Origin of the sequence: Burkholderia sp. MSMB1459WGS, from assembly GCF_001534535.1 — a bacterium.
Taxonomy (GTDB): Bacteria; Pseudomonadota; Gammaproteobacteria; order Burkholderiales; family Burkholderiaceae; genus Burkholderia.
The window spans coordinates 1-57066 of sequence record NZ_LPMU01000057.1; the positions used below are offsets into that span (position 1 = coordinate 1).

51 protein-coding genes, 1 tRNA gene and 1 pseudogene (1 of these 53 only partly in view) are annotated in these 57066 nt (G+C 66.0%); 31 read left to right on the top strand and 22 right to left on the bottom strand.

What is annotated here, in order from left to right; all coding sequences use genetic code 11:
- Positions 1–114, top strand: a pseudogene (locus WT97_RS34225) (3-hydroxybutyrate dehydrogenase); the annotation flags it as partial.
- 118 nt (positions 115–232) lie between these two features.
- Here WT97_RS34225 and WT97_RS21120 read toward each other — a convergent pair.
- Positions 233–1432: an amino acid aminotransferase gene (locus WT97_RS21120; protein WP_060354337.1), complete on the bottom strand. Its 1200-nt coding sequence runs from the start codon at positions 1430–1432 to the stop codon at positions 233–235.
- A gap of 258 nt (positions 1433–1690) precedes the next feature.
- Here WT97_RS21120 and uvrB point away from each other — a divergent pair, with 258 nt between their 5' ends.
- From uvrB to WT97_RS34230, 6 genes are all read left to right on the top strand, one after another.
- Positions 1691–3781 carry an excinuclease ABC subunit UvrB gene (gene uvrB, locus WT97_RS21125; protein WP_059504041.1) on the top strand — a complete coding sequence of 697 codons (2091 nt, stop codon included), beginning with the start codon at positions 1691–1693 and terminating at the stop codon, positions 3779–3781.
- 225 nt (positions 3782–4006) lie between these two features.
- Entirely contained in the window at positions 4007–4558 is a 552-nt protein-coding gene (locus WT97_RS21130) for an iron transporter (protein WP_050018184.1), read from the top strand.
- Positions 4559–4613: 55 nt separating this feature from the next.
- Positions 4614–4946, top strand: a complete 333-nt coding sequence (locus tag WT97_RS21135) for a cupredoxin domain-containing protein (protein ID WP_060354338.1) — start codon at positions 4614–4616, stop codon at positions 4944–4946.
- A gap of 57 nt (positions 4947–5003) precedes the next feature.
- The gene (locus tag WT97_RS21140; protein WP_059504039.1) at positions 5004–5846 is read left to right on the top strand and encodes an FTR1 family protein; all 843 of its coding nucleotides are present in this window, start codon (positions 5004–5006) and stop codon (positions 5844–5846) included.
- A complete protein-coding gene (locus WT97_RS21145; RefSeq protein ID WP_059504037.1) occupies positions 5843–7240 on the top strand; it encodes a 4Fe-4S binding protein in 1398 nt (465 codons plus the stop codon). Before WT97_RS21140 ends, WT97_RS21145 begins: the two co-directional genes overlap by 4 nt.
- Before the next feature lie 10 nt (positions 7241–7250).
- Positions 7251–7421 (top strand): hypothetical protein, encoded by a 171-nt coding sequence (locus WT97_RS34230; protein ID WP_156440304.1) that lies wholly within the window; start codon positions 7251–7253, stop codon positions 7419–7421.
- A gap of 98 nt (positions 7422–7519) precedes the next feature.
- On the opposite strand, the gene hemP is transcribed toward WT97_RS34230, so the two are convergent.
- From hemP to WT97_RS21160, 3 genes are all read right to left on the bottom strand, one after another.
- Positions 7520–7765, bottom strand: a complete 246-nt coding sequence (gene hemP, locus WT97_RS21150; protein WP_060354339.1) for a hemin uptake protein HemP — start codon at positions 7763–7765, stop codon at positions 7520–7522.
- Positions 7766–7906: 141 nt separating this feature from the next.
- On the bottom strand, positions 7907–8389 hold the full coding sequence (locus WT97_RS21155; RefSeq protein WP_059504035.1) for an SRPBCC family protein: 483 nt from the start codon (positions 8387–8389) through the stop codon (positions 7907–7909).
- A 102-nt stretch (positions 8390–8491) separates the two neighbouring features.
- Entirely contained in the window at positions 8492–9364 is an 873-nt protein-coding gene (locus WT97_RS21160; RefSeq protein WP_059504033.1) for a pirin family protein, read from the bottom strand.
- Positions 9365–9485: 121 nt separating this feature from the next.
- On the opposite strand from WT97_RS21160, the gene WT97_RS21165 reads away from it, so the two are divergent.
- Complete coding sequence (locus WT97_RS21165; protein ID WP_059791404.1) at positions 9486–10460, top strand: LysR family transcriptional regulator; 975 nt, start codon at positions 9486–9488, stop codon at positions 10458–10460.
- A gap of 489 nt (positions 10461–10949) precedes the next feature.
- Here the strand turns inward: WT97_RS21165 and WT97_RS21170 are convergent, their stop codons facing one another.
- The 9 genes from WT97_RS21170 to WT97_RS21210 form a co-directional block, all read right to left on the bottom strand.
- Positions 10950–11378, bottom strand: a complete 429-nt coding sequence (locus tag WT97_RS21170) for a biopolymer transporter ExbD (protein WP_006478310.1) — start codon at positions 11376–11378, stop codon at positions 10950–10952.
- A gap of 13 nt (positions 11379–11391) precedes the next feature.
- Positions 11392–12126, bottom strand: coding sequence for a MotA/TolQ/ExbB proton channel family protein (locus tag WT97_RS21175; protein WP_027784946.1), 735 nt, complete (start codon positions 12124–12126; stop codon positions 11392–11394).
- Between the two features lie 34 nt (positions 12127–12160).
- Positions 12161–12898 (bottom strand): energy transducer TonB, encoded by a 738-nt coding sequence (locus WT97_RS21180; RefSeq protein WP_060354340.1) that lies wholly within the window; start codon positions 12896–12898, stop codon positions 12161–12163.
- 217 nt (positions 12899–13115) lie between these two features.
- Positions 13116–13352, bottom strand: a complete 237-nt coding sequence (locus WT97_RS21185) for a bacterioferritin-associated ferredoxin (protein WP_011885486.1) — start codon at positions 13350–13352, stop codon at positions 13116–13118.
- Positions 13353–13498: 146 nt separating this feature from the next.
- Entirely contained in the window at positions 13499–14356 is an 858-nt protein-coding gene (murI, locus tag WT97_RS21190) for a glutamate racemase (RefSeq protein WP_060354341.1), read from the bottom strand.
- A gap of 34 nt (positions 14357–14390) precedes the next feature.
- Positions 14391–14867 carry a bacterioferritin gene (gene bfr / locus WT97_RS21195; RefSeq protein WP_006478315.1) on the bottom strand — a complete coding sequence of 159 codons (477 nt, stop codon included), beginning with the start codon at positions 14865–14867 and terminating at the stop codon, positions 14391–14393.
- Between the two features lie 193 nt (positions 14868–15060).
- Positions 15061–16584 carry a fumarate hydratase gene (locus WT97_RS21200; RefSeq protein ID WP_006478316.1) on the bottom strand — a complete coding sequence of 508 codons (1524 nt, stop codon included), beginning with the start codon at positions 16582–16584 and terminating at the stop codon, positions 15061–15063.
- Between the two features lie 44 nt (positions 16585–16628).
- Positions 16629–17213: a TIGR00645 family protein gene (locus WT97_RS21205; protein ID WP_034207817.1), complete on the bottom strand. Its 585-nt coding sequence runs from the start codon at positions 17211–17213 to the stop codon at positions 16629–16631.
- Between the two features lie 111 nt (positions 17214–17324).
- Positions 17325–18233: a DMT family transporter gene (locus tag WT97_RS21210; RefSeq protein WP_059504023.1), complete on the bottom strand. Its 909-nt coding sequence runs from the start codon at positions 18231–18233 to the stop codon at positions 17325–17327.
- A gap of 313 nt (positions 18234–18546) precedes the next feature.
- On the opposite strand from WT97_RS21210, the gene acs reads away from it, so the two are divergent.
- From acs to WT97_RS21225, 3 genes are all read left to right on the top strand, one after another.
- Positions 18547–20529, top strand: a complete 1983-nt coding sequence (acs, locus tag WT97_RS21215) for an acetate--CoA ligase (RefSeq protein WP_060354342.1) — start codon at positions 18547–18549, stop codon at positions 20527–20529.
- Positions 20530–20611: 82 nt separating this feature from the next.
- Positions 20612–20956, top strand: a complete 345-nt coding sequence (locus WT97_RS21220) for a DUF4212 domain-containing protein (protein WP_059504019.1) — start codon at positions 20612–20614, stop codon at positions 20954–20956.
- Positions 20957–20959: 3 nt separating this feature from the next.
- Positions 20960–22975: a sodium:solute symporter family protein gene (locus WT97_RS21225; protein ID WP_059504017.1), complete on the top strand. Its 2016-nt coding sequence runs from the start codon at positions 20960–20962 to the stop codon at positions 22973–22975.
- 229 nt (positions 22976–23204) lie between these two features.
- Here WT97_RS21225 and WT97_RS21230 read toward each other — a convergent pair.
- A tRNA-Ser gene (locus tag WT97_RS21230) sits at positions 23205–23295 on the bottom strand.
- Between the two features lie 57 nt (positions 23296–23352).
- A complete protein-coding gene (locus WT97_RS21235; protein WP_060354343.1) occupies positions 23353–25533 on the bottom strand; it encodes a TonB-dependent siderophore receptor in 2181 nt (726 codons plus the stop codon).
- Positions 25534–25875: 342 nt separating this feature from the next.
- Here WT97_RS21235 and WT97_RS21240 point away from each other — a divergent pair, with 342 nt between their 5' ends.
- The 12 genes from WT97_RS21240 to WT97_RS21295 all read left to right on the top strand — a co-directional run bounded on the left by WT97_RS21240 (position 25876) and on the right by WT97_RS21295 (position 40814).
- The gene (locus tag WT97_RS21240; RefSeq protein ID WP_060035869.1) at positions 25876–26505 is read left to right on the top strand and encodes a LysE family translocator; all 630 of its coding nucleotides are present in this window, start codon (positions 25876–25878) and stop codon (positions 26503–26505) included.
- Positions 26506–26922: 417 nt separating this feature from the next.
- Positions 26923–29700 (top strand): type VI secretion system Vgr family protein, encoded by a 2778-nt coding sequence (locus WT97_RS21245; protein WP_060354344.1) that lies wholly within the window; start codon positions 26923–26925, stop codon positions 29698–29700.
- Positions 29701–29723: 23 nt separating this feature from the next.
- The gene (locus tag WT97_RS21250; RefSeq protein WP_060354345.1) at positions 29724–31985 is read left to right on the top strand and encodes a hypothetical protein; all 2262 of its coding nucleotides are present in this window, start codon (positions 29724–29726) and stop codon (positions 31983–31985) included.
- A complete protein-coding gene (locus WT97_RS21255) occupies positions 31982–33463 on the top strand; it encodes a virulence factor (RefSeq protein ID WP_179949802.1) in 1482 nt (493 codons plus the stop codon). Before WT97_RS21250 ends, WT97_RS21255 begins: the two co-directional genes overlap by 4 nt.
- A 9-nt stretch (positions 33464–33472) precedes the next feature.
- Positions 33473–33736 (top strand): PAAR domain-containing protein, encoded by a 264-nt coding sequence (locus WT97_RS21260; protein WP_027784933.1) that lies wholly within the window; start codon positions 33473–33475, stop codon positions 33734–33736.
- A 45-nt stretch (positions 33737–33781) separates the two neighbouring features.
- The gene (locus WT97_RS21265) at positions 33782–35119 is read left to right on the top strand and encodes a hypothetical protein (protein WP_060354361.1); all 1338 of its coding nucleotides are present in this window, start codon (positions 33782–33784) and stop codon (positions 35117–35119) included.
- 343 nt (positions 35120–35462) lie between these two features.
- Complete coding sequence (locus tag WT97_RS21270; protein ID WP_060354346.1) at positions 35463–36566, top strand: toxic anion resistance protein; 1104 nt, start codon at positions 35463–35465, stop codon at positions 36564–36566.
- 20 nt (positions 36567–36586) lie between these two features.
- Complete coding sequence (locus WT97_RS21275; RefSeq protein ID WP_059504010.1) at positions 36587–37327, top strand: VWA domain-containing protein; 741 nt, start codon at positions 36587–36589, stop codon at positions 37325–37327.
- Positions 37328–37370: 43 nt separating this feature from the next.
- Entirely contained in the window at positions 37371–38387 is a 1017-nt protein-coding gene (locus WT97_RS21280) for a DUF475 domain-containing protein (RefSeq protein ID WP_059791372.1), read from the top strand.
- 99 nt (positions 38388–38486) lie between these two features.
- A complete protein-coding gene (locus WT97_RS21285) occupies positions 38487–39143 on the top strand; it encodes a TerD family protein (protein ID WP_006482759.1) in 657 nt (218 codons plus the stop codon).
- Positions 39144–39194: 51 nt separating this feature from the next.
- Positions 39195–40067: a hypothetical protein gene (locus WT97_RS21290; RefSeq protein WP_060354347.1), complete on the top strand. Its 873-nt coding sequence runs from the start codon at positions 39195–39197 to the stop codon at positions 40065–40067.
- 123 nt (positions 40068–40190) lie between these two features.
- A complete protein-coding gene (locus WT97_RS21295; protein ID WP_060354348.1) occupies positions 40191–40814 on the top strand; it encodes an HAD family hydrolase in 624 nt (207 codons plus the stop codon).
- Positions 40815–40845: 31 nt separating this feature from the next.
- Here the strand turns inward: WT97_RS21295 and WT97_RS21300 are convergent, their stop codons facing one another.
- On the bottom strand, positions 40846–41955 hold the full coding sequence (locus WT97_RS21300) for a fatty acid desaturase (RefSeq protein WP_060354349.1): 1110 nt from the start codon (positions 41953–41955) through the stop codon (positions 40846–40848).
- A 224-nt stretch (positions 41956–42179) separates the two neighbouring features.
- On the opposite strand from WT97_RS21300, the gene WT97_RS21305 reads away from it, so the two are divergent.
- Entirely contained in the window at positions 42180–43217 is a 1038-nt protein-coding gene (locus tag WT97_RS21305; RefSeq protein WP_059503999.1) for an AraC family transcriptional regulator, read from the top strand.
- 67 nt (positions 43218–43284) lie between these two features.
- On the opposite strand, the gene WT97_RS21310 is transcribed toward WT97_RS21305, so the two are convergent.
- Both WT97_RS21310 and WT97_RS21315 read right to left on the bottom strand, forming a co-directional pair.
- Positions 43285–44331 carry a beta-propeller fold lactonase family protein gene (locus WT97_RS21310; RefSeq protein ID WP_060354350.1) on the bottom strand — a complete coding sequence of 349 codons (1047 nt, stop codon included), beginning with the start codon at positions 44329–44331 and terminating at the stop codon, positions 43285–43287.
- Positions 44318–45685: an MFS transporter gene (locus tag WT97_RS21315; protein WP_060354351.1), complete on the bottom strand. Its 1368-nt coding sequence runs from the start codon at positions 45683–45685 to the stop codon at positions 44318–44320. Before WT97_RS21315 ends, WT97_RS21310 begins: the two co-directional genes overlap by 14 nt.
- Positions 45686–46140: 455 nt before the next feature.
- On the opposite strand from WT97_RS21315, the gene WT97_RS21320 reads away from it, so the two are divergent.
- Together WT97_RS21320 and WT97_RS21325 are read left to right on the top strand one after the other, a co-directional pair.
- Entirely contained in the window at positions 46141–47121 is a 981-nt protein-coding gene (locus WT97_RS21320; RefSeq protein WP_060354362.1) for a hypothetical protein, read from the top strand.
- A 327-nt stretch (positions 47122–47448) separates the two neighbouring features.
- Positions 47449–48927 carry a deoxyribodipyrimidine photo-lyase gene (locus WT97_RS21325; protein WP_060354352.1) on the top strand — a complete coding sequence of 493 codons (1479 nt, stop codon included), beginning with the start codon at positions 47449–47451 and terminating at the stop codon, positions 48925–48927.
- Between the two features lie 22 nt (positions 48928–48949).
- Here the strand turns inward: WT97_RS21325 and WT97_RS34985 are convergent, their stop codons facing one another.
- From WT97_RS34985 to WT97_RS21340, 3 genes are all read right to left on the bottom strand, one after another.
- A complete protein-coding gene (locus tag WT97_RS34985; RefSeq protein WP_031401989.1) occupies positions 48950–49072 on the bottom strand; it encodes a hypothetical protein in 123 nt (40 codons plus the stop codon).
- Positions 49063–50295: an MFS transporter gene (locus WT97_RS21335; RefSeq protein ID WP_060354353.1), complete on the bottom strand. Its 1233-nt coding sequence runs from the start codon at positions 50293–50295 to the stop codon at positions 49063–49065. Before WT97_RS21335 ends, WT97_RS34985 begins: the two co-directional genes overlap by 10 nt.
- A gap of 164 nt (positions 50296–50459) precedes the next feature.
- A complete protein-coding gene (locus WT97_RS21340; protein ID WP_059503991.1) occupies positions 50460–51401 on the bottom strand; it encodes a LysR substrate-binding domain-containing protein in 942 nt (313 codons plus the stop codon).
- 183 nt (positions 51402–51584) lie between these two features.
- Here WT97_RS21340 and WT97_RS21345 point away from each other — a divergent pair, with 183 nt between their 5' ends.
- The gene (locus WT97_RS21345; protein WP_060354354.1) at positions 51585–52622 is read left to right on the top strand and encodes an alpha/beta fold hydrolase; all 1038 of its coding nucleotides are present in this window, start codon (positions 51585–51587) and stop codon (positions 52620–52622) included.
- Positions 52623–52750: 128 nt separating this feature from the next.
- Complete coding sequence (locus tag WT97_RS21350; protein WP_060354355.1) at positions 52751–53506, top strand: 4'-phosphopantetheinyl transferase superfamily protein; 756 nt, start codon at positions 52751–52753, stop codon at positions 53504–53506.
- 21 nt (positions 53507–53527) lie between these two features.
- On the opposite strand, the gene WT97_RS21355 is transcribed toward WT97_RS21350, so the two are convergent.
- Positions 53528–54448, bottom strand: coding sequence for a glutamate/aspartate ABC transporter substrate-binding protein (locus WT97_RS21355; protein WP_060354356.1), 921 nt, complete (start codon positions 54446–54448; stop codon positions 53528–53530).
- Positions 54449–54660: 212 nt separating this feature from the next.
- Between WT97_RS21355 and hutH the strand changes: the two genes are divergently transcribed.
- The 3 genes in view from hutH to hutU are tightly spaced (at most 39 nt apart) and all read left to right on the top strand, a layout consistent with a single transcriptional unit that may run on beyond the window.
- Complete coding sequence (gene hutH, locus WT97_RS21360; protein ID WP_060035885.1) at positions 54661–56184, top strand: histidine ammonia-lyase; 1524 nt, start codon at positions 54661–54663, stop codon at positions 56182–56184.
- Positions 56185–56188: 4 nt separating this feature from the next.
- Positions 56189–56884 (top strand): histidine utilization repressor, encoded by a 696-nt coding sequence (gene hutC / locus WT97_RS21365; protein WP_059578316.1) that lies wholly within the window; start codon positions 56189–56191, stop codon positions 56882–56884.
- Between the two features lie 39 nt (positions 56885–56923).
- On the top strand, positions 56924–57066 hold the 5' end (the start) of the coding sequence (gene hutU / locus WT97_RS21370; protein WP_059578320.1) for a urocanate hydratase. 1546 nt of this gene lie beyond the right edge of the window; the window shows 143 of its 1689 coding nt (coding positions 1–143); its start codon is at positions 56924–56926; the stop codon falls past the right edge of the window.

Below are 57066 nucleotides of genomic sequence, written 5' to 3' on the forward strand. Positions count from 1 at the left end.
GTGTTCACGACGGTGCAGGATGTCGCGCAGACGGTGCTGTTCCTGTCGGCATTCCCGAGCGCTGCGCTCACGGGCCAATCGGTGGTCGTCAGCCACGGTTGGTTCATGCAGTAACGCGAGGGCGGGCGGTGTAGCGCCCACCGTGCTGAACAGCACAAAAAAACGCGCTCCACGGAGCGCGTTTTTCATGTCGGCAAGGCGGGGCCGGTGACGGCTGCCGCCCGGCGCCGCCTTACTTCAGGACCGCTGCGATCGCATTGGCGACCGCGTCGAGGTTGCGCGTGTTCAGCGCGGCGACGCAGATCCGGCCCGTGCTGACCGCATAGATGCCGAACTCGTCGCGCAGGCGATCGACTTGTGCCGAGGTCAGGCCCGAATACGAAAACATCCCGCGCTGCGCGTTGATGAAGCTGAAATCGCGATCGACGCCGCTCGCCTTCAAGCGCTCGACGAGACCGTTGCGCATCGCGCGGATGCGGTCGCGCATTTCGCCGAGTTCCTGCACCCACGCCGCGTGCAGTTCCGGCGATGCGAGCACCGCTGCGACCACCGCGCCGCCGTGGGTCGGCGGGTTCGAGTAGTTCGTGCGGATCACGCGCTTCAGTTGCGACAGCACGCGCGTGGCTTCTTCCTTGCTCGACGTGATGATCGACAGCGCGCCGACGCGCTCGCCGTACAGCGAGAACGACTTCGAGAACGACGACGACACGAACGCGTTGAGGTCGGCCGCGGCAAACAGGCGCACGGCAGCGGCATCGGCTTCGATGTTCTCGCCGAAACCCTGGTAGGCCATGTCGAGGAACGGCACGAGGTTGCGCGCCTTCACGACGTCGACGACCTGTTGCCACTGCGCGTCGGTCAGGTCCACGCCGGTCGGGTTGTGGCAGCACGCATGCAGCACGACGACCGTGCCGGCCGCGTAGCTGTTCAGCGCCGACAGCATGCCTTCGAAGTTCACGCCGTTGGTGGCCGCGTCGTAATACGGGTACGCGACGACTTCGAAGCCGGCCGCTTCGAACAGCGCGCGGTGGTTTTCCCAGCTCGGATCGCTGATCGCGACCTTCACGTTCGGATTCACGGTGCGCAGGAAATCGGCGCCGATCTTCAGCGCACCCGTGCCGCCCAGTGCCTGCGCCGTGACCACGCGGCCCGCCGCGATCAGCGGCGAGTCGTTGCCGAGCAGCAGCTTCTGCACGGCCGCATCGTAGGCGGCGATCCCGTCGATCGGCAGGTAGCCGCGCGGCAGGCCGGCCTCGACACGCGCCTTCTCCGCGTCGCGAACCGCGCGCAGCAGCGGAATCTTGCCGTCTTCGTTCGTGTACACGCCGACGCCGAGGTTGACCTTGGTCGGACGCGTATCGGCGTTGAAGGCTTCGTTCAGGCCCAGGATCGGGTCGCGGGGAGCAAGCTGGACAGCGGAGAAGAGCGACATGATGATTCGGCAGTAGTGAAAAGAGGGTCAGGCTTTCAGCCGGCGGGCGGGCGCAGTGCAGCGCGCCAACGGCGCGACGCCGGAAAGCGCAGCAGCCTGACATTGTAGCGAATTCGCGCTGGCGGGGGCGGCGATTCCATCGCGATCGGGGCGGCGAATCGTGAATTCGGGCGGCCGTCGCGCGTCAGGAGCCGACAGCAGTTCGCGCGGCCGCGAAGCGCTAGAATGCTTTCTTTGCCCTTGCTCCGGCCGCATTCCATGTCCGAACATCATGCCGAAGTCGGCGACGCGCTCGACGAATCCAAATTCGTCACTTTCGAAGGGTCGCCGTTCCAGCTTTACCAGCCATACCCGCCCGCGGGCGACCAGCCGACCGCGATCGACACGCTCGTCGAAGGCGTCGGCGACGGCCTTGCCTTCCAGACGCTGCTCGGCGTGACAGGTTCGGGCAAGACCTTCACGATGGCCAACACGATCGCGCGGCTCGGCCGCCCGGCGATCGTGTTCGCGCCGAACAAGACGCTCGCGGCCCAGCTTTACGCGGAGTTCCGCGAGTTCTTCCCGCGCAACGCGGTCGAGTATTTCGTCTCGTACTACGACTACTACCAGCCTGAGGCCTACGTGCCGCAGCGCGACCTGTTCATCGAGAAGGACTCGTCGATCAACGAGCACATCGAGCAGATGCGGCTGTCGGCGACGAAGAGCCTGATGGAGCGTCGCGACGTGGTGATCGTCGCGACGGTGTCGGCGATCTACGGTATCGGCAATCCGTCCGAATACCACCAGATGATCCTGACGCTGCGCACCGGCGACAAGCTCGGCCAGCGCGACGTGATCGCGCGGCTGATCGCGATGCAATACACGCGCAACGAGCAGGATTTCCAGCGCGGCACGTTCCGCGTGCGCGGCGACACGATCGACATCTTCCCGGCCGAACACGCGGAAATGGCCGTGCGCGTCGAGCTGTTCGACGACGAGGTCGAGACGCTGCACCTGTTCGACCCGCTGACCGGGCGCGTGCGGCAGAAGATTCCGCGTTTCACCGTGTATCCGTCGTCGCATTACGTGACGCCGCGCGACACCGTGATGCGCGCGGTCGAGACGATCAAGGACGAATTGCGCGAACGGCTCGAGTTCTTCCATCGCGAGGGCAAGCTCGTCGAGGCGCAGCGCCTCGAGCAGCGCACGCGCTTCGATCTCGAGATGCTGCAGGAACTCGGCTTCTGCAAGGGCATCGAGAACTATTCGCGGCATTTCTCGGGTGCGGCGCCCGGCGATCCGCCGCCGACGCTCGTCGACTACCTGCCGCCCGATGCGCTGATGCTGCTCGACGAATCGCACGTGCTGATCGGCCAGCTGAACGGCATGTACAACGGCGACCGCGCGCGCAAGGAAAACCTCGTCAATTACGGCTTCCGCCTGCCGTCGGCGCTCGACAACCGGCCGCTGAAGTTCCACGAGTTCGAGCGCAAGATGCGTCAGGTCGTGTTCGTGTCGGCCACGCCGGCCGACTACGAGAAGCGCGTGACGGGGCAGATCGCCGAGCAGGTCGTGCGACCGACGGGCCTCGTCGATCCGGAAATCGAGGTGCGTCCGGCGAGCTCGCAGGTCGACGACGTGCTGACCGAAATCAACGCACGCGTGCAGGCCGGCGAGCGCGTGTTGATCACCGTGCTGACGAAGCGCATGGCCGAACAGCTGACCGAGTTCCTGGCCGACCATGGCGTCAAGGTGCGTTATCTGCACAGCGACATCGATACGGTCGAGCGCGTCGAGATCATCCGCGACCTGCGGCTCGGCACGTTCGACGTGCTGGTCGGGATCAACCTGCTGCGCGAGGGCCTCGACATTCCCGAAGTGTCGCTCGTCGCGATCCTCGACGCGGACAAGGAAGGCTTCCTGCGCGCCGAGCGCTCGCTGATCCAGACGATCGGACGTGCCGCGCGGAACGTGAACGGCAAGGCGATTCTCTACGCGGACAACATGACCGAGTCGATGAAGCGCGCGATCGACGAAACCGAGCGGCGCCGCGCGAAGCAGATCGCCTACAACGAAAAGATGGGCATCACGCCGCGCGGCGTCGTGAAGCGCATCAAGGACATCATCGACGGCGTCTACAACGCCGACGACGCGCGTGCGGAGTTGAAGGAGGCGCAGCAGCGCGCGAAATTCGAGGACATGTCGGAAAAGCAACTCGCGAAGGAAATCAAGCGTCTCGAGAAGCAGATGGCCGACTACGCGAAGAACCTCGAATTCGAGAAGGCCGCCGCGACCCGCGACCAGCTTGCCGTGCTGCGCGAACGCGTGTTCGGCGCGAACGTCGGCGATCACATCAGCGGCGGGCGGTAAATCTTTCCAAGCGTCACCGAATCCTTTTGGTAAAGCGCCTGTAAGCCTTGTCGGATCAGGGGTTTACGGCCCTCTCCGTTTGTTCGGAAACGGGTTCGGTGCTAAACTCCTCATGTATTGAGAATAGTTCGCATTAACGTTCTTCGTCGCGTTAGTGTTTCCAGCGGGCGCCCGGCGGCGGCTCGCATGTCGTCAAGATAGTCAGACAAATAACAAGGAGTGTCCATGTTGGGTTCTTCGTTCATCCGCACGACGGTTGCGGTAGCGGCGGCGCTGGCCGCGATGTCGGCCTCGGCGGCCGAGTATCCGATCGGCAAGCAGCAGATCCAGGGCGGCATGGAAATCGGGGCGGTGTATCTGCAGCCGATCACGATGGACCCGGAAGGCATGATGCGCAAGGCGTCGGATTCCGACATCCACCTCGAGGCCGACATCCATGCGGTCAAGAACAACCCGACCGGTTTCGCGGAAGGCGACTGGATGCCGTACCTGCAGGTCACGTACAAGCTGACGAAGCAGGGCGACACGAAGTGGAAGGCCGAGGGCGACCTGATGGGCATGGTCGCGAGCGACGGCCCGCACTATGGCGACAACGTGAAGCTCGCCGGCCCGGGCAAGTATCACCTGACGTTGGTCGTCAAGCCGCCGATGCAGTCGGGTCACATGGCGTTCGGCCGCCACGTCGACAAGGAAACGGGCGTGGGCCCGTGGTTCAAGCCCATCACGCTCGAGTACGACTTCCCGTTCGCCGGTATCGGCAAGAAGGGCGGTTACTGATCGGTGGCATGACGAACGGCGCGCTTCGGCGCGCCGTCGGCGTAGAGAACCCAGAATGAAAATTCCCCAGAAAATCGTTGCCGCAGCCGCTGCGCTGTGGTTTGCCGGCGCGGCGCATGCGGCCGATCTGCCGACGTTCAAGCTCGAGATGACGGACGGCAAGCTGAATCCCGCGCGCATCGAAGTGCCGGCCGGCCAGCGCTTCAAGATCGAGATCAGGAACACCGGCAAGGGCGCCGCCGAATTCGAGAGCGTGCAGTTGCGCAAGGAGAAGGTGCTCGCGCCGGGCGCCGATTCGTTCGTGGTCGTCGCCCCGCTGTCGCCGGGCGAATACAAGTTTTTCGACGATTTTCACCAGCAGGCACAGGGCGTGATCGTCGCGAAGTAACGCGTTTTATCTGCGCGCGGGCGTCCAGTCCCTTGCCCCGCGCGTCAGGAGGTATCGATGGGTCAGATCTTGTTCATCGTCTGGCGGGAGAGCGTCGAAGCGCTGCTCGTCGTCGGCATTCTCTATGCATGGCTGAAAAACGGCGACGACGACGCGCGCCGCGGCCTGCCTTTCCTCTGGGCCGGCGTCGGCGCCGGCCTGCTGATGGCCGTCGGCCTCGGCGCCGCGCTGGTCGGGTTCACCGAGGTGTTGTCCGGCGACGCGCAGGACTATTTCCAGACGGCGATGGTGCTGATCGCGTGCGTGCTGATCGTGCAGATGGTGCTGTGGATGCGCCGGCACGGCCGCACGCTGAAGCGCGACATGGAGCAGTCGCTGCAGCAAAGCACGCGCGATTCGAACTGGTGGGGCGTCGCCGTGCTGGTCGCGCTTGCGATCGCGCGCGAAGGCAGCGAGACGGTGATCTTCCTGTACGGCCTCGGTTTCGGCCAGTCGGGCCACGTCGACGGCAGCCAGATGCTCGCGGTCGTGATCGGTCTCGGCCTCGCGTTCCTCACGTTCTATCTGCTGCAGCTCGGCGGCAAGTATTTCTCGTGGCGGCATTTCTTCCGCGTCACCGAGGTGATGCTGCTGTTTCTCGGCGCGGGCCTGTTCCAGACCGGCGTCGACAAGCTGATCGACAAGGAAATCCTGCCGCTCGGCATCTCGCAGGTGTGGGATACGTCCGCGATCCTCGATGATTCGGGCACGTTCGGTTCGCTCGTCGCGACGCTGACCGGCTATCGCGCGCACCCGGCGCTGACCAACCTGGTGGCGTATGCGGTGTACTGGGCGGTCGTCTGGCTGCTGATGAAGCGCGCGAGCCGCCGTCCGGCCGTTGCAGCGGGTCGCGCGGCATGAGCGTTGTCGCCGCCGTCAAGCCGGGTTGGCTCGCGCAGGCCGGCCAGTGGATGCAGCGCCACGGTGCGCTGATCCGCGGTATCCAGTGGATCGTCGTCGCCGTCTACGCGTTCCTGATCATCGTGCCGGCGGTGTTGCCGCTGCCGGACGATTCCGCGCACCTGTGGAACAACCTCACGCTCATCGCGCAGTTCGCGTTCTGGGGCATCTGGTGGCCGTTCGTGCTGCTGTCGATGGTGATGCTCGGCCGCGTCTGGTGCGGTGTGCTGTGCCCTGAGGGCGCGCTCACCGAATACGCGAGCAAGTTCGGCCGCGGCGGCCCGATTCCGCGCTGGATCCGGTGGGGCGGCTGGCCGTTCGTCGCGTTCGGCATCACGACGATCTACGGGCAGATGGTGAGCGTGTACCAGTACCCGCTCGCGGTGCTGTTCGTGCTCGGCGGCTCGACCGTCGGCGCGATCGTGATCGGCGTGCTGTACGGCCGCGAGAAACGCGTGTGGTGCAAGTACCTGTGTCCGGTCAACGGCGTGTTCGGGCTGCTCGCACGGCTCGCGCCGATGCGCTACAAGGTCGACGAGGATGCATGGCGCCGTTCGTACAAGAACGGCGAGCACGGCCATCGCGTGATTCCGATCAACTGCGCGCCGCTCGTGCCGTTGCGCAACATGAAGGGTGCGGCGGCCTGCCATATGTGCGGCCGCTGCAGCGGGCACCGCGACGCGATTTCGCTGTCGCTGCGTTCGCCGTCCGACGAAGTCGTGAACCTCGGTGCGGAACAGGCCAACCCGTGGGACACCGCGCTGATCCTGTACGGCCTGCTCGGCGTGGCGATCGGCGCGTTCCACTGGACCGTCAGCCCCTGGTTCGTGCAGATCAAGCAATGGCTCGCGGGCTGGCTGATCGACCGCGACATCACGTGGCCGCTCGAGACCAATGCGCCGTGGTTCCTGCTCACGCACTACCCGGACCGCAACGACGTGTTCTCCTGGCTCGATGGCGGGCTGGTCGTCAGCTACATCGTCGGCACGGGCCTCGTGTACGGCACGGCGCTGCTGGTGTTGCTGGCCGGCGCCACGCTGATGCTCGGCCGCTTCGATCGCGTGCGCCTGCATCATCTCGCACAGGCGCTGATTCCGATCGCGGGTGCGGGCGTGTTCCTCGGGCTGTCGGCCACGACGCTGTCGTTGCTGCGCGCCGAGCATGTGCCGCTCGGCTGGGCATCCGATGTGCGTATCGCGATTCTGGTCGGCGCCAATGTGTGGAGTGCGTGGCTCGCGTGGAAGGTAGCGGGGCGCTATGCGGCATGGCCGCGCCGGCTCGCGGCATTCGCGTGGTTCGCCGTCGGGCTGGCCGTCGTCGACAGCGCATGGTGGTTGATGTTCTGGGGGTTCTGAAGCGGCGAGCATGCCGCTCCTCGCCGTCGCCGCACCGGCGGCAGCAACGCGCACCCGGGCAACGTGCTTCGCGCATTGGCAGCTCAAACTAAAAAGCGACACGTTCTTCGACGTGTCGCTTTTTTCTTCCTTGTGTGAGAACCAAAAAAAAGTGGCTTGGCTTGCTGCAACGGCTGCTTGAGTGTGTTTGCACGAAGGGGTCTAGATCTCGCGTGCAAGCCGTTACGCTGGCTACTGCCCAACACCTCTCAGGGAGGTGGTCCCCACAATACTCGGTCGTTACTTCGTCAGGATCAGTTTGCCGAGCCGCGTGGCGCGCAACTGATAAGTCTCTCCGTTATGCGCGATGCTGACATGGCTTTGGCCTTGCAGCAGCGCATCGCTGTTGACGACCCGCGTGCCTGCATCGCGGTTGCCGTCGGGTTTCGCCGGCGTGGTGACCGCTGCCGTCTTCTGACGGCTGCTGGCTGCGGTGCCGGTGGTGCGGCGCAGGGTCAGCGTGGTCGGGCGCATGGTGTCGGTCATTCGGTTTGAGCGGTGACTGTCGATACGATGGAATGAATTCTAAATGATAACCATTCCCATTTACAAAAACTCTTTGTCAATCGAAATATCAGCGCTGATAGCTTGAATCAAAAAAGGCGGCCCGCAGGCCGCCACGGGGATTCAGTGCAGCGGATCGGGATCCTTGCGACCCTGCGCGTATTCACGGATCAGGCGAACGGTATCGATATCCGACGTGCGGTACGCCTCCTTGACGATCCCGTGCGTCTGTCGCGCTTCTTCGCTGTCGTCCGTGACCGTCAGCGTCGTGCGGTACTCGAAACGCAGGAACAGCTCGTTGTCGTCGCGCTCCTCGATCGTCATCGTCAATGAGCCGCCGATCTCGCCGTCGGCCGCGCGGATGTCGTAGCGGACCTGCTGGTTCGGCGTGAACGTCACGTGGTCGCGCACGGTCGCGTGGCCGTAATGCAGTTCGCGTTCGAGCGTCGTGTCCGTCCGTTCGTGGATGACGCAGCTGTCGAGACCGATCACGAACAGCTGCGGCTGTTCCGCACGCAGCACGAGGCCTTCCCAGAGCTGGTCGCGGGTGAGGGCCGGCACGGCCGGATCGTCGGAGTTGATCTGGATCAGATGTTCGAAGTTCAAGGGCAGGGGTTCCTTCTGGTGGCGGGGTCGCCACATGCATGATTCAAGCACTTATTGTGACGCAAAACCACTGGCTTCGCGGCACCCTGCGCCCCAACTGGTTCACGCGTCGATGCGGCCCATGCGGCCGGTCTGGTAGTCGACGACGGCCTGCCGGATTTCTTCCTCGGTATTCATCACGAACGGGCCGTAACGGACGATCGGCTCGTTGAGCGGCACGCCGCCGATCAGCAGCAGATCGAGCGACGTGTCGCCGGCAGCGAACGTAACGGTGTCGCCGTCGTCGCCGTAGACGATCATGTGCCGTGCGTCGACAGCCTGCCTGTCGGGCCCGTAGAGGCCCGTTCCGTCGATCGGATAGGCAAACACGCGGTAACCGGCCGGCACGGGCTGCGTGACCGTTGCGCCGGGCTCCAGCGTGAAGTGCTGATAGAGGATCGGCGTGCGGGTCTCGATCGCGGCCTGTACGCCGAATGCTTCGCCGGCGATGACGCGCACGCGCGCGCGGCCGTCCGGCGACGTCGCGGTCGGAATGCGGGCAGCCGGGATCTCCTGGTAACGCGGCGCGATCATTTTGTCGCGGCGCGGCAGGTTGACCCACAGCTGGAAGCCGTGGGAGCGCCCGCCTGCCTGAGCGAACGCCGGGTCCGGCATCTCGCTGTGCACGACGCCGGCGCCGGCCGTCATCCACTGCACGTCGCCGGGGCCGAGTGTGCCGGCATGGCCGGACGAGTCGCGATGACGGAAGCGCCCGTCGAGCGCGTAGGTCACGGTTTCGAAGCCGCGATGCGGATGGTCGGGCGCGCCCACGGCTTCGCCGGGGGCGTAGTCGACGGGGCCCATTTCATCGAGCAGCAGGAACGGATCGAAATCCATCAGCAGCCGCGTGGGGAACGGGCGGTGAACCACGAAACCGCCGCCTTCAGTGGTGCGAAGCGCGGGGTAGGTGCGATCAAGCGAGCGAGCGGTGGTCATGGGAAGCCCTCGACATCATCGGAATAGCGTTATTTTTGAAACATGGCGCTATTATATTGGGCGTTTTACCGCGCGATTCGCGGCGGTTCGCAATGGATTGTTCTGGAATTGGAACGATGAGATGAATATCGATGCACATAACCTGAACGACCTGATGTACTTCTCGCAGGTCGTCGAACATGGCGGCTTCTCGGCCGCCGAGCGCGTGCTGGGCATCTCGAAATCGCGTCTGTCGCGGCGCCTGACCGAGCTCGAAGCGGCGCTCGGCGTGCGCCTGCTGCAGCGTTCGACGCGCAAGCTCGCACTGACCGAGGCGGGGGAACTGTTCTACCAGCATTGCCAGGCGATGCTCGCCGAAGCGAAGGCCGCGATGAACGCGGTGCAGCAGTTGCGTGCGTCGCCGCGCGGCTCGGTGCGTGTCAGCGTGCCGGTGACGCTGTCGCAGACGATGCTGTCGCGCATCCTGCCCGAATTCCTGCGCCGCTATCCTGAGGTGAAGGTGCATGTGCGCGTGACGAATCGCGTGATCGATCTGTTCGAGGATTCGATCGACGTCGCGTTGCGTGTGCGCTCGGAGCCGCCGCAGAACGCCAACATCGTCGTGCGGCCGCTGTGGCGCACCGAGCAGATGCTGGTCGGCGCGCCGAGCCTGCTGAGCCAGAATGCGCCGCCGCTGGCGCCGGACGACCTGGCCGGCTTCGAGACGCTCGATACGCCGAGCGTCGACGGCCGGCACGTATTCAACCTGATCGCGCCGGACGGAACGCGTCACGTGCACGAGCATGATCCTCGGCTGGTGACGGCCGACCTGATGACGATCCGCGAGGCCGTGCTCGATGGCCTCGGCATCGCGGCGCTGCCGGAGATGATGTACGGCAACGCGCTGCGCGCGGGGCAACTGTCGCCCGTGATGCCCGGCTGGACGCTGCCGGTGCCGCAACTGTATGCGGTGTTCGTATCGCGGCAGGGGATGCCGCCCGCGGTACGAGCGTTCGTCGATTACCTGGTCGAGAAGCTCGACCATGGCGCGTACAAGGAGCCGGGTTGCCCCGAGCGCGCGAAGAAGGAAGCGGCGGCCGATGTTTCGGCGACCTGAACACGGCGCCCACGGCGACGCAAATTTGTTTTGTCATTGAAGCGTCGCCTGCAATCGCAAGTTTCAATCGCCGGAACCTTGAATGCGCGGACGGGCGGGCCTATATTGAAATCCCATTTCGTGAAGGAAGTTCTGAGCGAAATCAGGTGGCCGCATATATTGTGAGCCAGATAGGGCAGAACGCGCAGTCCGTGCAGACCACGGCAGAGTCGCATTTGCGTTGCTCGAGGCGCAACCGATACCGCCAAAGAGCCCGCCGCCCGAAGGCGCCCGCGTGCGCATGAAAAAAGGCCTTCATCTGGCGATGAAGGCCTTTTACTTTGGGGACGCCCGGTTGGGGACGCCCGGTTGGGGACGCCCGGTTGGGGACGCCCGGTTGGGGACGCCCGGTTGGGGACGCCCGGTTAGGGACGCCCGGTTAGGGACGCCCGGTCAGGGGTGGCCGGCTAGGTGCGCCGATACTACCCGCGACGGCGGGGCGCGCGCACGTTACTTCGCTTTCGCGCCGGGCTCCGTCACGAAGCCGAGCTTCGTCAAGCCGCCTGCCTGCGCATCCGACATCACTTCCGCGACGTGCTCGTACGCCACCTTGCGGTCCGCGCGCAGATGCAATTCCGGCTGCGGCGTGCGTTTCGCGGCTTCCGCGATGCGTGCCTGCAGTTGTTCGCGCGTGACCGTGTGGTCGTCCCACAGGATCGTGCCGTCGCCCTGGATCGCGACGTCGACGGTCTGCGGCTTTTCGTCGACGGGCTGGCTGCTGGCGTGCGGCAGGTCGATCTTCACCGCATGCTGCATCGCCGGGATCGTCACGAGAAAAATGATCAGGAGTACGAGCATGACGTCGACGAGCGGCGTCATGTTGATCTCGCTCATCACGGCATCGTCGTCATCGTCGCTGAAACCGGTGTTCATGGCCATGGATCACCTCGTCTCAGCTGGCGGCGCGCGATGCGAGACGCAGGCCGTCGCGCGTCGACGACGACGCGAGGCTCGCGCCCGTCACGAAGTACGCGTGCAGGCCGTGCGCGAAGCGGCGCAGCTTGCTGACGACACCCTTGTTCGCGCGGGTCAGTGCGTTGTAGCCGAGCACGGCGGGAATCGCGACGAACAGGCCGAAGGCCGTCATGATCAGCGATTCGCCGACCGGGCCCGCGACCTGGTCGATCGACGTCTGGCCGGTGGCGCCGATCGCGAGCAGCGCGTGGTAGATCCCCCAGACCGTGCCGAACAGGCCGACGAACGGCGCCGTGCTGCCGACCGATGCGAGGATCGCGAGGCCGCTCTGCATGCGCGAAATACCTTCGTCCATCGTGTCCTTCAGGCAGCGCGTGACCCAGTCCGATACGTCCATGCGATCGTGCAGGTGCGGTTGGGTCTGATGGTGGTGGTCGGCGGCTTCCTTGCCCGACAGCGCGAGCGCGAGGAACGGGTTGTCGTTCGGCGTCGAGGCGGCGAGGCCGAGCTTCTTGATGCCATCGTCGAAATTGTCGGAATGCCAGAATGCCTGTTCGGCGTTCTTCGTGAGGCGGTTCAGGCGGATCACGTTCCAGCCTTTGACGACGATCACGATCCACGACAGGACCGACATCACGAGCAGCGTGATCGCAATCGCGCGTGTGACGAAATCACCTTGCGCCCAGACGTGCGCGATACCGTAGCTTTGCATTTTTGTTTCCTTTGAATCTTCCGGATGAGGCAGGTTAGTCGGTGAGCCCGAAGCTGTAGGGCTGTGTGCGGGCGGCGCGGATCGCCTGGCCGTTCTCGATATATGGACGGCAGGTGGTCGAGCGCATCGCGTCGAGTGCGGCATCGTCGAGGCGCGGATAGCCGCTGCTCTTCTGTAACACGATGCTGTCGCTTTCGATCTTGCCGGTCACGCCAACGACGAAGTGAACATAGGCGGTGCCCGATTCGCCGCGGCGGCGCGACATCGACGGATAGTCGGGCTTCACGAAGTTGCATTGGAGCGTCGGCACGTTCTTCGGCGCGCTGACCTGCATCGTTTCGCGCGCCGGGCCCGGCGTGGCGGCCGGTGCCGCGGGAGCGGGGGCGGCGGGAGCAGGTGTCGGATCGGCGGCGGGAGCGGGCGTGGGCGACGGGGCCGGCGACGGCGCAACCAGTTGCGGGGTCGGCTTCGCCGCTTTCTGCATCGGTTTCGGCTCGACCTTCGGCTTCACGCGCGGCACTGGCTTCGGCGGCGCGGGCTGCGGGATCGACTCGGCCGCGACCTGTTGCGCGATCGGCGCAGGCGCGATGAGCTGCGCGGTGATCGACTGCACCTCGACCGATTTCGGCGGCGGCGGGTTGCGATGGAGCCACGCGGCCGTGAGCATGATCGCGTGTGCGGCAAGCACACCGACCGCGACGACGATCACTCGGGGATTCATACGTGGTGCAGCCGGCATGGCGCCGGCAGGAGCGAGATGCGAAGCCTGCATGTTAGCTTGAAAGAACGACGTCGCACCCGGGGCGCGGCAGGTGAATCGGCATCACTTGCGGAAGATCAGCAGCGAGATGCAAACGGTGGTTACGAATCCGATCAGCAATTCCATCACAGGCTCCTTGGCAGGTAAGCCGTTGGCTCGCGCAGACGGTGGCTTGCTGACGGTCAAAACAAAAAATGCGGCCTGGCCGCATGCGCACGCTCAGCGTCGCTCAGGCCGCCTTGCGGTCGTAGAACGTGACCGGGATCGGATGCGCATGATGCTCGACACCGCACCGGCTCGCGCAGACGCCTTGCTCGGCCATGAGGTCGCGTACGGACTCCTCGCACTTGCCGCAGCACGTGGCCACGCCGAGCTCGAATTGGAGTTCGTCGAAAGAGCTCACTCCCTCGGCGAGGGATGCGCGAATCTTGCGATCGGAAACAGACTTGCACACGCAGACGATCATGATGAGTTGCGATAGCTAACGTTAATGCGAATTATTATCATTAATTTTGCAGGCGTTGACAAGCCTGGGTCGGCTTTTTTTAAAGCCATCGGACCCTTGAAGCGGCGGGCGTGGCGAAGCAGGGAGAGCGGACGTGCCGGCCCGCGTCAGGCGGTCGCGCAGGCGCGCGCGTTCGGCGAGGAAATGGTGACGGATTCGACCGGCGCATCGAGGCCGAGCAGCGTCGACGCGAGCGCGCGCAGTTGCAGGCCGTCACTCGTCGAACAGAAGCGCGGGGGCGCGGCGTGCGTGCCGGCCGGCGCGCGCAGCCCGCGTTCGTCGAGCACCCGCGCGAGCTGGCGGGCGATGGCATCGCTCGTGTCGACGATCGTCAGGCGCTCGCCCACAAGGTTACGAATCGTTTCCGTGAAGAACGGATAGTGCGTGCAGCCGAGTACCAGCGTATCGGCGCCGTCGTCGAGCATCGGCTGTAGGTAACGCTCGAGCAGCGCGCGCAACGCGGGGGAGTTCGTGTCGCCGCGTTCGATCGCTTCGACGAGCCCGTGGCCGGGTTGGCAGATGAAGCGACGGCCCGCGCCGTAGCGGTCGAGCAGCGCCTGGAAGCGCGGGCTGTTCAACGTGGATTGCGTGGCGAGCACGCCCGCGACGCCGGTCGCGGACAGCGCGGCGGCCGGCTTGATGCCCGGCTCGACGCCGACGAGCGGGATCGACAGGCGTTCGCGGATGGTCGCGATCGCCCGTGCCGTTGCCGTGTTGCACGCGATGACGAGCGCTTTCGCGCCTTCGTGGGCGAGCCACTCGCCGATCGCCAGCGTGCGTTCCGTGATGAATGCCTCGTCGCGCGGGCCATACGGCGCGTGGTGCGAGTCGGCGACGTAGACGAACGATTCGTCGGGCAAATGCGCGCGCGCGGCGCGCAGCACCGAGAGGCCGCCGAGCCCCGAGTCGAAGATGCCGACAGGGGCGGCGGCGCGCGGCGCGGTAGCGGCGGACGGGTTCGTCATCGTCGGGCGGGCGGCGGGCTGGCGGGTGGCGCGATTACTCGGCCGAACCCATCATCGTTTGCTGATAGTTCTGCAGGCCGACCTTGCCGATCAGGTCGATCTGCGTTTCGAGCCAGTCGATGTGCTCTTCGGTGTCGTCGAGAATCTTCTCGAAGATCTCGCGCGACACGTAGTCGCGCACCGATTCGCAGTAGGCGATCGCTTCCTTGCAGGTGGACTGCGAGATCTGCTCGAGCTTCAGGTCGCACTTCAGGATCTCTTCGGTTTCCTCGCCGACGAGCAGCTTGTGCAGGTCCTGCAGGTTCGGCAGGCCGTCGAGCATGAACACGCGCTCGATCAGCCAGTCGGCGTGTTTCATTTCGCCGATCGACTCGTCGTATTCGTGCTTGCCGAGTTTGTCGAGCCCCCAGTGCTTGTACATGCGCGCATGCAGGAAGTACTGGTTGATCGCCGTGAGTTCATTCTTCAGTTGGGCGTTCAGATATTCGATGACTTTCTTGTCGCCTTGCATGGCTGTTCCTTGTTCAGTGGGGCTTCAGAAACCGAACGATAATCGCTCGAACGAGAAAAGCCAAGCCTCGAAGCCTTGTCGGGCCTGCCTTTTGCGTGTAATGAGAATCAGCCTCGAACAACCGGCCGCACACAATAATGAGAATGAGAAGTAAAAAGGCCGGACTTCCGTCCGGCCTTTCGTTCGATCGCGCTTAAGCGGTGGCGACCGGGATCTTGCCGATCTTCGCCTGCCATTCCTTCGGACCCGTCTGGTGCACCGACGTGCCCGACGAATCGACGGCGACCGTCACCGGCATGTCCTGCACGTCGAACTCGTAGATCGCTTCCATGCCGAGGTCTTCGAACGCGAGCACCTTCGCGCCGCGGATCGCCTTCGACACGAGGTAGGCCGCGCCGCCGACCGCCATCAGATAGGCCGCCTTGTGCTTCTTGATCGCGTCGATCGCGACCGGGCCGCGCTCGGCCTTGCCGACCATCGAGATCAGACCCGTCTGAGCGAGCATCGTCTCGGTGAACTTGTCCATGCGCGTGGCCGTCGTCGGGCCGGCCGGGCCGACCACTTCGTCGCGCACCGGATCGACCGGGCCGACGTAGTAGATCACGCGGTTCGTGAAGTCGACCGGCAGCTTCTCGCCCTTCGCGAGCATGTCGGCGATGCGCTTGTGCGCGGCGTCGCGGCCGGTGAGCATCTTGCCCGACAGCAGCAGCGTCTGGCCCGGCGTCCAGCTCGCGACTTCTTCCGGCGTCAGCGTGTTCAGGTCGACGCGCTTGCTGGTTTCGGTGTTCGGTTCCCACTGCACCTTCGGCCAGGCGTCGAGCGACGGCGCTTCGAGCTTGGCCGGGCCCGACCCGTCGAGCACGAAGTGCGCGTGGCGCGTGGCCGCGCAATTCGGAATCAGCGCGACCGGCTTCGAGGCCGCGTGCGTCGGCGCCGCCATGATCTTCACGTCGAGCACGGTCGCGAGGCCGCCGAGGCCCTGCGCGCCGATGCCGAGCGCGTTGACCTTCTCGTGCAGCTCGACGCGCAGCTCCTCCACCCAGTCCTTCGGGCCGCGCGCGATGATTTCCTGGATGTCGATCGGCTCCATCAGCGATTCCTTCGCCATCAGCATCGCCTTCTCGGCGGTGCCGCCGATGCCGATCCCGAGCATGCCGGGCGGGCACCAGCCGGCGCCCATCGTCGGAACCGTCTTCAGCACCCAGTCGACGATCGAGTCGGACGGGTTCAGCATCACGAACTTCGACTTGTTCTCCGAGCCGCCGCCCTTCGCCGCGACCTGCACGTCGACCTTGTCGCCCGGCACGATCTCGTAGTGGATCACGGCCGGCGTGTTGTCCTTCGTGTTCTTGCGGGCGCCTTCCGGCGGATTGACGATCGACGCGCGCAGCACGTTGTCCGGGTGCGTGTAACCGCGGCGCACGCCTTCGTTGATCATGTCGGTGAGGCCCATCGTCGCGCCGTCCCAGCGCACGTCCATGCCGACCTTCACGAAGATCGTCACGATGCCGGTGTCCTGGCAGATCGGACGCTTGCCTTCCGCGCACATGCGGCTGTTCGTGAGGATCTGCGCGATCGCGTCCTTCGCCGCCGGGCTCTCTTCCAACTCGTACGCGCGGCCGAGGGCCTGGATGTAGTCGAGCGGGTGGTAGTAGCTGATGTACTGCAGCGAATCCGCGATGCTCTGGATCAGGTCTTCCTGTTTGATGACGGTCATGGCTGAGACTCTGTGGGGACAGTGGGGAAGGATTTGCCGACGGTTCAGGCCGCCGGTCGGGACGCCGCTGGCGCATGCGTCTCGTGGAAATGGGCCGGATGCGTGTGCGTCGTGAGGCGATCGACCCATGCCATCACGAGCGCCGACACGAGGAACGACACGTGGATGATCACCTGCCACATGATCGCGTGCGTCGTGTGCTGATCGGGGTTGATGAAGGTCTTCAGCAGGTGGATCGACGAAATGCTGATCAGCGCCATCGACAGCTTGACCTTCAGCACGCCCGCGTTCACGTGGTCGAGCCATTCGGGCTCGTCGGGATGGCCCTCGATGCCGAGCCGCGACACGAACGTTTCATACCCGCCGACGATCACCATGATCAGCAGGTTCGAGATCATCACGACGTCGATCAGGCCGAGCACCGCGAGCATCACGCTGATTTCGTCGAGGCCCGTCGCATGCGACAGCAGGTGCCAGACTTCCTTCAGGAACAGGAACACATAGACGGCCTGCGCGACGATCAGGCCGAGGTAAAGCGGAACCTGGAGCCAGCGGCTCATGAAAATCAGCGCGGGAAGCGGACGAAGCGGGCGACGGCCAGGACGGCCGGGCGAATGCGGGGCGGACATGTCGGGGTACGGGCGCGGGCGCAGGTATCGGGGGTAATCTTGAAAAGGCGCGCTATTGTAACGCGTCGGCCGGCGCGGCTGCAGCGACGCGCCGGCACTGCGAGGGACGGATCACGAAGCGGCGGCCGGCACGCTTTTCACACGCAGGCTCGCGAGCACGATGCCGGCGACGACGCACGCGAGCGCGATGCCGTGCGCGAGCGTCGGGCGCTCGCCGAGGAACGCGATGCCGTACGCGGCCGCGGCGATCGGCAGCACCGCGCTGAACACGCCGGCGAGGCTGCCCGGCACGTGCCGGATGCCCTTCATCCACAGCCAGAACGAGAAGATGCTCGCCGACAACCCGTACCAGACGACGAGCGCCCAGGTGCCGGCCGGCACGCTCGCGTAATCGAAGCGCCACAGCGCTGTCGCGCCGAGCGGCAGCATCAGGAAGAGGCCGAACAGGTGGGTGTAGGCGCAGATGTCGATCGGGGCGAGCGTTTGCGTGAGCCGGCGCGACAGGATCACGTAGATCGATTCGCAGCACACCGCGCCGAGGATCAGCAGGTTGCCGGCCAGCGAGCCGGACGCGTCGCCGTGCGCGCCATGCCCGGCCGCGCCGCCGTTGGCGAGGTTGATCGTCACGACGCCGACGATCGCGAGCGCGATCGACACGAGCGCACGGCCGTTCGGCTTTTCACGCAGGATCAGCCACGCGAACAGCGCGACGATCGCCGGGATCGTGCTCGTGATGACGCCCGCGGCCACCGCGCTCGTGCGCTGCACGCCGTTGAGCATCAGCAGCGTGAACATGAAGGTGCCGAAGAAGGCTTGCAGGAACAGGTTCAGCCATTCGCCGCGCTTGACCGCGCGCATTTTCACGGGCCTGAACAGCGGCCACAGCACGGCGATCGCGATCACGAAGCGCAGCGTGGCGAGGATGGCGACGGGGACGAATGCAACGATGGATTTACCGATACCGACGTTGCTGCCGACGAACAGCATCGACAGGATGAGGAAGAGGGCGTAGCGATTCAAGCTGGAATCCGGAAGGCGAGTTCAGTTAGGATTGTAGGGTCGCGGTTGTAACAGCGTAAAGCTGACTCGATGCGCCGCCCCGCGCACGAAACGGCCAGGCCGCGTAAGTGACGGGTAAGTTGGAGCGCTTATCGTGGACACTGCCGGGCCGCAGGTCGCGTTCGCGTGATGTGGTGCGGTGCAGCATCGTGCGCAGGCCGTCGCGGCCGCGTGCGGGTGGTGGGAGACAGCGGCGCGCGAGCGCCGGCCAAGACGCGCGGCGTGCACGATCGCGCCGCCATGCAGAGGATTCATGTTCACCAAGGGGTAGTCGATGTCTGCGATTGAATCGGTTCTTCACGAAACCCGTCAGTTCGCGCCGCCCGCGGCGCTCGAGAAGACGGCGACCATTTCCGGCATGCCGGCCTATCGCGCGCTCGTCGCCGAGGCCGAGCAGGATTACGAAGGCTTCTGGGCGCGCCTCGCGCGCGAGGGCCTCGCGTGGCACAAGCCGTTCACCAAGGTGCTCGACGAGAGCAACGCGCCGTTCTACACGTGGTTCGAGGACGGCGAGCTGAACGCGTCGTACAACTGTCTCGACCGCCACGTCGAAGCCGGCAACGGCGAGCGCGTCGCGGTGATCTTCGAGGCCGACGACGGCACCGTCACCCGCGTCACCTATGCCGACTTGCTCGCACGCGTGTCGCGCTTCGCGAATGCACTGAAGAAACGCGGCATCGCGAAGGGCGATCGCGTCGTCATCTACATGCCGATGTCGATTGAAGGCATCGTCGCGATGCAGGCCTGCGCGCGCATCGGCGCGACGCACTCGGTCGTGTTCGGCGGCTTCTCCGCGAAATCGCTGAACGAGCGGCTCGTCGACGTCGGCGCGGTCGCGCTCGTCACCGCCGACGAGCAGGCGCGCGGCGGCAAGACGCTGCCGCTCAAGAGCATCGCCGACGAGGCGATCGCGATGGGCGGCTGCGAGGCGGTCAAGAGCGTGATCGTCTATCGCCGCACCGGCGGCAAGATCGACTGGCATGCCGAGCGCGACCTGTGGATGCACGAACTCGTCGACGGCGAATCCGAGCGCTGCGAGCCGACCTGGGTCGGCGCCGAGCATCCGCTGTTCATCCTGTATACGTCGGGCTCGACCGGCAAGCCGAAGGGCGTGCAGCACAGCACGGGCGGCTACTTGCTGTGGGCCGCGCAGACGATGAAATGGACCTTCGACTGGAAGCCCACGGACGTGTTCTGGTGCACGGCCGACATCGGCTGGGTCACGGGCCATACGTACATCACTTACGGGCCGCTCGCGTGCGGCGGCACGCAGGTCGTGTTCGAAGGCGTGCCGACTTATCCGGACGCCGGCCGTTTCTGGAAGATGATCGGCGATCACAAGGTCACGGTGTTCTACACCGCGCCGACCGCGATCCGCTCGCTGATCAAGGCGGCCGAAGCCGACGACAAGGTTCACCCGAAGAGCTATGACCTGTCGAGCCTGCGCATCATCGGCACGGTCGGCGAGCCGATCAATCCGGAAGCGTGGATGTGGTACCACAAGCACGTCGGCCACGAGCGCTGCCCGATCGTCGACACGTGGTGGCAGACCGAAACCGGCGGCCACATGATTACGCCGCTGCCGGGCGCGACGCCGACCGTGCCGGGCTCATGCACGCTGCCGCTGCCGGGCATCACGGCCGCGGTGGTCGACGAGACGGGCCAGGACGTGCCGAACGGGCAAGGCGGGATTCTCGTCGTCAAGCGCCCGTGGCCGGCGATGATCCGCACGATCTGGGGCGACCCGGAGCGTTTCAGGAAGAGCTATTACCCGGAAGAACTCGGCGGCACGCTCTATCTCGCCGGCGACGGCACCGTGCGCGACAAGGAGACCGGCTACTTCACGATCATGGGCCGGATCGACGACGTGCTGAACGTGTCGGGCCACCGGCTGGGCACGATGGAGATCGAATCGGCGCTGGTGTCGCACGAGTTGGTGGCCGAGGCGGCGGTGGTCGGCCGTCCGGACGACACGACGGGCGAGGCGGTCGTGGCGTTCGTCGTGCTGAAGCGTTCGCGCCCGGAAGGCGACGAAGCCGCGGCGCTCGCGAAGGCGCTGCGCGACTGGGTCGGCAAACAGATCGGGCCGATCGCGAAGCCGAAGGACATCCGCTTCGGCGACAACCTGCCGAAGACCCGCTCGGGCAAGATCATGCGGCGCCTGTTGCGTTCGCTCGCCAAGGGCGAGGCGATCACGCAGGACACGTCCACGCTCGAGAATCCGGCCATCCTCGAGCAGCTCACCGAAGTGCGTTGAGCACACGGTTGCGCGTCATGCGCGCGAGCCCCTGCGCGGCAATCCCGATTGCCCGCGCAGGGGCTTTTTGCTACATAACGGCATGACCGTTCCGACCCGTTCGGCGCCTGCCGCGCCACCCCCCGTTCCCGCGCCGCTCGCGCGTGCGCACGCACGCTACTGGCGCTTCAACGTCGCGCTGATCGCGGTGCTGATGGTGATCGGCTTCGCGGTGTCGTTCATCGTGCCGTTCTTCGGACCCGCGCTCGCCGGCGTTCGCTTCGCCGGTTTCAGCCTGCCGTTCTATGTCGGCGCACAGGGTGCGATTCTCGTCTACCTCGTGCTGATCGTCGTCTACATCGGGCTGATGCAACGCGCGGACCGTACGCTGCGCCGCGCGTACGACGAGCATGCGGCACGCGCCGGCCCTGCGAGCGGCGGGCGCTGATTCATGCTGACGCATCGACTGATACGCGCGTACGCGCTCTACACGCTCGGGTTTCTCGGGTTCGTGCTGCTGATGTGGCGGATCGAGCGCGCGACGGGCTCGGGCGTCTGGATCGGCTACGTGTTCCTGTTCGTGCCGATCGCCGTGTATGCGGTGATCGGGTTGTTGTCGCGCACGTCCGATCTCGTCGAGTACTACGTGGCCGGGCGGCGCGTGCCGTCCGCGTTCAACGGGATGGCGACGGCGGCCGACTGGCTCTCGGCCGCGTCTTTCATCGGCCTGGCCGGTTCGCTCTACGCCACCGGTTACGACGCGCTCGCGTACGTGATGGGCTGGACGGGCGGGTTCTGCCTCGTCGCGTTCCTGCTCGCGCCGTATGTGCGCAAGCTCGCGCGCTACACGATTCCCGATTTTCTCGGCACGCGCTTTTCGAGTACGGCCGTGCGCGCGCTCGCCGCCGGCGCGGCGATCCTGTGTTCGTTCGTGTACCTGGTCGCGCAGATCCAGGGGATCGGCCTGATCGCGACGCGCTTCATCGGCGTCGATTTCGCGATCGGCATCTTCTGCGGGCTCGCGGGCATTCTCGTGTGCTCGTTTCTCGGCGGGATGCGGGCGGTCACGTGGACGCAGGTCGCGCAGTACATCATCCTGATCAGCGCGATCCTGATTCCGGTGTCGCTGATCGCGCTGAAGAATGGCCTCGGGCCCGTGCCGCAGTTCAATTACGGCAAGCTGATGGAGCGCGTCGCGGCGCGCGAGGCGCAGGTGCGCGACGCGCGCGACGAGCAGCAGGTGCGGGATGCGTACCGCCGGCAAGCCGCGGATATCCAGACGCGGCTCGACCGGTTGCCGGCGTCCCATGCGGACGCGCGCCGGCATCTCGTCGACCGGCTTGCCGACCTGCGGCGCCACAACGGGCCGCTGCGCGAGATCAGCCAGCTCGAGCGCGAGCTGGCCGATTTCCCGCGCGATCCGGCGGCGGCGCGCGTGGCGTGGACACAGGCGCGTGACGACCTGCTCGCGCGTGCCGAGCCGCCCGTGCCGATGCACGAGCCGTTTCCGGCCGCGAGCGAAGACGAACGCAAGCCGCGCGAGCGGAATTTCCTCGCGCTGCTGCTGTGCCTGTCGCTCGGCACCGCGAGCCTGCCGCACATCCTGACGCGCTACAACACGACCACGTCGGTCGCGTCCGCACGGCGTTCCGTCGGCTGGACGCTGTTCTTCATCGCGCTGTTCTACCTGAGCGTGCCGGTGCTCGCGGTGCTGATCAAGTACGAGATCCTCGCGAATCTCGTCGGGCGGCCGTTCGCCGAATTGCCGGCGTGGGTCACGCAATGGCATCACTTCGAACCCGATCTGATCAGCGTCGTCGAGGTGATTCGCGACGGCATCGTGCACTGGTCGGAAATCCAGATGCAGCCGGACATGGTCGTCCTGGCCGCGCCGGAGATCGCGGGACTGCCGTACGTGGTGTCGGGGTTGATCGCGGCCGGTGCGCTGGCCGCGGCGTTGTCGACCGCGGACGGGCTGCTGCTGACGATCGCGAACGCGCTGTCGCACGACGTCTATTACTGCATGGTCGCGCCCGATGCGACGAGCCAGCGGCGCGTGACGATCTCGAAGGTGCTGCTGCTGGGGGTGGCGCTGTTCGCGTCGTATGTCGCGTCGCTCAATACCGGGAAGATCCTGTTTCTCGTCGGCGCCGCGTTTTCGCTGGCGGCGTCGAGCTTCTTTCCGGTGCTGGTGCTGGGCGTGTTCTGGAAGCGCACGACGACGCGCGGCGCGATTGCCGGGATGGTGACGGGGTTGGCGGTGTGCGTGTACTACATCGTGTCGACTTATCCGTTCTTCACGCAACTGACCGGATTCGCCGGGCGCGCGTGGTTCGGGATCGAGCCGATCAGCTCGGGCGTGTTCGGCGTGCCGGCGGGGTTCGCGGTGGCGATCGCGGTGAGTCTGTGCGACAAGCGGCCGGATGAGTATACGCGGGCGCTGGTGGATTACATTCGGCATCCGTGAGGATGCAAGGCGGCCGTAGCGCGTATCGACGTGCAAAATGAAAAGCCCCCTCGGACTTCTCGGGAAATCGGGGGCCTCATGCTTTCCGGCGAGGAGAGGGGATTCGCCCAAACAAGCGCGGGCTGCGGATTCGCTCGCGAGCGAATTCCATCGAATCCCCGCGCAAGCCGAACCATCGGCCTGCTTTTCTCCGGAAACGAAAATGCCCGCTGGCGCGGGCATTGAATTCTGGCGGAGAGAGGGGGATTCGAACCCCCGATAGGCGATTAACCTATACACGCTTTCCAGGCGTGCGACTTAAACCACTCATCCATCTCTCCGGAAGACCGAGAGTATAGCAAACTCTGGCGGCTGCCCGCCACTCCCTTCGGCGCCCGTCAGAAATCCGTCGTCACCGACAGCCACACCGAGCGCGGGTCGCCCTGCGTCAGATATCCGCCGATCGTCGACGACCAGTACGACTTGTTCGCGACGTTGCGCACGGTCGCGCGGAACGTCGTCTTCTTGCCGAACACGTCCGTCGCGTAACGCGCGCCGAGATCGACGCGGTCCCACGCCTGAATCGACATCGTGTTAGCGACGTCCAGGTACTGCGGCCCCGTGTGGATCCAGCGCGCGGTCAGCGTGAGCCCGTTCAGCATCGGCACGTCGTATTCGGCGCCCGCGTTGAGCAGGAACGACGGCACGCCGATCGGCCGGTGGCCGTCGTTCGCGCCGCCCGCCGTGTTCCGCAGCGTCGCGTCGAGATACGTCGCGCCCGCGATCAGCCGCACGCCTTTCCACGGCTCGCCGTACACGGCCGTCTCGATGCCGCGGTGCCGCTGGGTGCCGTCGGCGCCGAACAGGGTCGTCGCCGGATCGGTATATGCCATCGGCTTCTCGATCTGGAACAGCGCAAGCGACGCGCCGTACTTGTCGGTGTCGTAGCGGACGCCGGCTTCATATTGCTTGGATCGGTACGGCGACAGCGCCTGGCCCGCGTTGCGTGCGGTGTTCGGCGCGATCTCGCCCTGTGCGAGCGCTTCGCTGCGGTTCGCGAAGATCGACACGTTGCGCCACGGCTTCACCACGAGACCGAACACCGGCGTCGTGATCGCGTCGCTGTAGGCGGTGGCGATCGCACCCGTGTAGTCGAAGTTGTCGACCGAGATCGACTGGCGCCGCGCGCCGATCGTGAACAGCACGCGGTCGTCGAGGAAGCCGAGCGTATCGGATACCGCGAGGCTGCGCAGCCAGGTCTTCGTGATGGTACCCGGATCGTTCATGTCGCCGCCTGCATAGGCGGTTGGCGGGGACGCGAGCGGCGCCGGATCGTAGAGCGTCGTCGGGAACGCGTTCGACATCGTGTACGCGGACTGGCTGTCGATGCGGATGAACGACGCGCCGGCCGTCACGAAGTGCGACACGGGGCCGGTCGTGAAGCGGCCGCGCACGCCGGCTTCGGCCGACTGCGCATCTTCCTTGTGCGGCACGCTCAGGCGCGAGCCGGTCGTGCCGGACGACGAGTAAGTCGGCGTGTAGTAGTCGCCGTGCTCGTTCGTATGGCGTGCGCCGGCGGATACGTAGGCCGTCCACGCGGGCAGGAAGTCATACTCGGCGCGCACGATGCCGACCGTGTCCTCGAGTTCGCTGAAGCTCCACGGCTGCGCATAGTTGTGCGTCGCGGACGGCACGGCGGGCAACTGATTGCCGCTGACGAGCACGACCGGGCGACCGTTGTCGATCCGCTGCCGCTGATACAGGAAGTCGCCGGACAGGCGCAGCTTGTCGCCGCGCCAGTCGAGCGACACCGCCGTCACGTTGCTGCGGCGGCGCTCGTCGTCGACGGCGGTGTCGCCGCCGCTGATCGACTGGTTCACGCGCACGCCGAACTGGCCTTCGCTGCCGAAGCGGCGGCCGATGTCGACATGCGTGCCGAGCGAGCCGGACGTGGCGCCGTCGACGGTGACGCGCGTGAGCGGCTTGTCGTCCGCGCGCTTCAGTTGCAGGTTCACACCGCCGCCGACCGCCGAGCCGTTCGGCGATGCACCGTTCAGGAACGCATTCGCGCCCTTGAACACGTCGACACGCTCGACCGCATCGGTCTGGACGAGCTGCCGCGGCGTGACGCCGTACAGGCCGTTCAGCGACACGTCGTCGCCGGCGAGCTCGAAACCGCGGATGACGAAGACCTGCGAGAAGTTGCCGTAGCCGGAGGCGCTGCGCACGGCCGGATCGTTGTCGAGCACGTCGGCAAGCGTGCGCGCCTGCTGGTCCTCGATCAGTTTCGACGTGTAGGTGGTCATGCTGAACGGCACGTCGCTCGCCTTTTGCCGGCCGAGCACGCCGAAATCCGCGCCGCGCGCGACCTGGCCGCCGGCGTAGGTCGGCGCGAGGTCGCCGGGCAGCGGCTCGGCCGCGCCGGTTACGTTGATCGACGGCAGCATGGCGGAGTCGGGTGCTGCGTTGGCGGCGGAAGTGGCCTGTTGGGCCCGGGCCGCGGCCGGGAAAGTGCAGGCGAGCGCAATGCCGAAGGCAATCGGCGTGAGACGCCGGACGGGTAACGAACGTGTCGACATGGGACGCAAATCGGGTGTGGTCGGTGATCCATCCCGGGGCGGCGAGTCGGAATCCGGGCGGCGTGACGCGTCCGTACTGTCGCGGACGTGTTTTTCTATCGAGCGGCGGAGTCTAGTGTAAACGAGAATCATTGTCGTTTACGGAAAGATCAGTCCACTATTTGAGATAACCGGGTGCCGTTCACCGGCGACGGTGCTCAACCGCCCGGCGGATGTCGGGATGGACATGCGATCATGCGAAGTCCGTATTCGTCGTAACAAACCGTCCGTATCGGTTGCGGTCCGTCGGGCCGATCGTGTCGATGCCGTCCGCACCGCTCTCTTCAAAAGGAACGCCACGCCATGTCGCTCTCCGCCTTGCTCGCCTTTGCGCTGATTCTGTCCGTCGGTGTCGCGACGCCCGGCCCGACGGTGTTGCTCGCGATGAGCAACGGTTCGCGCTACGGATTGCGTCACGCGATGGTCGGCATGCTCGGCGCCGTCACCGCCGACGTCGTACTCGTCGCGCTGGTCGGGTTCGGCCTCGGCGTGTTGCTCGACGCGTCGGAAACGGCGTTCGTGACGCTGAAGCTGCTCGGTGCGGCGTGGCTCGCGTATGTCGGCATCCGGATGCTGATGTCGAGCCGCGGGGCCGCGGCTGCACAGCCTTGCGTGCCCGCGACGCCCGATCGCCGGAGCGCTTTTTTGAAGAGCTTCTTCGTCGCGATGAGCAATCCGAAGTACTACCTGTTCATGTCCGCGCTGCTGCCGCAGTTCGTCGACCGGTCGCATGCGATCGCGCCGCAGTACGCGATTCTCGCGGCGACGATCGTCGCCATCGACGCAATCGGGATGACCGGTTACGCGCTGCTGGGCGTGCATTCGGTTCGCGTATGGAAGGCGGCCGGGGAGAAGTGGCTGAACCGGATCAGCGGATCGCTGCTGCTGATGCTCGCGGGGTACGTTGCGCTGTATCGCAAGGCCGTGCATTGACGCGGTGATGGAGCGGGGAAGCGGCGTAGCGTCGTGCCATCAGGACGAGTGACGTGGGCCGGCGATCGGTATTTCGGCGCGACGTTGGTCGGTATCGACAGGCGAGGCAGGTACACGATTCGTCACTTGGCGGTGCCGTTCGTTCGGCGCGTAGTGGGGATGCGGGCACGGACGGGAACGAGACCGGAGCGACGATCGAGGGGCGCGGGGCGGGACGGCCCGTTTCGAAAGAATGTGAAGGGTTGAGCCCGTTGTGGGCTTTGCAAAAAAGATTCTAAATCCTGTCAAAAAGCCGTCACCAATCTGACAAATTTGCTATGCTCGCCGAAAATCAGACGGGCGGCACTCCCAGGGCGGACCAGCGGGCGTGATTGCTCGCCGAACAACGAAGTCAAACAAAATCCTGAGAGTCACGCTGTGAATACAGCCGAATTGCTACGCACGTTTGCGTCGGGGGTGGTCGATCAGAACAATCGGCCGGTTCGCATGAACTGGGGGCCCGCCCAGAAAACGCTCGAGCAAGTGCTTGCGCTCCAGTATGCCGATATCCGCGAAGGGTTGATGACCGGTATCGAGGGGCATTTGACCTGCGTGTCGGCACGGGCCGATCTGCCGATCCGCAGCTTCATCGGGCTGCCAGTCTCCGTCGAGATGACGACCGATCGTGGGCGTCTCCATACCATCAACGGCATCGTCACCGACGTTCGCACCGGACAATCGGACGGTTCACTGACCTGCTACCAACTGACGATTCGCGACGTGCTGTCCGTGATGGAGCGGCGGACCAATTCACGGTTGTTCCGGTCCAAGAGCCTGCCCGACATCCTGAGTGTGCTGCTTCAGGAATGGCGCCAGCGCAGCTCGGCGCTCGCGGGCGCATTCGAGTTCGACCTGTCCGGTCTGCAAGCCGAGCGTTATCCCGCGCGTGAACTCACGAGGCAGGTCAACGAGTCGGATGCGCATTTCATCCGGCGGCTGTTGCGACGGGAGGGGGCGACCGTCTTCGTCAAGGCGGGCAAGGCCGGCGAACGGGCGAGCGGCAATGCGCACGACACGCCGGTTCATACGCTCGCCTTTGCCGACGACTCGATGAAGTTGCCGCAGACGGCCGCCGGCACCGTCCGCTACCATCGCGACGCCGCCACCGAAGAGCGCGACTCGATCACGCTGTGGGCGACGAGCCGCCGATTGATCCCGGGCAAGATCGTTCGGCCGACGTGGGACTACAAGAGCGGCCGGATGTCGCAAACCGAGCAGGCGACGATCGTCGATCAGGGCGACGGCGGCAACGACCTCGGGCATTTGCTGGCCGACGTCGTCATCGATATCCCGCATGCCGGGGATTCGTCGTCCGATCTCGACCGGATCGGCAAGGACCGGATGCTGGCGCATGAACTGCGCGCCGAATCCGTCGACGGCGTGAGCAATGTGCGCGATCTGGCCGTCGGTCACTGGTTTGCGCTCGCGGAGCATCCGCAACTCGACATGTTGCCGGCCGAACAGCGACAGTTCGTCGTCACGTCGCTTCATCATTGCGTGCGGAACAACCTGCCGAAGGAACTGAACGAACGCGCGCAATCGCTGTTCGCGGCAAGCCGCGTGCTGTTCAACGCAGTGCCGACCGACGTGAGCGGCAAGCCGGGCGACGAAAACGACAGGCGCTACGAGAACACGTTCTCGTGCGTGCGCCGCGGCGTGCCGCTGACGCCGGCCTACGATCCCCACGTCGATCTGCCGCCCGTGCATCCGATGACGGCGGTCGTCGTCGGGCCGCAGGGCGAGGAGGTGTTCTGCGATGAAATGGGCCGCATCCGTGTGCAGATCCAGGGACTGAGCCCGGACGATCATGCGCACGCACAGGGTGCCGGCACGAGCGGTACGCCGTCCGACAGTGCGCCGGTACGCGTCGCGTGCGCGCTCGCCGGGCCGAGTTTCGGTGCGAATACATTGCCGCGCGTCGGGATGGAAGTGCTGATCGGTCACATCGGCGGCGATCCGGACCGGCTCGTCGTGATGGGTGTACTGGCCAACGGGCCGAACATGCCGGCGACCTTCAGCCATACCGGCGCGCTGCCGGGCAACCGCTATCTTTCCGGCACGAAGACGAAGGAGATCAAGGGGCAGCGGTACAACCAGATCCGCTTCGACGATACGCCCGGGCAGATCAGCAGCCAGCTGGCAAGCGAGCATGCGTACAGTCAGCTGAACCTCGGCTATCTGACGCAGCCGCGCGACAACGGGCAGGGGGCGGCGCGCGGCGAGGGCGCCGAATTGCGCAGCGATGCGCACGTGGCGATTCGCAGCGGCAAGGCGATGCTGATTTCGGCCTGGGAGCGACTTCGCGCGAGCGACGGCCACCTCGCTCGGGACGAGTATTTGCAACTGATGCAGGAATGCGTCGAGCTGTTCAAGAGTCTCGGCGACTACGCGGGCCAGCATCAGGGCGTGGCGCCCGATACGCAACCGCACGATGCGCTCATGACCACGGTGAAAGGCTGGCCGAATGGCGAGGCGTCCGGCGGCGGTGAGTCGTCAGGCGCGTCGATGGCGGCCATCGGCATCACCGCGCCGGCCGGCATCAGCATGGCCACGCCGAAGACCGTGACGACCCACGCGGGCGGCAACGTCGATGTCGTTGCGCAGAACCATCTTCAGTACACGAGCGGGCAGCGGATCAACCTGCAGGCCGGGCATGGCGTCGCGATGTTCGCGCACAGCGACGGCGTGTCGGCGATCGCCAACCAGGGAAAGGTGGCGCTGCAGAGCCAGAACGACGACACGCAGATCGATTCGGCGAAGAACATCCAGATGACGGCGGGCGGCGGCAAACTCGCGGGTATGGCCAGCGAGCAGGTCGTGTTCGTGACGTCGGGCGGCGCGTATCTGAAGCTGCAGGGCGGGGATATCGAGCTCGGGTGTCCGGGGAGTTTCACCGTCAAGTCGGCGTCGCATACGTGGGCCGGGCCGGCGAGCATGAGCGCCGATTTTCCGAAGTTCGACCAGGGCTCGCTGGGGCGGGTGCCGAAGCTGGTCCGGGCCACCGATGGGCAGCCGGTCGAGGGCATGGAAGCCGAGGTGCGAAAGGCGTCGGGCGAATTGATCAAGGGGAAGACCGACGCGCAGGGCAAGCTGACGCCAGTCAGCAGCGATCAGTTCGAACAATTGGCGGTTCGCTTCTTCAAGTCTAGAACCTGAGTTGAGTCTTCAAGAAAAACAACATGTCGAACTACAACTTTGCGCAGAACCCGGGCGGGCAACCGTCGACGGACGACCCGTCGCAGACTCCGGTGGGCGGTGGACTGGGGACGACGCTGTTCAACCGCAACGACCTCGAGTGCGTGATGCAGATGCCGTTGCCGGGCGTCGTCATTTTCGTGCACGGGGTGAATTCGGAAGGGGAATGGTTCAAGGAGGCCGAGAAGGGGTTGTGTGCCGGATTGAACCGGCGCATGGGGCGTTATGACGATCAGCTGTTCCATTGGGGGCCGGTGGCCGGGCAGATGACGCCGGTCAGCTATATCGAAAGCCTGACGCCGGACGGCTTCCTGAATCCGGACATGTCGTCGAAGACGTACATCAAGCCCGATCCGTCCTTTTCGCCTGTCATCCACTTTCGATGGGGCTATGCCGCGAATGCGGAGGAGCTGAAGGAGTATGGCGACAAGATCATGCTCAACGAGAAGAATTACTGGGGCGGTGGTCCGTTCGCGGGCGGGTGTACGAGTCTGCCGGATCTGTGGAACGACGGGTTGAACGATCGGCTTTTTCTGTGGCTGACCGTCCAGCACATGAACGGCATCGGCAATCGAAAAATCTACTCCACGCCACCGCGCACTTACGGTGTGCTTGGCGCACTGCGGCTGGCACGCCTGGTCGAATCGATCCGCAAGCGACAGGCCGACGCACCGATCACGATCGTGTGCCACAGCCAGGGAAACATGATCGGTCTCGCCGCAGCGTTCCTCGGTGACCGGTTGCCCGAGGTGACGGATCAGTGGGGCAAGAAAGGGCGCTGCGTGGCCGACACCTATGTGCTCGCCAATCCCCCGTACAGTCTCGTCGAAGCCAACATGACCGACTCGTGGGCCCAGCGCGGGGTGCGCGACAAGAACGGGCGCGTGGGGCGCGAGACCTATGTCGCGCGCAAGGAAACGCTGAGAGAGTACTTCGATATCCTGCGTGCGCGGGCCGAGCTCGAGATGCCTGCGGAGGATCTCGATCGGGCGATGGAAAACGCGAGACCGTCGAAGAACGGGGGCAAACCTTATAGCGCAGCCAAGGACCGGGAGGCGCATGGGCTGTACCAGAAGAACACTTACGGGAGAGTGACGCTGTACTGCTGCCCGCACGATCAGGTCATTTCGGCCTTGACCGTTCAGGGAATCGGCTGGCGCGGGATGAGTATCGATGAAATCAGTGCGACGAACGGGTGGGGTGTTTTTTCGCAACGCGTATTCGCGTCGAATTTCGAGGTGGGCGGAGAGAACAAGCTCTATCGGTATTGGCTGGACGACTGGCGCAAGGACAAGAACCAGAAGGAAGGTTTCTGGTATCCGCCATCACCGCCTGCGCGATATGGTCTTGGACGAGGTATGCATTCCAATGAAGGATTGTTCCCGAAGTTCATGACGCTGATAACGAGTCCCGCCCTCTATCTGTTTAATTTGACCGATATGAAGGTCAATGCCGATCCGCCAAAAGACTGGGAAATCCCGATCACGGCACCGATGCTCGATAAGGAGACTCGCTTCCTCCCGCAGGCGTTCCGTTATGGCAAACCATCGGGCGCTTGCGATGCGCAAGGGAAACCGATCAAGGAAGGGAGCTTCAACGAGAGTTACGATCCGCCGTCGGCCGCGCGTGACGCCAACAAGGAGAACAAGCGCGATGACGATCCGTACGACAACTTCGACGCGAAATCGGAAAAATTCAAGACTGAGGGTGATGCGCTGAAGGCGCAGGGGGATACTGCATCCGAAGCTGCGCAGCGGTATGAGGATCATTCCATTCTCCGGATGGAAGCGCGCAGATCCGGAAACCGTCGATGGGTGGACAAGTTCGGAAATGTGGTCGGGGAGGACAATCCGGGGGCAGCGAGCGCTGACTATACCGAATGGCGGAACAACGAGATATTTCAGATTCTGAACGGCGGGGACAAGAATAATCCAACGAACCATTCGACCATCATGACCAACAAGGACCATGCTGAGAAGGCGTTGGCTTATGATGTGGCAATTGGGCTCTGTTATCTGACTGAGACGGATTTGGAGGAAATCAGGATTCAGGCTGATTGGCGATTTGCCAATAGTTTGGGGGATGAGGGCCAAAATGGTAAGATGGCGGAATATATTATAACTGGAAAATGTGAAAAATTATTTTTGCAGGATTGGGTTGTTAAGGATGATCATGCAAAAATGCCTTCCAAGATACACGACGAAAGAGATGGCGGGTTTTTCCTGAAGCTTGGAGGCATTTTATGAGATCGGCCATTGCTACATGGTCGCGTCGATTCGGAGTCGCCGGCGGTGCATTGCTTCTTGCGCTGGGTGTATCGGTTTTGATATTGGTTGCGTCTGATGAGCGGACAGGAGCATTGTTGAGCATGGGAACTTTGATGAAGCGGTTAGTCCTGGTTCCAGGACTTGTAGCAATCATGGTATTTGCATTTACAACGGTGATTGCGAGCCCGCGAGCAGTCGCGGCTTCATTGAACGAGAAGGCGGTTCCAGCTACCGGAGCCGGGGCGTCCAGACCATTCGTGGCTCAGGTCGTCGGGCTTGGCTGGATGAACCCGCTGCAGCGCAAGGATTACAGCACCGAGTGGCAGATATTGTGGACGCTCGGCCTAGTAAAGCCGAATGTCAACGATGACATGGTTCGGGTCAATCCCAAAAAATACTCAACATTGCAACCGATTTCTATCGTGGCCGATGGCCGCTGGGGGCGTGAATCGTTTTCCGGGTTTTATAAGAAGTATATCAATGAGTTGCTGGTGCTTTTTCGGACTCGATATTTCACAAATGAGGATTATTTTTACACAGTTAGCTCGGATAGCCAGAAGAAGTGGCGAGAATTGGCTGGCATGCATGTCGAACTGGCAATCCCCTCTGGTCGACTCGATCCTGAGTTGGCGTCGTCGCATTTGCGAGATCAGATTGTTAATTTTTTCGAAATAGGCAATCCGTCGGCTAAAAATTTATGGAGCCACGACACACCGCCGGATGTGCATGTGACATCGGGGCAGGGCAATGCCGGCTTCACGTCGCTGAACGCGGCACTGGATTATCTGGCCGCCCACCCGGACAAAAGCGCGTGGGTGATGAACTGGGACGCACCGAGTTTCCCGCCGAAGGACGAACAGATCAACGAGAACATGGTGGTGCTGTTCCTTGCCGGTCCGGACCTGAAGACCGAGCGTGAGCCGCTGGCATGGATCGGCAAGGCTGCTCGAGGCAACGTCAAGGATTTCGAGGCCAAGCAAGGCGCGAGCCGCGCGGTGCAGGCATGGAAGTCGACGATCGATGCGGCGGCAAGTAATGCAGGCGTGCCGGTGTCGTCGGTGAATTACATCGTGCACGATGCGGGCAAGGGCAGCGATGCTGCATCGACACGCATTGCGTCACTGTCGCAGACGCTGACGGAAGTACTGCCGGAATACGATTTTCGTACGCAGACCTTCAATACATCGGCGCTACTCGGTGACATGGGCGCCGGTGCGGCGCTGACCGATGTGGCGCTGGCGATCGGTCGCGCGAATCACCTCGGTGGAAATGTGCTCGTAGCCGGAACGACCGACGCGGAGCATCCGACGGCAGTCGTCGTCGTCGCACCTTCGAAGCTGACGCCGATCGACGCCGGCAAGGACTGGTTCCGCGCGCGCGGCGAGAACAACGCGTATTTGCCGTGGTGGGGGCGCCGTCACGACGCACGTCCGGCATCGCAAGGCTATTCGGAATAAGGAGCGCGCATGCGCGGCATCATTCGGGTCGGCGACGCAACGAGCCACGGCGGTCAGGTCGTGACCGGCAGTGCGGTCAGCGAAGTGATGGGGCGGCCGGTCGCCCGGCTCGGTGACACGTGTGTCTGCCCGATCGCGGGCCATCAGGCCTGCTTTATCGCCGAAGGCGATCCGCAGGTCATCGTCGACGGGAAACCGGCGGCATTCGATGGTCACAAGACATCGTGCGGTGCAACGCTGATTTCGAGTCTAGCGTCGTCCGGACGGGAATGAATTTGCGGACCGGCGCGCGGGTTGGCCGGTTCGATCGGGGTATTCATGCACTGCTTCACTCTTGCCAGACGTATCGGGTGCGTCTCGATCGTGATGGCGACGCTCTTGTCGTGCTCGCCATTGCGGGTTGAGACGCGCGCTGCATCGACGCAATCCGTCGAAGGTGCGTCTGCCGCGCCATTTGTTGCTCAAGTTGTCGGACTTGAATGGCTCAATCCGCTGCAGCGTCGTGACTATCCGACCGAGTGGCAATTGCTGTGGACGCTGGGGTTGGTGAAGCCGAATGCCAACGACGATATGGTGCGCACAAACCCCAAAAAATACTCGACCTTGCAGGCGGTTTCCATCGTCGCGGACGGTAACTGGGGAAGTGAGACGTTTTCCGGGTTCTATGAAAAATACGTCAGCAAACTTCTTGTGTTGTTTCGGACGCGCTACGTGATGAACCCCGATTATTTTTACACCATCGGCTCGAAGTACAAGCGCGAGTGGCGTGAACTGGCCGGGGTGCGTGTCGAACTTGCACTTCCTGCCGACCGTCTCGATCCGGTAGCTGCCGGCGCGTTCTTGCGCGACGAAATGGTAAGCATGTATGAAATCGGCAACCCCTCCGCAAAAAATCTATGGATCCGCGATACGCCGCCCGACGTGCACGTGACGCCGGGCCACGGCAATGCCGGCTTCACGTCGCTGAACGCCGCGCTGGACTATCTGGCCGCGCATCCCGACAAAAGCGTGTGGGTGATGAACTGGGACGCACCAAGTTTTCCCCCGCACGACGAACAGATCAACGAGAACATGGTGGTGCTGTTCCTCGCGGGCCCGGATTTAAAGACCGAGCGCGAACCGCTGGCATGGATCGGCAAGGCGGCGCAAGGCAGCGTTAAGGATCTCGACGCGAAGCAGAACGGGAGCCGCGCGGTGCCGGCATGGAAGTCGACGATCGACGCAGCCGCAGCCAATGCGGGCGTCACGGTCTCGTCGCTGAACTACGTTATCCACGATGCAGGCAAGGGCAGCGCTGCCGCTTCGGCAAGGGCCGCGTCCCTTTTGCAAGGGCTCGCGGAAGCCGTGCCGGAAAGCGACCTCCGCGGCGCGACCTTCAACACGTCGGCACTGCTCGGTGACATGGGGGCCGGCGCGGCGTTGACCGATGTGGCGCTCGCGATCGGCCGCGCAAATCATCTCGGCGGAAACGTGCTCGTGGCGGGCACGACCGACGCTGAGCGTCCGACGGCCGTGGTCGTCGTCGCGCCGTCGAAGCTGACGCCGATCGATCCCGACAAGGACTGGTTCCGCGCACGCGGAGAGAACAACGCGTACTTGCCGTGGTGGGGCCGCCGTCACGACGCGCGCCCGACGTCGCAAGGCTACTCGTACTAGGACGCGACACCCGCGTTAAGCAATCTGTAACAATCAGCGGAATAGCGAGAGGCCGATTCTTTCAAAAAACTTTCCGCTTCTCTTTGCCGATGTGCACGGGGAAATCCGGATTCGCGCTCCATCAAGGCACGGGTCCTGACATGTCGGAGGCCGTATCGGAATTCCTATCGCATGTCTTACGAATCGTATGGCAATTGAAAGAATTGCCCGGCTTGACGCACCGCACCGTCCCCCTTTATTGTCCGTCTGCCGCCCGTGAGAGAGCACGACGGCAATCGCGCGAACGTACCTCGCGCGCACGACAACACGTAGCAAAAAGCAGAAAAGGAAACGTGGTAGCCACATGAAGCCGCTATTCGACGACAACAAATCCGATGCGGTCAGCGATCGTCCGTCCACCTCGTCTTCGTCACCCGTCGCCGTGCCGGCCGCCGTCGCCAACGTCGTCGTGCCGGCATCGGCAGCGTCGCCGACGGAACATGCGCGCCTGATCACCGTCGACGAGATCGACCAGCTCGGCGCGACGCAGGGCACGCGCATCGCCGCCTTCTCCCAGCAAATTCTCGCGAGCGTCCGCGCGTCGGATGCCGACCAGTTCGGCGACAAGCTCAACGAGCTGATCGCGACCGCGAAGGGGCTCGACCCGCGCGGCGCCGACAAGGGCGGGCTGCTCACGCAGGTCACGCGGCTGTTTCGCTCGACCAAGGAGAAGCTGCTGTCGCAATATGAATCGGTGAGCAAGCGGATGGACACGCTCGTCGTCGAGCTCGAAAACCATGCGCAGCGCCAGAAGGCCGGCATCGACGAGCTCGAGCGGATGTACAACGACAATTACGCGCTGCACCAGGCGCTCGCGCAGTCGAAGGCGCACGGCGAAACGGCGCTCGCGACGCTGCGCGCGCATCTCGCGGCCGGCCAGCAGCCGGCTGACGATGCATTCGCCGCGCAGCGCCTGCTCGACGTGAAGCGCAAGGTCGACGCACTCGAAAGCAAGCTCGACGACCTCGATCGCGCGATGCTGCTGTCGAAGCAGCTCGCGCCGCAGATCCGGATGGAGCAGGACCAGAAACGCACGCTGACGTCGAAGTTCATGACGATCAAGACCGTGCTGATCCCCGCGTGGACCAACGCGTTCGCGCTCTATCTCGAGCAACTCGGCACGAAGCGCGCGGCGGCGCTCGCGAACGCGACGTACGACGCGGCCGACGAGGCGATCCGCGCGCAGGCCGACCTGAATCGCCGGAACGCGCAGGAAGTCGCGAAGCTCGGCCAGCGTCCGGTGATCTCGACCGACACGTTCGAATACGCGCAGCAGCAGCTGTTCGGCGCGTTCGACGACATCACGCAGATCATCGCCGACGGCCGACGCCAGCGTGAGCAGGACGCGCCGCGCCTGCGCCAGCTCGAACAGGACCTGATCACCCGATTCGCTCCGAAGCACAACTAAGAGAACCGAGAGAACACTGCATGATTACGCTTGAGAAACGCGCGGCGAAGGTCGCGATCGTCCTCGAAAAACGTCAGATCCTGAAGCCGCCCGTCGTGCGTGTCGGCGCGGCGCTCGACATCTCGGGCTCCGCGAAGCCGCTGTACCAGTCGGGCGTGATCCAGGAGACGCACGACCGGATTCTCGGCATCGCCCTGAAGTTCGACGACAACGGCGAAGTCGACACGTGGACCTTCACCGAAGGCTACGACCGCCTGCCGACCGCGACGCCCGACAACTACGGCTCGTACATTTCCGACCACGTGCTCAACGCGCGGATCGACAAGTGGGGCGGCACGCAGTACGCGCCGGTGATGAACGACATCGTCGACTTCTTCTTCCGCGCGCCGGAGCCGAAGCGCGAGGAAAAGCGCGGCTTCCTGAGCCGGCTGTTCGGCGGTGCGGACGACACGTCCGCGCCGGCCGCTTCGGCGCCCGTGAACGGCCATCTGCCCGCGTGGGTGCTGTTCGTCACCGACGGCCAGAACCCGAAGAACGACCGCAAGCGCGTGCGCCAGTTGCTGGCCGAATCGCAGCATTTCCCGCTGTACTGGTCGCTCGTCGGCGTCGGCGATCCGAGCGAATTCGACTTCCTTGCGGAAGTCGCGGACGAAATGCCGAACGTCGGCTTCCTGCATCTCGAATCGCTCGACCTCAGCGACGAACAGATCTACGAACAACTGATCACGCAGGAATTCTGCGACTGGGTACGCGCGAAGTAAGCGCGTGCCGCCTGCCCATTTTTCTGAACTCGATTACCCCATCATGTTGAAAGACTTCAAGATCCCGTTGTCGCTCACGGCGCTCGCGCTGATCGCGGCCTATCTCCTCGGCGGCGTGAAGGACATGCTGATCGTCGCGGTCCTGTGCGTGCTCGAAATTTCACTGTCGCTCGACAACGCGGTCGTCAACGCATCGGTGCTGAAGAATTGGTCGGAGAAGTGGCGCAACCGCTTCATGGTGTTCGGCCTCCCCGTCGCGGTGTTCGGCATGCGGCTCGTGTTCCCGCTGCTGATCGTCGCGGTGATCGGCCACATCGGCCTGTGGGATGCGCTGACGCTCGCGATCGAATCGCCGGACAAGTACGCGGCGGTGCTGACGTCCGCGCATCACGAGGTGTCGGCGTTCGGCGGCGCGTTCCTGCTGATGGTGTTCTTCAAGTTCATGCTCGACACCGAGAAGGACGAGCACTGGATCGGCTTCCTCGAAGGCCCGATGCGTCATCTCGGCCGCATCACCGCGCTGGAGGTGGCGCTGACGCTCGCGATCGTGATTGTCGCGTCGTTCTACGTGCCGGCGGCCGAGCAGGTGAGCTTCCTGCTCGCGGGCGCGTTCGGCGTGATCGGCTTCGTGATCGCGCACGGCGTGGGCGACCTGGTTGGCGGCGAGGACACGGGCACGCGCGTGGTGCGCGAAGGCGTCGCGGGTTTCATGTATCTGGAAGTGCTCGATTCGTCGTTCAGCTTCGACGGCGTGATCGGCGCGTTCGCGCTGTCGAACAACATCTTCCTGATCGCGCTCGGCCTCGGCGTCGGCGCGGCCTACATCCGGGAGATGACGCTCGTGCTGCTGAAGAAGGGCACGCTCGCGCAGTACCGCTTTCTCGAGCACGGCGCGTTCTGGGCGATCGGCGCGCTCGCGACGATCATGTTCCTGGGCGTGAAATTCGAGGTGCCGGAGGTCGTCACGGGCCTGATCGGCGCGGCGATGATCGCCGCGGCCGTGTGGTCGTCGATCGTCGTGCAGCGCAAGGAAGACCGCGCGGTGGTGGCGGGCAAGTAAGCGCGCGTCACGCGGCGCGAACAGCATCAACGAAGGGGCCGCCGCGGGCGGCCCGGCATCGCCGCCGGCGCAACGGCGGTTCCAGCAGAAGAGGTTCAGATGATCAATTTGTCGAAAGGCGGTCGCGTCAACCTGTCGAAGGAAGCGCCCGGCACGCAGAAATTCCGCATCGGTCTCGGTTGGGACGCGAACGCGACGGACACGGGCACGGATTTCGATCTCGACGTGTCGGTGTTCCTGTGCAAGTACGACGCGCAGAGCAATCCGAAACTGATCTCGGATCAGCATTTCGTGTTCTACAACAGCGAAGTGCGCACGATGGAGCGCAAGGAAACCTTCATCCAGCCGGGCGACGATTTCCCGAAGCGCGGAATGCCTTCGTCGAAATGCCTGGGCGTCGTGCATAGCGGCGACAACCGCACGGGTAGCGGCGACGGCGACGACGAAGTGATCTTCATCGACATGACGAAGCTCGCGGCCGACGTCGAGGAAATCTCGGTGGTCGTGACGATCGACCAGGCCGAAGCGCGCCGCCAGAATTTCGGGCAGGTTCGCAACAGCTACATCCAGATCGCCGACGAGGTGTCGGGCGCGGTGATCGCGAAGTACGCGCTCGAGGAAGACTTCTCGATGGAGACGTCGGTGCAGGTCGGCAGCTTCTATCGTCGCGACGGCCACTTCATGTTCAAGGCGGTCGGCGCGGGCTACAACCGCGGCCTCGGCGATTTCGTCCGCGCGTACGGCGGCGCGGTCTGACTGGCGGCAGCCCGGCGCGCGGCACCCCGCCGCGCCGGGCAGAAAGCGGCGATGACGAATCCGTCCGACGAGCCGAAGCGGCTCGAGTTCGATACGACGCCCGAGCGCACGCCCGGGCGTCTTGCGTTCGACGCGCCGGCCGCGCCTGGTGCGCCGGTCGCGCGTGCGTCGGCACGGTCTGCACCCCAGGCGCTCGACTTCGGGCCGGCGCCGGCGTCCGATCGAGCCGTGCGCACGGCGCCCGCCGATGCGGTCGGCCGCGCGCTGTTCGGCGAATCGAATCATCCGCAGCTCGAAGCGTGCTTCCGCGCCGCGCAGGCCAGCTTTCCGAATCTCTATCCCGATTACGCGTCGCGCATCGAGCGGCATATCCGGCAACTGGTGCCGTTGAAGCTCGCGACGGTCGCGACGATCGGCGACGGCGCGCTGGAGACGGCCGGCAACCTCGTCGAGGCCGTCGCGGCGACGACGCGCGAATTCAACGAACTCGGCGCGGCCGACATGATGGCGGGGCTGCTCGCGCAGGCGACACGCAAGGCCGGCATGTTCGAACGCTGGTTCGGTGCGGCGTCCGGCCATGTCGACTACCGCGCGGCGCTCGGCGCGCTCAAGCAGTCGCTCGGCTTTTTCCCGCGCCGTACCGAGGCGCTCGCCGCGGAGGTTCGCCGTGCGGAGGAGAACCTCGTGGTCGTGCTCGCGGCGCTGAGCGCGGTGTCGGACGTCGTGCGGGCGCCGGACGATTCGGGCGTCGAGCGCACGCTGTTCGACCGCCGCAACATCGTCGGGCAGGCCGTGCAGCAGATCCGGATGCAGCCGGCGCAACTGCGCGGGCTCGACGAGCGCGTGACCGACCTGCTGTCGCGCGCCGATCACCTGATGAACGTCGTGCTGCCGGCGGCGCTGGCCGCGCGGCCGTCGCGCTGAGCGAACGATACGAGCGCATGCGCTTCGGCGCGCGCGGTCTCGTGTCGGGCGCCACGGTTTCACGCGCGTGGCCGTGAGTCTGCTATCTTCCCGGGCATCTCATCGCTTTCCCGCCGATTCTCCATGACCGACCGCATCGTCGCCGCCTTCGATTTCGACGGCACCATCACGACTACCGACAGCTTTCGCCATTTCGTCCGCCATGCGGTCGGCACGCCGCGTTTCGCGTGGGCCGGGCTGCGGGCGCTGCCGTGGATCGTCGCGATGAAGGCCGGGCTGCTGTCGCGCGGCGACGCGAAGGCGAAGTTCGCATCGTTCGCGTTCGGGCCGATCCGCGAAGACGCGCTCGATGCGCAGGCGCGCAGGTTCGTCGACAGCTATCTGCCGAGCCTCGTGCGTCCGGAGATGCTCGAGCGCATTCGCGAGCATCGCGCGCGCGGGCATGAAGTCGTGCTGGTCAGTGCGTCGCCGTCGCTGTATCTGGAGAAGTGGGCGAAGACGGCCGGCTTCGACGCCGTGTTGGCGACGCGGCTCGCGTTCGAGCGCGGCGTCTTCGCCGGACGGCTCGACGGCGAGAACTGCTGGGGGCCGCAGAAGGTCGTGCGGCTGCGCGGATGGTGGGGCGACCGGCCGCCGCAGCAGTTGTTCGCATACGGCGACAGCCGCGGCGACAAGGAAATGGCCGAGCTCGCGAACTGGTCGTGGATCCGCGGGCAGGGGCCGATGCCGCCGATCGGCGATCGATGAAGCGCCGATGCGCTGACGCGCGCCGTCGGCGTTACGCGTCGACTTGCGCGGGGTGCGTGTCGCGAGACGGGCGATAGCCGCCCCAGCGATTCGCGCGCGCGAACGTGCCGACGTCGTTGAAGCGCACGCCGACTTCGCGCAGCGCCGCGTGCGCGGTGCGCGCGGTCAGTTGCCGGATGTAGAACGGATCGCGCACCACGAAGTGATGGATCGCGTGCGTGCTGCCGAAATTGAAGCAGAACAGCTGGAACGGCAGCATCCACCACGGGTTCAGTACCTGCGTCTGCTGGATCACGTTGCGCGAATCGATGTCGCCGAAATAGTGCATGTTCGAGCTGACGAAGTTGATGCAGAAGCTGCGCACGAAGTTCGGCCCGAGCCACACCACCGCCAGGAAATCGACGACGCGCATCACGTGCTCGACGACGGCCGGCACCGTCACCGCGTAGCCGAATGCATGCAGCGCGAACAGGCCGACGTGATAGACGACGAACGCATGCCATAGCGTGTAGTACAGGTGGCCGATCGGCATGTAGGACGACACCTGCTCGACGCGCAACTGCAGGCGCTCGGACGGATCCTGCACCGGCTGCGCGGCCACGTACTGTTTCACCTTGCGACGCATCGCGGCGGGCCGCAGCACGACGGCGAGCATGCCGTCCGCGATCATCAGCAGGCGCTTCACCCCCCAGCGTTCGCCGTTGGTGATGCCGAATTCCTCGAGATCCGATTCGCCGCCCGACACCTTGTGGTGATGCAGGTGCATGCGCCGGCGCGTCCACGGGTTGATCGTGCCGGGCCGCGTGAGCCAGCACAGCGCCATCATCAGGTGATACGCCCACGGCGTCTTTTTGAAGTACATCAGATGGATCAGGTCGTGCTCGAGCTCGTGGATCAGTGACGTGACGAACGCGGCGAGCGGCAGCGCGACGTACCACGCGATCGCGCCGCGCGCATACAGCCATGCGATCGCGAGCATCGCGCTCACCGACACGGCCATCACGGTCGCGCCGACGAGGTTCTGGTTGTCGAGCAGCGGAAAGCGCGCGCGGATCGCGTCGCTCGCGGCGTTGACTTCGCGGCGGACGTACGCGACCTTGTCGGCGTCGTTTCGAAAGACGGTTCGTGCGGGTAGGCTCATCGACCGGAATCCGTGCGGAAAGAGTAGGGCGCAATGCCGATGTGACAAGCATAGGCGCGTGGCGGAGCGCATGCGAGGGCCGGCGGTGCCAATGGTGGTGTCATTTCGGGCCACGTTGGCCGGCAATCCGCGGTCGATGTGCCGATACGTGGCTAGAGTGCCGCCGCGGTGTCATTGCGGGCCAGCGACGCTACAATCCGCCGAAACCGCCCGGAGTGAGCCGCATGGTCCCGTCCGTTCCGGATGCCGCGCGCCAGTTGAACAAGGCGACGGTGTCGTCCGCGTATGCGTTGTTCATGCTGATGCTGGCCGAGGAGCGCGGCATCGACGGCGGCCGCATTCTCGCCGGCTCGGGCGTCGAGCGCGACCGGCTCGCGCAGCCCGATGCGCGCATCACGCCGCTGCAGCAGGCGACGATCGTGTTCAACCTGCTCGATGCGACCGGCGATCCGTCGATCGCGATCGAGATCGGCTTGCGCAGCAGCCTGACGAAGGCGGGGCTGATCGGCTTCGGGCTGATGAGTTGCGCGACGCTCGGCGAGGCGATCGCGCTCGGCATCCGTTACCTGCCGACGCGCGTGCCGTTTTTCTCGGTGCGACTCGCGCAGCTCGACGGCATCGTCGACATCGATGTGTTCGAAGCGTTTCCGCTCGGCCGGCTGCGCCAGTTCGCGGTGGAAAACTTCCTGGTCGAGACCGCGATCCTGTTCAATTCGCTGCTGTATCCGACCCCGGGGCGCACGCTGCAGTCGCGTGCCGAACTCCACTTCGAATGGCCCGAGCCGCCGTGGTTCGAGCGTTATCGCGCGCGGCTGCCGCGCTGCCATTTCGATGCGAGCGCGAACCGCATCCGCTGCGACGCCGCGCTGCTCGACGAGCCGATTGGCACCGCGAACGCGCAGACCGCACAGATGATCGTCCAGCAGTGCGAGGCGGAGCTCGCGCGGCTCGGTTATGCGGAGAGCATCGTCGAGCGCGTGCGCAATCTGCTGATCTGCGACGAAGGCGGCTATCCGTCGGTCGACGACGTCGCGCGCGAGTTGCACGTGTCGGCGCGCACGCTCAAGCGCAAGCTCGCCGAATACGGCGCGACCTATTCGGCGCTGCTCGACGAGATCCGGCTGCGCGACGCGCTGCGGCTGCTGGAAGGCACACGGCTGCCGGTCGACGAGATCGCGGCGCGCGTCGGCTATACCGACCGCGCCAATTTCACGCGCGCGTTCAAGCGCTGGACGGGCGTTGCGCCGAGCGAGCGGCGCTGAACGCCGGGCCCGCATCGGCGTGCCGGCGCCCGCTCGGGCGCCGATGCTTCTTCAAGCCTTCCTGCCTTCAGACGATCGCGATCCAGTTCGCGCCGCGGCCTCCCGGCACGCGCGCGTGCAGCGACAGCGTGCCGTCGTCCGGCGCGATCGCATACACCGCCACGTGTTCCGACCGTTCGCCGCAGGCGACGAGCCAGCGTCCCGACGGATCGATCGCGAACCCGCGCGGCTGGGTTTCGGTGGCCGTCGCGTGTGCGGGCTCGAACGAGCCGTCTTCGTGGCGGCGATAGCAGAGCAACCGGCTCGACGTGCGCTCGCTGACGTACGCGAAACGCATGTCGGGCGTCAGGTGCAGATCGGCGGCCCACACGGACGGCTCGGCGGGGGCGGGCGGACGCGCATGGCCTTGCGCGAGGTCGGCCACGGCCGGGTGGCGCGCACTCACGCGTGCGTCGCCGAGCCGGCCGGTGTCGGTGTCGCGGGCGAAGGTTGCGAGCGTGCCCTGGAATTCGCTGACGACGACCAGCGTGCGGCCGTCATCCGCGAACCGCAGGTGACGCGGACCGAAGCCGGCCGGCACGCGCGTCTCGCCGTGTTCGACCGCGCGCAAGCCGGCGGCGTCCTCGACGAGCGCGAAGCCGAACACGCGGTCCGAGCCGAGCGAGCTGACGTACGCGAAACGGTCGTCCGGCGACACGATCACCGCGTGCGCGTTCGCGATGCCGCCCGCAACTTGCAGCGGCGCGCCGTCGCCGTCGCGCACGCGTGCCGCATCGTAGAGGCTCAGCGAACTCCCGCCGTACGATGCGCCGAGCAGCCAGCGGCCGCTGCGGTCGAGCGACAGGTACGCATGGCTCGCGTCGATCGCGGTCGTGCCGATGCGCGCGAGCGCGCCCGTGGCGGCGACGCGGAACGCGACGATCGTCGGCTGCTCGCCGCGCGTCGCGACGTAGAGCCGCGTGCGGTCGGCCTGCACGGCGATCGGCATCGCGACGTCGGCGGCGGGATAGCGGGCGAGCGGCGCGAGCGTGCCGTCGCCGGCGAGGGAGAACGTGGCGAGGTCGCCGTCGGTGGCATTCGAGACGACGACGGTCAGGCGGTCAGTGTTCGGCATGGCGGAGCATCGGGGCGTGCGTGAAGGATTCGTCGGCCGGCCGGCCGCGCGGCGGATCGCTGCGCCGCTGCGTGCGCGCGAACAGCGCGGCGACCGCGGCGACGAGCGAAGCGATCGCGAGCGCATACAGCCCGCCCGTGATCGAACCCGTATGTTGCTTCAGATAGCCGAAGGCCGTCGGCGCGACGAAGCCGCCGAGGTTGCCGACCGAGTTGATCAGCGCGATCACGGCCGCGGCCACGCGCGTGTCGAGATAGCCCTGCGGGATCGGCCAGAACAGCGACGCCGCCGCCTTGAAGCCGAGCGCGGCAAAGCAGATCGACGCGAACGACCACACCGGATCGGGCGACGTCGACGCGAACAGCCCGCACGCGGCGAGCACGAGCGCGAACGCGAGCCAGCGCTGCGGATGCTTCCATTTCGACGACAGCACCGCGAAGCCGTACATCGCGCCGATGGCGATCATCCACGGAATGGTGTTGTACAGGCCGACCTGGAAATCGGTGAGGCCGCCCATCTTGCGGATGATGGTCGGCAGCCAGAACGTGGCCGCGTAGATCGTCAGCTGGATCGAGAAGTACAGGAAGCAGAACAGCATGATCTGCGGATCGCGCAGCAGCGTGGTGGCGCGCACCGGCACGTTCGAGCGGACGTCGCGCGTGGCGCGCTCGTCGTCGAGCGCGTTCTGGAGCGCCGTGCGTTCAGCCGGCGTGAGCCACGTCGCGTCGTGGATATGCGATTTCAGCAGCAGCCAGCTCGCGCCGCATAGTGCAACCGAGAACAGCCCCTCGATGAGGAACATCCATTGCCAGCCTTCGAGGCCGAAGCCGTGGATCGACAGCAGCGCGCCGGTGACGGGCCCGGACAGCACCGACGCGAACGCGGAGCCGCCGAGGAAGATCGCCATCGCCTTGCCGCGCTCCTGCGGCGGCAGCCATTGCGACAGGTACAGCACGACGCCGGGGAAGAAGCCGGCCTCGGCCGCGCCGAGCAAAAAGCGCAGCACGTAGAACGACGTGTCGTTCCACACGAACGCCATCGCGGCCGCGACGATGCCCCACGTCGCCATGATCCGCGCCAGCCATACGCGCGCGCCGTAGCGCTGCATCAGCAGGTTCGACGGCACTTCGAACAGCGCATAGCCGACGAAGAACAGCCCGGCGCCGAGCCCGTACGCGGCCGCGCCGATGCCGATCGACGCTTCGAGATGGCGATCGACGAAGCCGACGTTCACGCGGTCGATGTAGTTCGCGATGAACATGATCAGCACGAGCGGCAGCACGTGCCACTTCACTTTCGAGACGGCGGATGCGAGCGGGTCGCGGCCGGGCAGGGCGGACGAGGGCGGGTTCAACGGTGTCTCCGGTCGGGCGGCGGACGGGGCGGTGGCCCCGCGTCGGCGTCTGGGTAGCGGTCTATGTAGTACGTCGTCGTATGACATGGTACGCCGGAGTATCGGGGATGGCGTCGCGGGTTTACCCGGAAATCTCCCAATGATGGTGAAGTTTTCGACAAGAGATGTTCTGCTCGAAACATCTGATGACGTATGACATCAAGCCAGTTGCCGTCGCGACGAGCGGTGCCCTCGCGGGAGGTCGTACCGCATATGAAGAAGGGCAGAAGCTCGGCGCGATCGCGTTCAACGACGCGCAGGCGACTCGCCAGCCGTTTGCGGCGGAGGGCGGCTACGTTCCATCGACGGATGCGCTCGCGGTTGCGGCAAAATACCTCGCGTGCGAACCCGGCGACGGGCGCGACGCTCGCCGCGCACCGCGGCGATTTCATGCCTTGACGACGGAGCAACGGATCATGCAGGACAACCAGTACGCGCGGCATGTGTTCGCGTTCAACGGCGACGCGGACGGCCTGTGCGCGCTTCAGCAGTTGCGGCTCGCGCAACGCGTGCAGGGCACGCTCGTGACCGGCGTGAAGCGCGACATCAGGCTGCTCGAGCGTATCGACGCGGGCGCAGGCGACCTCGTCACCGTGCTCGACGTGTCGCACGACCAGAACCGCGACGCGTGCGCGCGGCTGCTGCGCGACGGTGCGACGGTCCGTTACTTCGATCATCACTTTGCAGGCGAACTGCCGGACCATCCGCGCTTCGACGCGCATATCGACACGGCGGCCGACGTCTGCACCAGCGCGATCGTGAACCGCCATCTCGGCGGCCGGTACGCGCGCTGGGCGATCGTCGCGGCATTCGGCGACGAGCTGCCGGCGCTCGGCGATGCGCTGGCGCGCGAGCACGGCGTCGACGAAGCCGAGCGTTGCGTGCTCGCGGAACTCGGGCGCTATCTGAACTACAACGCATACGGCGAGTGCGTCGGCGATCTGCATTTCGATCCGGCGGCGCTCGCGGACGCGATGCTGCCGTGCATCGATCCGCTCGATTTCGTGCGCGAGACGGCCGTGTTCGCCGCGCTGCGCGACGGTTACCGCGACGACATGGCGCGCGCATGCGCGCTCGCGCCGGTGCGCGAGGTGCCGGGCGCGACGCTCGTGCGGATGCCCGATCTCCCGTGGGCGCGGCGCGCGACCGGCATGCTCGCGAACGAGCGGATGCGCAACGCGCCGCATGCGGCGCTCGCGGTGCTGTCGCCGCGCGCAGGCGGCGGGCTCGTCGTCAGCGTACGCGTGCCCGACGGCCGGCCGATCGGCGCGGACGAGTTCTGCCGCAGCTTCTCGACCGGCGGCGGGCGCAAGCGCGCGGGTGGCATCAACCATCTGCCGGAAGCCGAGTTCGATGCGTTTGCCGAGCGCTTCGAGGCCGCGTTCCGGCTCGATTGACGCGACGCATCGTAATGACCCGATCGGTCGGTCGCATCGGCGGCACGGTCGGCCCCGTGGGGCCGCCGCAGCGCGATGCGATGCGTTCGGTGTTGCACCGGCCGTGCGGGTGCGCGGTGTGCACGAACCGCTCGACGCACCGCAGCCGGAGAAATATGCCGCGCGTGCCGCCTTCCGGCAGTGCGATTTCCATCGAATTGAAGCGGATCGTGCGGCTGCACGCGGTGGCGCGGTGGCGTGCTGGCCGAGACGGCCGGCGTCGACGCTGTGCAGCGCAGCCGCGACAATACGCGTCTCTTTTTGCTTTCGCCATCGAGGTGCCTCCCCATGTCCACCCGGCAGTCCGTTGCCCCCGCGATCGTCTGGTTCCGCGACGATCTGCGCGTGACCGATCAGCCCGCGCTGACGCGCGCGGTCGCATCCGGACGGCCGCTCGTCTGCGTTTTCGTCGACGACACGGGCGCCGGCGCCGGGCCCGCGCTCGGCGGTGCGGCGCGCTGGTGGCTGCACGGGTCGCTGGTAGGGCTCGACACCGCGCTCGCGCGGCAGGGCGGGCGCTTGTTGCTGTTGCGCGGCGACGCGCAGCGCGAGATCGAGCGCCTCGTCGGCGATACGGGCGCGGCGGCCGTGTACTGGAATCGTCGCTATGCGCAGCCGCAGCGTGACGCGGATGCGGCGCTGAAAGCGTCGCTCAAGGCGCGCGGCGTGACGGTGGAGAGCAGCAACGGCAGCCTGCTGAACGAGCCGTGGGAGGTGCTGACGGGCAGCGGCGGCCCGTATCAGGTGTTCACCGCGTACTGGCGCGCGGTGCGGCGAGATCGCACGGTTGCCGTGCCGCTGCCGGCACCCGGGCGGATCGCGTTTCATCCATGGCCGAAGGCCGTGCGCGACCGCGCGCTGGCGCTCGACGCGCTCGCGTTGCGTGCGCATGCGCCGGACTGGGCCGGCGGTTTGCGCGATGCGTGGCCGGCGCCCGACGAGGCCGGCGCGCACGCGCGACTCGACATGTTTCTGACGACGTCGCTCGCCGGCTATGCGCAGGCGCGCGATCGGCCCGACCTTCCGACGACGAGCCGGCTGTCGCCGTTCCTGCGCTTCGGCAACGTGTCGCCGCGACAGGTGTGGCATGCGGTGCAGGGCGCCGCGAGTGCAGGCGGCGCGGCGTATGCGGCGCACGCCGACAAATTCCTCAGCGAGCTCGGCTGGCGCGAATTCAGCTACATGCTGCTGTATCACTTCCCGGCGCTCGCGACCGACAACTTCCGCGCGCAATTCGATGCGATGCCGTGGCGCGACGATCCTGCGGCGTTACGTGCATGGCAGCGCGGGCGGACCGGCTACCCGCTCGTCGATGCGGGCCTGCGCGAGCTGTGGACGACCGGCTGGATGCACAACCGCGTGCGGATGGTCGTCGCGTCGTTCCTCGTCAAGCATCTGCTGATCGACTGGCGCGCGGGCGAAGCATGGTTCCGCGACACGCTGGTCGACGCCGATCCCGCGAACAACGCGGCGAGCTGGCAATGGGTAGCCGGCTGCGGCGCCGATGCCGCACCGTATTTCCGCATCTTCAATCCGGTCGCGCAGGGGCGGAAGTTCGACCCGGACGGCGCGTACGTGCGGCGCTGGGTGCCCGAGCTTGCCGGCCTCGACGATGCGTCGATCCATGCGCCCTGGGAAGGGTCGCCGCTGGCGCTCGACGCGGCCGGGGTACGGCTCGGCGTCGACTACCCGGCGCCGCTCGTCGAGCACGCGGCCGCGCGCGCCCGGGCGCTCGATGCGCTGGCGGCGTTGCCGAAGCGCCGTTGACCGTCCGCTCCGGTTTGCCGCATCAATTGCAGAGCGCGACGTGCTCGAGCAGCGCGTACGCGACGCCCGAATCGAAATAGGCCGCGCCGCACCACGCGACGAACGCGAGCGTGCCGGCCGCCAGTGCCGCGCGGATCATGCCCATGCCGCGTTGCCCGATGCCGGGCGCGCGACACGCGCGTCGTCGATTGGCAGGTGCAGCAGCGCCGCGAGCACGCCGAGCCCGATCGAACCGATCCACAGCGGCAGGTACGAATGCGTCGCGTCGTACACGATCGCACCGAGCCACACGCCGAAGAAGCTGCCGAGCTGGTGCCCGAAGAACACGAAGCCGAACAGCGTCGCGATGTAGCGCACGCCGAACACCTGCGAGATCACGCCGTTCGTCAGCGGCACCGTGCCGAGCCACGTGAACCCCATCACGGCCGCGAACCCGTAGACGCTCGCGGGCGACAGCGGCACGGCGACGAACGCGGCCATCGCGCATGCGCGCACGAGGTACAGCACCGACAGCACGTACTTGCGCCGCAGCAGCCCGCCCAGATGCCCGCACGCGTAGGTGCCGGCCACGTTGGTCAGCGCGATCAGCGCGAGCGCGACGCTTGCGTGACGCGCCGGCAGCCCGTGGTCGAGCAGATATGCGGGCAGGTGCGTCGCGATGAACGCGAGCTGGAAGCCGCACGCGAAGAAGCCCGCGTTCAGCAGCCAGAAGCCGCGATGCGCGAACGCCTCGCGCACGGCTTCGCCGATCGACTGGCCGGGGCCGGCTGAAGCGCCGGCTGCCTGCGCGGGCCGGTCGCGCAGCAGCACGGCGAGCGGTGCGAGCAGCGCGGCGACGAGCGCCAGCGCGACGAACGCGTGCCGCCAGCCGATGCCGCCGATCAGTTCCTGCGCGACGGGCACCATGCAGAACTGGCCGAGCCCGCCGATCGCGCCGGCGATACCGAGCGCCCAGCCGCGCCGGTCGGGCGGGAACAGGCGGCTCAGCGCGCCGTAGATCGACGCGAACGCCGAGCCCGACAGCGCGACGCCGATCACGAGCCCGGCGCCGACCGTGAACAGGCCGGTCGACGCAGCATGCGCCATCGTGACGAGCCCGGCCGCGTACAGCAGCATGCCGGCGACGATCACGCGTACCGAGCCGAAGCGGTCGGCCACCATCCCGGTGAATGGCTGTGCGACGCCCCAGATCAGGTTCTGCAGCGCCAGCGCGAGCCCGAACGCTTCGCGCGACCAGCCGTGGTCGAGCGAGACGGGCGCGAGGAACAGGCCCTGCACGTGGCGGATGCCGAGCGCGGCGCCCATGATCAGACCGCCTGCCAGCACGGGCAGCCAGCGGCGCCGGACTTCCTGCTCGATCGGGGTCATGCGTGTCTCCGGATGAAGGCGCGCGGCGAAACGGCCGCGCTCGATCCCGATTAGACGAGCGGGGCGACCGGCGCTCAAGCGATCATTCGGTCAGGTTGACATGCGCAACGGGAATGCGAAGAGGGCGGCCGTTGCCTGCGCTCACGCGCATCCGCGCCGCGGGCTCAGGCCGACGTCGTATCGTGCGCGTGCATCGCCGCGTCGCATTCGGCCGCTTCGGCGAGTATCCAGTCGCGCACGTCGGCGACTTCGCGGCGCGGGGCCGGATCGTGCTGGAACAGCCAGTAGCCGTACGTTTCCGAGCGCGTTTGCGTGTGCGGCCCGAGCACCGCGAGCCGGCCGTCGGCGAGCATCGGCGCGACGAGCGCGAGCCGGCCGAGCGCGATGCCCTGGCCCGCGATCGCGGCCTGGATCACCTGGTCGTACTGGTTGAAGCGCAGCACGCCTTTCGGGCGCGCATCGCCGAGCCCCGCCGCGTGCAGGTGTGCGTGCCACTGCAGATGCGGTTGCGGCGGCCCGTCGAATTCGAGCAGCACGTGATCAGCGATCGCCGCCGCGCTCGCGACCGGCCGCGCGGCGAGCGCGGGATGCGCGACCGGCACGACGATCTCGTCGAACAGGCGCAGCGCACCGGCCGGCGCACGGTCGCGCGGGCAGTAGCGGATGCCGAGGTCGATGCCTTCGGCGCGCAAATCGAGTACCTTGTCGTTCGCGGCGACGCGCAGGTCGATCGCGGGCAGCCGCGCCTGCAACCGTCCGAGCCGAGGCAGCAGCCAGAGCGCGGTCACGCCGATGCTGGCGGTGATCGTCACGGGCTGGCGCTCGCGCACGGCGGCGAGCGACGCGACGGTGTCCTGCAGGCTGTGCAGCGCCGCATCGGCGACGCGGAACAGCCGCTCGCCTTCCGGCGTGAACGCGATCTTCCGGTAGCCACGCTGCAGCAAGGTGACGCCGAGATGCGCTTCGAGCGCATGGACCTGGCGGCTGACCGCCGACTGCGTGACGCACAGGTCCTGCGCGGCGAGCGTGATGCTCATGCGGCGGCCGACGGCGACGAAACCGCGGACGAGATCGAGCGACGGGAGACGGACGAGTGGCGTTGACATGCGCGTGGCTCATGCGAACGGAGCAGCAAGATTGGTTGAGAACGCGGCACGCGTCAAGTTCAATGGAGGCGGGTCGATCGCGGAAGAGGGGCTGAGTAAGCCTGAGGCGCCCGCCCGGACCGACCGCGAAGCATGGGATTCCAGTAAGCGCTAAAGCGCCGACTGGGGTCGACAGGAGACACGATGACGATTTCGAACGAGGAAAGCGGCGCGGCGCCAGGCAGCCGCGCGGCGGGCGCATTGCCGCCCGAGCCCGTGACGCTGCGCGCGGCCGACGGCTACCTGTTGCGCGGCCATGTCTGGCGCCATCGCGGCGGTGGCGTGCGGCCCGTGACGGTCGTCAATTGCGCGACGTCGGTGCGCTGCGACTACTACTTTCGTTTCGCGGCGTGGCTGTTCGCGCAGGGGCGCGACGTGCTCGTCTACGACTATCGCGGCATCGGCGGGTCGCGCCCGGCGCAGCTTGCGAAGCTGCGCGCGACCTGGCTCGACTGGGGCCGGCTCGATTGCGAGGCCGCGCTGCATTACGCGCGCGACGCGTTTCCGGGCCAGCCGCTCGATGTGGTCGCGCACAGCATCGGCGGCTGCGTGCTCGGCCTCGCGGCGTCGAACGTGCACGTACGGCATGTGGTGACCGTCGGCGCGCAGTATGCGTACTGGCGCGATTACCTGCCCGCCGAGCGGCGCCGCATGTGGTGGAAGTGGCATGTCGCGATGCCCGCGCTCGCGGCCGTGTTCGGCTACGTGCCCGCGAAGCGGCTCGGCTGGATGGAGGACACGCCGCGCGGTATCGCGCTGTCGTGGGCGCGTTCGCGGCCGCGTTTCGAGGATGGCTACATCGGCAGCGTGCTCGACGACGGCGCGGCGAGCCGCGCCGCGTTGCCGGCGCGCTTCGCGGGGCTGTCGGCGCCGATGCTCGCGATCGGCCTCGACGACGACGCGTTCGGCACGGTCGACGCGATCGAGCGGCTGGTCGGCTATTACACGGGCAGCAACGTCACGCATCTGCGGATCGCGCCGGCCGACATCGGCGTCGATGCGATCGGCCATTTCGCGTTTTTCCATAGCCGCTTCACCCACACGCTGTGGCCCGTCGCGTCGTACTGGCTGCGACACGGCGTGCTGCCGGCCGATGCGCCGGGCGCCGTGCATGCGCTCCACCCGGCGTCGCGCGGACGGCTGTCGGGGAGCGGCGCGCCGGGCAGGGCCGCGAACGGATGACCCGGCGCATCCGAACGTCACCCCGCTCTCGTGGCTTGCTTTCCGATCCGGCGGCAGCAGCCGCAGGCAGGCGCGATCGATTAACATCGGACGTTTCGTCTTAAAGCCCAGCGAGCTGCCGCGCGCCGATGTCCATTCCGTCCGATTCCGCTTCTCCCGTTGCAACGCCGCACGCGTGGCGCGTGCATGCGCTCGACGTGCCGCCCGCCGCGACGCGCGCCGGCGTGCGGGTCGCGCGCGTCGATTTCGACTGGCGCGTGCCGCTCGTGTCGCCCGCGTATGCGGCGCTGAGCGACGGCGAACGCGCACGCGCCGCGCGCTTCCTGCGGCATGAGGATGCGGTACGCAGCGCCGCGACGCGCGCCGCGCTACGCGACGTGCTCGGCGCGGCGCTCGGCATCGCCGCGCACGCGGTCGCGATCGTCGTCGACGCATCGGGGCGGCCGTCGCTGGACCGCATGCATCGCGCGGCGCTCGATTTCAACGTGTCGCACGCAGGCGATCATGCGCTGATCGCGTGGGCGCCGGCGGGCCGCGTCGGCGTCGATATCGAGGGCTGCAACCGCGCGGCCGACTGGCGCGCGCTGACGCGCGAAGTGTGCGCGCCTGCGGAGGTCGCGTATCTCGACGGCCTGCCGCCCGGCGCGCGCGAGCGCGAATTCATGCGGGTGTGGTCCGCGAAGGAGGCGCTGCTCAAGGCGCTCGGCACCGGCATCGTCGGCGGGCTGCGCGCGTTCGCGGTCGTGCCGCCGCGCGATGCCACGACGCCTGCGACGACGGTCGTCGAGCCGGCCGCGCCCGCCGCCGGCATCGCGGCGTTCGACGCCGCGTGGCTCGACGCGGCGCCCGGCTACGCGGCGTGCGTCGCGTGGACGCGCGCGTAGGCCGGGGCCGGCGCGCTGCGCTTACTCGAGCGGCGCGTCGTTCGGCGCCGCATAGCGCGCCTTGATCGCGTCGCTCATCGGGAAGTCGAACGCCAGCCCCTTCGGCGGCACCGGCTTCATGAACCATTTGTCGTACAGCGCGTTGATCTCGCCGCCTTTCATCAGCTGCACGAGCGCGCCGTCGACGAGCGCCTTGAACTGCGGATCGTTCTTGCGCAGCATGAACCCGTAGGCTTCCGACGATTGCGGCGTGCCGACGATCTGCCAGTCGGCCGGTTTCGCGGCGAGCTGGCGCACGCCCGCGAGCAGCACGTCGTCCATCATGTACGCGGCCGCGCGGCCCGATTCGAGCGTGAGGCGTCCTTCGCCGTAGTCCTTTGCGCTGATGATCTGCATGTTCATCTTCTTTTCCTCGTTCATCTTGCGCAGCAGGCGTTCGGATGTCGTGCCCTGGTTCGTCACGACCGTCTTGCCGGCGAGATCGGGGAAGTCGCGGATGCCCGAGTTCGTGCGCGTGAGCAGGCGCGTCGTCGCGACGAAGAAGGTGGTCGAGAACGCGACCTGCGCATGGCGCGCGGCGAGATTGGTCGTCACGCCGCATTCGAGATCGACGGTGCCGTTCTGCACCAGCGGAATGCGGTTCTGCGAGGTGACCGGAATGAAGCGCACCTGCAGGTCGGGCTTGCCGGTGCGCGCCTTCACCGCGGCGATCACGCGGTCGCACAGGTCCTGCGAGAAGCCGATGACCTTGCCGCCCGCATCGACATACGAGAACGGCACCGACGTTTCGCGATGGCCGATCGAAATCAGGTTGGCCTGCCGGACTTTCTCCAGCGTGCCGGACGACGGCTCGGCCGCGAAGGGCGCGCTGCACGCGAGCGCGCACGCGGCGACGAGCAGGGGGCCGCCGACGCGGGCGGCGAATCGTGACGGGAAGGGCATGGCGGTCTCCGGAGCGAATGGTGATTCGTATGTTGCCAAAGACAAAATAATTGCAACATATGTTAATGCCCGGTTCTGGCGGGCCAGTCCGGCGGGGCTGCGGGGCATCAGGGAAACTCCCGAGTCGAAATCGGCGAAAAACGGGTTGTCTAGACAAGTTGACGTGGCTACACTTCAATCCATTCCGAACTTGTCTAGACAGGATTGCTCACATGATTACGTTGACCCCCGGCCACCTGACCCTCCCGCAACTGCGCCGGATCGCTCGCGAATCCGTGCAACTGAAGCTCGACCCGGCGAGCTTCGCGAAGATCGACGCGGGCGCGAAGGCCGTCGCCGACATCGCCGCGAAGGGCGAGCCGGCCTACGGCATCAACACGGGCTTCGGCCGCCTGGCGAGCACCCACATCCCGCACGACCAGCTCGAACTGCTGCAGAAGAACCTGGTGCTGTCGCACGCGGTCGGCGTCGGCGAGCCGATGGCGCGCTCGTCGGTGCGCCTGCTGATGGCGCTGAAGCTGTCGAGTCTCGGCCGCGGTCACTCGGGCATCCGCCGTGAAGTGATGGACGCGCTGATCACGCTGTTCAACGCCGACGTGCTGCCGCTGATTCCGGTGAAGGGCTCGGTCGGCGCATCGGGCGACCTCGCGCCGCTCGCGCACATGTCGGCCGTGCTGCTCGGCGTCGGCGAAGTGTTCATCCGCGGCGAGCGGGCGAGCGCGCTCGACGGCTTGCGCGTCGCGGGCCTCGCGCCGCTGACGCTGCAGGCGAAGGAAGGCCTGGCGCTCCTGAACGGCACGCAGGCGTCGACGGCGCTCGCGCTCGACAACATGTTCGCGATCGAAGACCTGTACCGCACCGCGCTCGTCGCGGGCGCGCTGTCGGTCGACGCGGCAGCCGGCTCGGTGAAGCCGTTCGACGCGCGCATCCACGAACTGCGCGGCCATCGAGGCCAGATCGACGCGGCCGCGTCGTACCGCGAACTGCTCGAAGGCTCGCCGATCAACCAGTCGCACCGCGACTGCGACAAGGTGCAGGATCCGTACAGCCTGCGCTGCCAGCCGCAGGTGATGGGCGCGTGCCTGGACCAGATGCGCCATGCGGCCGACGTGCTGCTGGTCGAAGCGAACGCCGTGTCGGACAACCCGCTGATCTTCCCGGATACCGGCGAAGTGCTGTCGGGCGGTAACTTCCACGCCGAGCCCGTCGCGTTCGCGGCCGACAACCTCGCGCTCGCCGCGGCGGAAATCGGTGCGCTGGCCGAGCGCCGCATCGCGCTGCTGATCGATGCGACGCTGTCGGGTCTGCCCCCGTTCCTCGTGAAGGACGGCGGCGTGAATTCCGGCTTCATGATCGCGCACGTGACGGCAGCCGCCCTCGCGTCGGAAAACAAGACGCTCGCGCACCCGGCGTCGGTCGATTCGCTGCCGACTTCCGCGAACCAGGAAGACCACGTGTCGATGGCGACGTTCGCCGCGCGCAAGCTCGCCGACATCGCGGACAACACGAAGCACATCCTCGCGATCGAACTGCTGGCCGCCGCCCAGGGCGTCGACCTGCGCGCGCCGTACCACACGAGCCCGAAGCTCGCGCCGGTGATGGAAATCATCCGCAGCCAGGTCGCGCACTACGAACTCGACCACTATTTCGCGCCGGACATCGCGGTGATCGCGAAGCTCGTCGGCGAGCGCGCGTTCGCGAAGGTCGCACCGTTCTCGTTCGCATCGGAACAGTAAGCCGATGAGCGCGCCGGTCTACCAGGAGATCAAGGACTTCATCCTGGCCCGCATCCACGCCGGCGAGTGGGAGGAGGGCGACCAGGTGCCGTCCGAGAACGAGCTGGCGCGCGAGTTCAAGGTGGCACGCATGACCGTCAACCGCGCGCTGCGCGAGTTGACGGCCGAGCAGGTGCTCACGCGCATGAAGGGCGCGGGCACCTACGTCGCGCGGCCGAAGTACGAGTCGACGTTGGTGGCGATCCGAAGCATCTCCGAGGAAGTCGGTGCGCGCGGGCATGCGTATCGCGCCAGCGTGCTCGGGCTCGACACGATCCGCGCCGACGAGGCGCTCGCCGACGAGATGCAGGTGGCCGTGCGCACGAAGCTGTTTCATTCGCAGGTGCTGCACTTCGAGAACGACGAGCCGGTGCAGCTCGAAGAACGATGGGTGAATCCGGCGGTCGCGCCGGATTACGCCGAGCAGGATTTCACGAACACGACGCCGAACCTGTACCTGATGCGCGCGGCGCCGCTGCAGCGCGTCGAGTACCGGATCGAAGCGGCGGCGCCGGCACCGGAGCGGCGCGAGCAGCTGCGGATGGACGACGTCGAACCGTGTCTGGTTTTACATCGGCGCACCTGGTCGCAGGGCGTCGTCGCCTCGGTGGCGAATCTGTGGCATCCCGGCAGCCGTTATCGCTTCACCGGGCATTTCTGATTCCTTATTGATATTCATTTTCCTTCGGGAGCAGTCGTCATGAACCATCCGAAACACATCGATCCCCGCCTCGATCCGACGCGCACGATCCGCGCGCCGCGCGGCAGCGAGAAAACCTGCAAGACCTGGCTGGCCGAAGCGGCCTACCGGATGATCCAGAACAACCTCGACCCGGAAGTCGC

What these genes read in the sequence shown, in the direction of transcription:
- WT97_RS21120 (WP_060354337.1), bottom strand. Translation starts at nt 1,432, where the DNA reads ATGTCGCTCTTCTCCGCTGTCCAGCTTGCTCCCCGCGACCCGATCCTG.
- uvrB (WP_059504041.1), top strand. Translation starts at nt 1,691, where the DNA reads ATGTCCGAACATCATGCCGAAGTCGGCGACGCGCTCGACGAATCCAAA.
- WT97_RS21130 (WP_050018184.1), top strand. Translation starts at nt 4,007, where the DNA reads ATGTTGGGTTCTTCGTTCATCCGCACGACGGTTGCGGTAGCGGCGGCG.
- WT97_RS21135 (WP_060354338.1), top strand. Translation starts at nt 4,614, where the DNA reads ATGAAAATTCCCCAGAAAATCGTTGCCGCAGCCGCTGCGCTGTGGTTT.
- WT97_RS21140 (WP_059504039.1), top strand. Translation starts at nt 5,004, where the DNA reads ATGGGTCAGATCTTGTTCATCGTCTGGCGGGAGAGCGTCGAAGCGCTG.
- WT97_RS21145 (WP_059504037.1), top strand. Translation starts at nt 5,843, where the DNA reads ATGAGCGTTGTCGCCGCCGTCAAGCCGGGTTGGCTCGCGCAGGCCGGC.
- WT97_RS34230 (WP_156440304.1), top strand. Translation starts at nt 7,251, where the DNA reads ATGCCGCTCCTCGCCGTCGCCGCACCGGCGGCAGCAACGCGCACCCGG.
- hemP (WP_060354339.1), bottom strand. Translation starts at nt 7,765, where the DNA reads ATGACCGACACCATGCGCCCGACCACGCTGACCCTGCGCCGCACCACC.
- WT97_RS21160 (WP_059504033.1), bottom strand. Translation starts at nt 9,364, where the DNA reads ATGACCACCGCTCGCTCGCTTGATCGCACCTACCCCGCGCTTCGCACC.
- WT97_RS21165 (WP_059791404.1), top strand. Translation starts at nt 9,486, where the DNA reads ATGAATATCGATGCACATAACCTGAACGACCTGATGTACTTCTCGCAG.
- WT97_RS21170 (WP_006478310.1), bottom strand. Translation starts at nt 11,378, where the DNA reads ATGGCCATGAACACCGGTTTCAGCGACGATGACGACGATGCCGTGATG.
- WT97_RS21175 (WP_027784946.1), bottom strand. Translation starts at nt 12,126, where the DNA reads ATGCAAAGCTACGGTATCGCGCACGTCTGGGCGCAAGGTGATTTCGTC.
- WT97_RS21180 (WP_060354340.1), bottom strand. Translation starts at nt 12,898, where the DNA reads ATGCAGGCTTCGCATCTCGCTCCTGCCGGCGCCATGCCGGCTGCACCA.
- WT97_RS21185 (WP_011885486.1), bottom strand. Translation starts at nt 13,352, where the DNA reads ATGATCGTCTGCGTGTGCAAGTCTGTTTCCGATCGCAAGATTCGCGCA.
- murI (WP_060354341.1), bottom strand. Translation starts at nt 14,356, where the DNA reads ATGACGAACCCGTCCGCCGCTACCGCGCCGCGCGCCGCCGCCCCTGTC.
- bfr (WP_006478315.1), bottom strand. Translation starts at nt 14,867, where the DNA reads ATGCAAGGCGACAAGAAAGTCATCGAATATCTGAACGCCCAACTGAAG.
- WT97_RS21200 (WP_006478316.1), bottom strand. Translation starts at nt 16,584, where the DNA reads ATGACCGTCATCAAACAGGAAGACCTGATCCAGAGCATCGCGGATTCG.
- WT97_RS21205 (WP_034207817.1), bottom strand. Translation starts at nt 17,213, where the DNA reads ATGTCCGCCCCGCATTCGCCCGGCCGTCCTGGCCGTCGCCCGCTTCGT.
- acs (WP_060354342.1), top strand. Translation starts at nt 18,547, where the DNA reads ATGTCTGCGATTGAATCGGTTCTTCACGAAACCCGTCAGTTCGCGCCG.
- WT97_RS21220 (WP_059504019.1), top strand. Translation starts at nt 20,612, where the DNA reads ATGACCGTTCCGACCCGTTCGGCGCCTGCCGCGCCACCCCCCGTTCCC.
- WT97_RS21225 (WP_059504017.1), top strand. Translation starts at nt 20,960, where the DNA reads ATGCTGACGCATCGACTGATACGCGCGTACGCGCTCTACACGCTCGGG.
- WT97_RS21235 (WP_060354343.1), bottom strand. Translation starts at nt 25,533, where the DNA reads ATGTCGACACGTTCGTTACCCGTCCGGCGTCTCACGCCGATTGCCTTC.
- WT97_RS21240 (WP_060035869.1), top strand. Translation starts at nt 25,876, where the DNA reads ATGTCGCTCTCCGCCTTGCTCGCCTTTGCGCTGATTCTGTCCGTCGGT.
- WT97_RS21250 (WP_060354345.1), top strand. Translation starts at nt 29,724, where the DNA reads ATGTCGAACTACAACTTTGCGCAGAACCCGGGCGGGCAACCGTCGACG.
- WT97_RS21255 (WP_179949802.1), top strand. Translation starts at nt 31,982, where the DNA reads ATGAGATCGGCCATTGCTACATGGTCGCGTCGATTCGGAGTCGCCGGC.
- WT97_RS21260 (WP_027784933.1), top strand. Translation starts at nt 33,473, where the DNA reads ATGCGCGGCATCATTCGGGTCGGCGACGCAACGAGCCACGGCGGTCAG.
- WT97_RS21265 (WP_060354361.1), top strand. Translation starts at nt 33,782, where the DNA reads ATGCACTGCTTCACTCTTGCCAGACGTATCGGGTGCGTCTCGATCGTG.
- WT97_RS21270 (WP_060354346.1), top strand. Translation starts at nt 35,463, where the DNA reads ATGAAGCCGCTATTCGACGACAACAAATCCGATGCGGTCAGCGATCGT.
- WT97_RS21275 (WP_059504010.1), top strand. Translation starts at nt 36,587, where the DNA reads ATGATTACGCTTGAGAAACGCGCGGCGAAGGTCGCGATCGTCCTCGAA.
- WT97_RS21280 (WP_059791372.1), top strand. Translation starts at nt 37,371, where the DNA reads ATGTTGAAAGACTTCAAGATCCCGTTGTCGCTCACGGCGCTCGCGCTG.
- WT97_RS21285 (WP_006482759.1), top strand. Translation starts at nt 38,487, where the DNA reads ATGATCAATTTGTCGAAAGGCGGTCGCGTCAACCTGTCGAAGGAAGCG.
- WT97_RS21290 (WP_060354347.1), top strand. Translation starts at nt 39,195, where the DNA reads ATGACGAATCCGTCCGACGAGCCGAAGCGGCTCGAGTTCGATACGACG.
- WT97_RS21295 (WP_060354348.1), top strand. Translation starts at nt 40,191, where the DNA reads ATGACCGACCGCATCGTCGCCGCCTTCGATTTCGACGGCACCATCACG.
- WT97_RS21300 (WP_060354349.1), bottom strand. Translation starts at nt 41,955, where the DNA reads ATGAGCCTACCCGCACGAACCGTCTTTCGAAACGACGCCGACAAGGTC.
- WT97_RS21305 (WP_059503999.1), top strand. Translation starts at nt 42,180, where the DNA reads ATGGTCCCGTCCGTTCCGGATGCCGCGCGCCAGTTGAACAAGGCGACG.
- WT97_RS21310 (WP_060354350.1), bottom strand. Translation starts at nt 44,331, where the DNA reads ATGCCGAACACTGACCGCCTGACCGTCGTCGTCTCGAATGCCACCGAC.
- WT97_RS21320 (WP_060354362.1), top strand. Translation starts at nt 46,141, where the DNA reads ATGCAGGACAACCAGTACGCGCGGCATGTGTTCGCGTTCAACGGCGAC.
- WT97_RS21325 (WP_060354352.1), top strand. Translation starts at nt 47,449, where the DNA reads ATGTCCACCCGGCAGTCCGTTGCCCCCGCGATCGTCTGGTTCCGCGAC.
- WT97_RS34985 (WP_031401989.1), bottom strand. Translation starts at nt 49,072, where the DNA reads ATGGGCATGATCCGCGCGGCACTGGCGGCCGGCACGCTCGCGTTCGTC.
- WT97_RS21335 (WP_060354353.1), bottom strand. Translation starts at nt 50,295, where the DNA reads ATGACCCCGATCGAGCAGGAAGTCCGGCGCCGCTGGCTGCCCGTGCTG.
- WT97_RS21340 (WP_059503991.1), bottom strand. Translation starts at nt 51,401, where the DNA reads ATGTCAACGCCACTCGTCCGTCTCCCGTCGCTCGATCTCGTCCGCGGT.
- WT97_RS21345 (WP_060354354.1), top strand. Translation starts at nt 51,585, where the DNA reads ATGACGATTTCGAACGAGGAAAGCGGCGCGGCGCCAGGCAGCCGCGCG.
- WT97_RS21350 (WP_060354355.1), top strand. Translation starts at nt 52,751, where the DNA reads ATGTCCATTCCGTCCGATTCCGCTTCTCCCGTTGCAACGCCGCACGCG.
- WT97_RS21355 (WP_060354356.1), bottom strand. Translation starts at nt 54,448, where the DNA reads ATGCCCTTCCCGTCACGATTCGCCGCCCGCGTCGGCGGCCCCCTGCTC.
- hutH (WP_060035885.1), top strand. Translation starts at nt 54,661, where the DNA reads ATGATTACGTTGACCCCCGGCCACCTGACCCTCCCGCAACTGCGCCGG.
- hutC (WP_059578316.1), top strand. Translation starts at nt 56,189, where the DNA reads ATGAGCGCGCCGGTCTACCAGGAGATCAAGGACTTCATCCTGGCCCGC.